The organism is Ruegeria sp. HKCCD9138 (assembly GCF_057220975.1).
Genome location: NZ_JBWVAZ010000002.1, coordinates 57,672 through 115,342, shown reverse-complemented (window position 1 = coordinate 115,342; position 57,671 = coordinate 57,672). Strand labels below are relative to the sequence as shown.

General features: G+C 57.4%; 50 protein-coding genes (1 of these 50 only partly in view). 15 read left to right on the top strand and 35 right to left on the bottom strand.

Going from position 1 to position 57,671, the window contains the following annotated elements:
• Window positions 1-494: 494 nt before the first annotated feature.
• The 6 genes from rpsO to rbfA all read right to left on the bottom strand — a co-directional run bounded on the left by rpsO (window position 495) and on the right by rbfA (window position 4,651).
• On the bottom strand, window positions 495-764 hold the full coding sequence (gene rpsO / locus AC2TEL_RS03820; RefSeq protein WP_480838163.1) for a 30S ribosomal protein S15: 270 nt from the start codon (window positions 762-764) through the stop codon (window positions 495-497).
• Window positions 765-907: 143 nt separating this feature from the next.
• Window positions 908-1,930 carry a calcium-binding protein gene (locus tag AC2TEL_RS03815; protein WP_480902004.1) on the bottom strand — a complete coding sequence of 341 codons (1,023 nt, stop codon included), beginning with the start codon at window positions 1,928-1,930 and terminating at the stop codon, window positions 908-910.
• Between the two features lie 94 nt (window positions 1,931-2,024).
• On the bottom strand, window positions 2,025-2,534 hold the full coding sequence (locus AC2TEL_RS03810; protein WP_480838161.1) for a DUF1643 domain-containing protein: 510 nt from the start codon (window positions 2,532-2,534) through the stop codon (window positions 2,025-2,027).
• A gap of 21 nt (window positions 2,535-2,555) precedes the next feature.
• Window positions 2,556-3,461, bottom strand: a complete 906-nt coding sequence (gene truB, locus AC2TEL_RS03805) for a tRNA pseudouridine(55) synthase TruB (protein ID WP_480902001.1) — start codon at window positions 3,459-3,461, stop codon at window positions 2,556-2,558.
• A gap of 54 nt (window positions 3,462-3,515) precedes the next feature.
• On the bottom strand, window positions 3,516-4,259 hold the full coding sequence (locus tag AC2TEL_RS03800) for a phosphodiester glycosidase family protein (RefSeq protein WP_480901999.1): 744 nt from the start codon (window positions 4,257-4,259) through the stop codon (window positions 3,516-3,518).
• The gene (gene rbfA, locus AC2TEL_RS03795; RefSeq protein ID WP_010438628.1) at window positions 4,256-4,651 is read right to left on the bottom strand and encodes a 30S ribosome-binding factor RbfA; all 396 of its coding nucleotides are present in this window, start codon (window positions 4,649-4,651) and stop codon (window positions 4,256-4,258) included. The genes AC2TEL_RS03800 and rbfA overlap by 4 nt, the downstream gene beginning before the upstream one ends.
• 91 nt (window positions 4,652-4,742) lie before the next feature.
• On the opposite strand from rbfA, the gene dapB reads away from it, so the two are divergent.
• Window positions 4,743-5,552 carry a 4-hydroxy-tetrahydrodipicolinate reductase gene (gene dapB / locus AC2TEL_RS03790; protein WP_480838154.1) on the top strand — a complete coding sequence of 270 codons (810 nt, stop codon included), beginning with the start codon at window positions 4,743-4,745 and terminating at the stop codon, window positions 5,550-5,552.
• Window positions 5,553-5,640: 88 nt separating this feature from the next.
• On the opposite strand, the gene AC2TEL_RS03785 is transcribed toward dapB, so the two are convergent.
• Complete coding sequence (locus AC2TEL_RS03785; protein WP_480838152.1) at window positions 5,641-5,823, bottom strand: DUF1674 domain-containing protein; 183 nt, start codon at window positions 5,821-5,823, stop codon at window positions 5,641-5,643.
• An 88-nt stretch (window positions 5,824-5,911) separates the two neighbouring features.
• Between AC2TEL_RS03785 and AC2TEL_RS03780 the strand changes: the two genes are divergently transcribed.
• The 7 genes from AC2TEL_RS03780 (at window position 5,912) to AC2TEL_RS03750 (ending at window position 14,381) form a co-directional block, all read left to right on the top strand.
• Window positions 5,912-7,171 (top strand): RsmB/NOP family class I SAM-dependent RNA methyltransferase, encoded by a 1,260-nt coding sequence (locus AC2TEL_RS03780; RefSeq protein ID WP_480838150.1) that lies wholly within the window; start codon window positions 5,912-5,914, stop codon window positions 7,169-7,171.
• Window positions 7,172-7,259: 88 nt separating this feature from the next.
• Window positions 7,260-8,999, top strand: coding sequence for a heparinase II/III family protein (locus AC2TEL_RS03775; RefSeq protein WP_480901997.1), 1,740 nt, complete (start codon window positions 7,260-7,262; stop codon window positions 8,997-8,999).
• A 22-nt stretch (window positions 9,000-9,021) separates the two neighbouring features.
• Complete coding sequence (gene purH, locus AC2TEL_RS03770) at window positions 9,022-10,611, top strand: bifunctional phosphoribosylaminoimidazolecarboxamide formyltransferase/IMP cyclohydrolase (RefSeq protein WP_480901995.1); 1,590 nt, start codon at window positions 9,022-9,024, stop codon at window positions 10,609-10,611.
• Entirely contained in the window at window positions 10,611-11,087 is a 477-nt protein-coding gene (gene lspA / locus AC2TEL_RS03765) for a signal peptidase II (RefSeq protein ID WP_480901993.1), read from the top strand. Before purH ends, lspA begins: the two co-directional genes overlap by 1 nt.
• A gap of 50 nt (window positions 11,088-11,137) precedes the next feature.
• Window positions 11,138-11,653 (top strand): DUF3035 domain-containing protein, encoded by a 516-nt coding sequence (locus tag AC2TEL_RS03760; protein ID WP_480838142.1) that lies wholly within the window; start codon window positions 11,138-11,140, stop codon window positions 11,651-11,653.
• Between the two features lie 86 nt (window positions 11,654-11,739).
• On the top strand, window positions 11,740-13,080 hold the full coding sequence (locus AC2TEL_RS03755) for a M16 family metallopeptidase (protein WP_480901991.1): 1,341 nt from the start codon (window positions 11,740-11,742) through the stop codon (window positions 13,078-13,080).
• Window positions 13,077-14,381, top strand: coding sequence for a M16 family metallopeptidase (locus AC2TEL_RS03750; protein WP_480901988.1), 1,305 nt, complete (start codon window positions 13,077-13,079; stop codon window positions 14,379-14,381). Before AC2TEL_RS03755 ends, AC2TEL_RS03750 begins: the two co-directional genes overlap by 4 nt.
• 267 nt (window positions 14,382-14,648) lie before the next feature.
• On the opposite strand, the gene AC2TEL_RS03745 is transcribed toward AC2TEL_RS03750, so the two are convergent.
• From AC2TEL_RS03745 to AC2TEL_RS03725, 5 genes are read right to left on the bottom strand one after another with little or no spacing between them, the layout of a single operon-like run.
• Window positions 14,649-16,271 (bottom strand): GMC oxidoreductase, encoded by a 1,623-nt coding sequence (locus AC2TEL_RS03745; protein WP_480901986.1) that lies wholly within the window; start codon window positions 16,269-16,271, stop codon window positions 14,649-14,651.
• Window position 16,272: 1 nt separating this feature from the next.
• On the bottom strand, window positions 16,273-17,670 hold the full coding sequence (locus AC2TEL_RS03740) for an SDR family oxidoreductase (RefSeq protein ID WP_480901984.1): 1,398 nt from the start codon (window positions 17,668-17,670) through the stop codon (window positions 16,273-16,275).
• A complete protein-coding gene (locus AC2TEL_RS03735; RefSeq protein WP_480838132.1) occupies window positions 17,667-18,977 on the bottom strand; it encodes a glycosyltransferase family 87 protein in 1,311 nt (436 codons plus the stop codon). Before AC2TEL_RS03735 ends, AC2TEL_RS03740 begins: the two co-directional genes overlap by 4 nt.
• Window positions 18,977-19,360 (bottom strand): GtrA family protein, encoded by a 384-nt coding sequence (locus tag AC2TEL_RS03730; protein ID WP_480838130.1) that lies wholly within the window; start codon window positions 19,358-19,360, stop codon window positions 18,977-18,979. Before AC2TEL_RS03730 ends, AC2TEL_RS03735 begins: the two co-directional genes overlap by 1 nt.
• 15 nt (window positions 19,361-19,375) lie before the next feature.
• Complete coding sequence (locus AC2TEL_RS03725) at window positions 19,376-20,395, bottom strand: glycosyltransferase family 2 protein (protein ID WP_480861940.1); 1,020 nt, start codon at window positions 20,393-20,395, stop codon at window positions 19,376-19,378.
• A 450-nt stretch (window positions 20,396-20,845) separates the two neighbouring features.
• On the opposite strand from AC2TEL_RS03725, the gene AC2TEL_RS03720 reads away from it, so the two are divergent.
• A complete protein-coding gene (locus AC2TEL_RS03720) occupies window positions 20,846-21,499 on the top strand; it encodes a class I SAM-dependent methyltransferase (protein ID WP_480861939.1) in 654 nt (217 codons plus the stop codon).
• Window positions 21,500-21,753: 254 nt separating this feature from the next.
• Here AC2TEL_RS03720 and AC2TEL_RS03715 read toward each other — a convergent pair whose 3' ends face one another.
• The 9 genes from AC2TEL_RS03715 to AC2TEL_RS03675 form a co-directional block, all read right to left on the bottom strand.
• On the bottom strand, window positions 21,754-22,752 hold the full coding sequence (locus tag AC2TEL_RS03715; protein WP_480861938.1) for a glycosyltransferase family 2 protein: 999 nt from the start codon (window positions 22,750-22,752) through the stop codon (window positions 21,754-21,756).
• A 321-nt stretch (window positions 22,753-23,073) separates the two neighbouring features.
• On the bottom strand, window positions 23,074-23,277 hold the full coding sequence (locus AC2TEL_RS03710) for a hypothetical protein (RefSeq protein WP_480838122.1): 204 nt from the start codon (window positions 23,275-23,277) through the stop codon (window positions 23,074-23,076).
• A 473-nt stretch (window positions 23,278-23,750) separates the two neighbouring features.
• A complete protein-coding gene (locus tag AC2TEL_RS03705) occupies window positions 23,751-25,121 on the bottom strand; it encodes a nucleotide sugar dehydrogenase (protein ID WP_480901982.1) in 1,371 nt (456 codons plus the stop codon).
• A gap of 246 nt (window positions 25,122-25,367) precedes the next feature.
• Complete coding sequence (locus AC2TEL_RS03700; RefSeq protein WP_480901978.1) at window positions 25,368-26,111, bottom strand: polysaccharide deacetylase family protein; 744 nt, start codon at window positions 26,109-26,111, stop codon at window positions 25,368-25,370.
• Between the two features lie 3 nt (window positions 26,112-26,114).
• Window positions 26,115-27,563, bottom strand: a complete 1,449-nt coding sequence (locus tag AC2TEL_RS03695) for a protoporphyrinogen/coproporphyrinogen oxidase (RefSeq protein WP_480901976.1) — start codon at window positions 27,561-27,563, stop codon at window positions 26,115-26,117.
• Window positions 27,560-28,531 (bottom strand): lysylphosphatidylglycerol synthase transmembrane domain-containing protein, encoded by a 972-nt coding sequence (locus AC2TEL_RS03690; RefSeq protein ID WP_480901974.1) that lies wholly within the window; start codon window positions 28,529-28,531, stop codon window positions 27,560-27,562. Before AC2TEL_RS03690 ends, AC2TEL_RS03695 begins: the two co-directional genes overlap by 4 nt.
• A 1-nt stretch (window position 28,532) precedes the next feature.
• Window positions 28,533-29,444: a glycosyltransferase family 2 protein gene (locus tag AC2TEL_RS03685; RefSeq protein ID WP_480838111.1), complete on the bottom strand. Its 912-nt coding sequence runs from the start codon at window positions 29,442-29,444 to the stop codon at window positions 28,533-28,535.
• 466 nt (window positions 29,445-29,910) lie between these two features.
• Window positions 29,911-31,086, bottom strand: a complete 1,176-nt coding sequence (locus tag AC2TEL_RS03680; RefSeq protein WP_480901972.1) for a glycosyltransferase family 4 protein — start codon at window positions 31,084-31,086, stop codon at window positions 29,911-29,913.
• Between the two features lie 60 nt (window positions 31,087-31,146).
• Complete coding sequence (locus tag AC2TEL_RS03675) at window positions 31,147-32,235, bottom strand: NAD-dependent epimerase/dehydratase family protein (RefSeq protein WP_480901971.1); 1,089 nt, start codon at window positions 32,233-32,235, stop codon at window positions 31,147-31,149.
• Window positions 32,236-32,391: 156 nt separating this feature from the next.
• On the opposite strand from AC2TEL_RS03675, the gene AC2TEL_RS03670 reads away from it, so the two are divergent.
• Window positions 32,392-33,444, top strand: coding sequence for a Gfo/Idh/MocA family protein (locus tag AC2TEL_RS03670; protein ID WP_480901970.1), 1,053 nt, complete (start codon window positions 32,392-32,394; stop codon window positions 33,442-33,444).
• Entirely contained in the window at window positions 33,444-34,364 is a 921-nt protein-coding gene (locus AC2TEL_RS03665) for a glycosyltransferase family 2 protein (protein WP_480838103.1), read from the top strand. The genes AC2TEL_RS03670 and AC2TEL_RS03665 overlap by 1 nt, the downstream gene beginning before the upstream one ends.
• 9 nt (window positions 34,365-34,373) lie before the next feature.
• Here the strand turns inward: AC2TEL_RS03665 and AC2TEL_RS03660 are convergent, their stop codons facing one another.
• Complete coding sequence (locus tag AC2TEL_RS03660) at window positions 34,374-35,516, bottom strand: glycosyltransferase family 4 protein (protein ID WP_480901968.1); 1,143 nt, start codon at window positions 35,514-35,516, stop codon at window positions 34,374-34,376.
• 240 nt (window positions 35,517-35,756) lie between these two features.
• Here AC2TEL_RS03660 and AC2TEL_RS03655 point away from each other — a divergent pair, with 240 nt between their 5' ends.
• The gene (locus AC2TEL_RS03655; RefSeq protein WP_480901965.1) at window positions 35,757-36,998 is read left to right on the top strand and encodes a glycosyltransferase family 4 protein; all 1,242 of its coding nucleotides are present in this window, start codon (window positions 35,757-35,759) and stop codon (window positions 36,996-36,998) included.
• Here the strand turns inward: AC2TEL_RS03655 and AC2TEL_RS03650 are convergent.
• From AC2TEL_RS03650 to AC2TEL_RS03625, 6 genes are all read right to left on the bottom strand, one after another.
• Window positions 36,995-38,524 carry a GMC oxidoreductase gene (locus tag AC2TEL_RS03650; protein WP_480901963.1) on the bottom strand — a complete coding sequence of 510 codons (1,530 nt, stop codon included), beginning with the start codon at window positions 38,522-38,524 and terminating at the stop codon, window positions 36,995-36,997. The genes AC2TEL_RS03655 and AC2TEL_RS03650 overlap by 4 nt on opposite strands.
• Window positions 38,517-39,971, bottom strand: coding sequence for a glycosyltransferase family 39 protein (locus tag AC2TEL_RS03645; protein WP_480901959.1), 1,455 nt, complete (start codon window positions 39,969-39,971; stop codon window positions 38,517-38,519). Before AC2TEL_RS03645 ends, AC2TEL_RS03650 begins: the two co-directional genes overlap by 8 nt.
• 21 nt (window positions 39,972-39,992) lie before the next feature.
• The gene (locus tag AC2TEL_RS03640) at window positions 39,993-40,964 is read right to left on the bottom strand and encodes an NAD-dependent epimerase/dehydratase family protein (RefSeq protein ID WP_480901957.1); all 972 of its coding nucleotides are present in this window, start codon (window positions 40,962-40,964) and stop codon (window positions 39,993-39,995) included.
• Window positions 40,965-41,136: 172 nt separating this feature from the next.
• Window positions 41,137-42,594 (bottom strand): lipopolysaccharide biosynthesis protein, encoded by a 1,458-nt coding sequence (locus tag AC2TEL_RS03635; protein ID WP_480901955.1) that lies wholly within the window; start codon window positions 42,592-42,594, stop codon window positions 41,137-41,139.
• Between the two features lie 89 nt (window positions 42,595-42,683).
• A complete protein-coding gene (locus tag AC2TEL_RS03630; protein WP_480901953.1) occupies window positions 42,684-43,853 on the bottom strand; it encodes a PepSY-associated TM helix domain-containing protein in 1,170 nt (389 codons plus the stop codon).
• Window positions 43,854-43,969: 116 nt separating this feature from the next.
• Window positions 43,970-46,006: a B12-binding domain-containing radical SAM protein gene (locus AC2TEL_RS03625; RefSeq protein WP_480838088.1), complete on the bottom strand. Its 2,037-nt coding sequence runs from the start codon at window positions 46,004-46,006 to the stop codon at window positions 43,970-43,972.
• 389 nt (window positions 46,007-46,395) lie between these two features.
• Here AC2TEL_RS03625 and AC2TEL_RS03620 point away from each other — a divergent pair, with 389 nt between their 5' ends.
• Together AC2TEL_RS03620 and AC2TEL_RS03615 are read left to right on the top strand one after the other, a co-directional pair.
• A complete protein-coding gene (locus tag AC2TEL_RS03620; protein WP_480901950.1) occupies window positions 46,396-47,367 on the top strand; it encodes a glycosyltransferase in 972 nt (323 codons plus the stop codon).
• Window positions 47,364-49,409 carry a hypothetical protein gene (locus AC2TEL_RS03615; protein ID WP_480901948.1) on the top strand — a complete coding sequence of 682 codons (2,046 nt, stop codon included), beginning with the start codon at window positions 47,364-47,366 and terminating at the stop codon, window positions 49,407-49,409. The genes AC2TEL_RS03620 and AC2TEL_RS03615 overlap by 4 nt, the downstream gene beginning before the upstream one ends.
• A gap of 3 nt (window positions 49,410-49,412) precedes the next feature.
• On the opposite strand, the gene AC2TEL_RS03610 is transcribed toward AC2TEL_RS03615, so the two are convergent.
• Genes AC2TEL_RS03610 through rfbF form a run of 5 tightly spaced genes read right to left on the bottom strand, consistent with a single transcriptional unit; the run spans window position 49,413 to window position 53,794 of the window.
• Entirely contained in the window at window positions 49,413-49,817 is a 405-nt protein-coding gene (locus AC2TEL_RS03610) for a GtrA family protein (RefSeq protein WP_480901946.1), read from the bottom strand.
• Complete coding sequence (locus AC2TEL_RS03605; protein ID WP_480901943.1) at window positions 49,814-50,704, bottom strand: NAD-dependent epimerase/dehydratase family protein; 891 nt, start codon at window positions 50,702-50,704, stop codon at window positions 49,814-49,816. The genes AC2TEL_RS03610 and AC2TEL_RS03605 overlap by 4 nt, the downstream gene beginning before the upstream one ends.
• Entirely contained in the window at window positions 50,704-51,945 is a 1,242-nt protein-coding gene (locus tag AC2TEL_RS03600) for a methyltransferase domain-containing protein (RefSeq protein ID WP_480901941.1), read from the bottom strand. The genes AC2TEL_RS03605 and AC2TEL_RS03600 overlap by 1 nt, the downstream gene beginning before the upstream one ends.
• Entirely contained in the window at window positions 51,945-53,039 is a 1,095-nt protein-coding gene (rfbG, locus tag AC2TEL_RS03595) for a CDP-glucose 4,6-dehydratase (RefSeq protein WP_480901939.1), read from the bottom strand. Before rfbG ends, AC2TEL_RS03600 begins: the two co-directional genes overlap by 1 nt.
• Window positions 53,021-53,794 carry a glucose-1-phosphate cytidylyltransferase gene (rfbF, locus tag AC2TEL_RS03590; RefSeq protein ID WP_480838074.1) on the bottom strand — a complete coding sequence of 258 codons (774 nt, stop codon included), beginning with the start codon at window positions 53,792-53,794 and terminating at the stop codon, window positions 53,021-53,023. Before rfbF ends, rfbG begins: the two co-directional genes overlap by 19 nt.
• 677 nt (window positions 53,795-54,471) lie before the next feature.
• Here rfbF and AC2TEL_RS03585 point away from each other — a divergent pair.
• Window positions 54,472-55,953 carry an NAD(P)/FAD-dependent oxidoreductase gene (locus AC2TEL_RS03585; RefSeq protein WP_480901937.1) on the top strand — a complete coding sequence of 494 codons (1,482 nt, stop codon included), beginning with the start codon at window positions 54,472-54,474 and terminating at the stop codon, window positions 55,951-55,953.
• Between the two features lie 23 nt (window positions 55,954-55,976).
• On the opposite strand, the gene AC2TEL_RS03580 is transcribed toward AC2TEL_RS03585, so the two are convergent.
• Complete coding sequence (locus AC2TEL_RS03580) at window positions 55,977-56,918, bottom strand: sulfotransferase family protein (protein ID WP_480901935.1); 942 nt, start codon at window positions 56,916-56,918, stop codon at window positions 55,977-55,979.
• On the bottom strand, window positions 56,902-57,671 hold the 3' portion of the coding sequence (locus tag AC2TEL_RS03575; RefSeq protein ID WP_480861936.1) for a glycosyltransferase family 2 protein. It continues 220 nt past the right edge of the window; only the last 770 of its 990 coding nucleotides appear in the window; its start codon lies off the right edge, out of view — the gene reads right to left on this strand; its stop codon occupies window positions 56,902-56,904. The genes AC2TEL_RS03580 and AC2TEL_RS03575 overlap by 17 nt, the downstream gene beginning before the upstream one ends.

The window sequence follows — 57,671 nt, the reverse complement described above, 5'->3', positions numbered from 1 at the left end:
AGACTGAATGCAAGAGGTTGGTTGTCCGAGGTCAGCCTTTGAATCAGCCAGGCATCGTGGTTGTAGATCAAGACGACCATGCCAATAGCTAAAGCGAGAAAAACCAGGACACCAGCGAGTATCGAGAAGCTTAAGGCTACGTAGGCAGCCGCTGTCAGAAACAGGATCTGAAGCGCTATTACACCAGTTTCGATGAGTCGGGCATTTCGCATCAACGCACCTGCCTTTGAACACCAGAAAGCCTAACATCATTGGCGATTCGTTGAAATTGAGACGAATGCGTGAGCATCCGGGCAGCGGATTGAAATATGCCAGAGTGAAGAACGGCCTCTATTGCCGGCCGGGCAGGTTGCCCGATTCTTGCCCTGGTCGGCAATCGTTGGGCGCCAAGGCTGTTGGTTATTGGTGTTTGAACGAAGAACGCCCACCAGTTTGGTGGGCGTACAAATCACTGGAACAAGGTTCAAATTCCGTTGGATAACGCCAGAAAGCGCTTAGCGACGGATACCCAGCTTTTTGATCAGGTCCTGGTAGCGCGCTTCTTCCTTACCCTTCAGGTAGTCCAGCAGCTTGCGGCGCTGGGCAACCATTTTCAGCAGACCGCGACGACCGTGGTTGTCTTTCTTGTGGGTCTTGAAGTGATCGGTCAGGGTGTTGATGCGCGAGGTCAGGATGGCAACCTGGACTTCAGGCGAACCGGTGTCGCCGTCCTTGGTTGCGAATTCTTTCATGACGCGTGCTTTTTCAGCGGCAGTAATCGACATCGGGGTCTCCTTCGAAGGTTAGAGTTGATGGCGCAGGCCGGGATGTCGTCCAGCACAGGCCCATGGAGAAAACCGCACCGATTCCGACGCGGATGGGCGCGTATAGGCGTATTCGCGGGAAATGGCAAAGGGATTCTGTCAGTTCAGCCGGTGGCAGCGTATTGAGCCATGTGGGCTTCGGTCACAAGCCGGATGTCCTGAACAGTGAACCCTTCGGTACGGTAAAGTTGCGCGACGTCCTGACCGTTGAACTTCACCAGTGTCAGATCCTCGTTTCCGGGGTCGGGTTCGATGGTTATCTCGGGGTCATCCTGCCCTTCCCAAGGAACCAGCAACTTGTCCTGCCCGATCTGAAAATCCATGATTGTGGCGCTTTGCTGCCCTGCTGGGGTGCTCAGAACGAACTCATCAGCGCCATTGCCCCCGGTCAGGACATCCGGGCCTTCGGCAATCAGGGTGTCGTTCCCGGTACCGCCATTCAGAAAGTCGGCAGAGGACTCGCCCGTGTCGTCGCCGCCGAACAGTATATCGTCCCCATCCCCGCCAAACAGCGAGTCTGCGCCCGCACCTCCGGCCAGTCGATCCGCGCCCGCACCGCCTTGCAAGGCGTCATCGCCATATCCGCCCAGCAAAACGTCGTCATCCTGCCCGCCATAAAGTTCATCGTCGCCCGCACCGCCAACCAATTCATCATCACCGAAATGCCCGTAAAGGGAATCGCCGCCGGCTCCGCCGTCCAGCACGTCATCGCCGCTTTCGCCATGCAATTTGTCCGCCCCTGCGCCGCCGGACATGTCGTCTGACCCGTTGCCGCCGTGAAGCACGTCATTGCCCTGACCGCCATCAATGCGGTCATCGCCGTCATACCCGTTGATCTGATCGTTTCCGCCCTGACCAATAATGTCGTCAGAGCCTTCACCTCCAACGATGACCAGATTTCCTTCGAAATCCGAGATGACTTCACCCGAGCCTGGTGTTTGTATGTCGACCTCGGTCGGTTGATCGACGTTGTCGCCATCATCCAGCAGATTGCCCTGCGTGGTGTCTTCGGGCGCTGTTTCATCCATCGGGTCATCCTCTTCCCGGTCGTCCGAGAGGAAAATGTCGCCCATCGCGTAGGCCGCACCGCCAACGGCTGCCAAACCAAATAATCCGATCAGAAACATGGGAGCCCTCCGAAAGCACACTGCCCCGGATCGAAATATTCCATGCATTCAGAAGGTTGGTCAAAGCCAAGGTGGCGTTGTGGTTAACCCTTTGTCACCGGGGCCAGGGCTGGGGCTGTTGCGTATAGGCGATGTACAGGGGATGTTTCGGATGACCGTCCTTGGTAAGCCCAAGATGGAAAAGGGCCTGGCCGGTTCCACGCAGCAGAGTTTCAACCGCAGGCCCGCGCGCCAGATGCGCGCCGTGGGTACCCCAGGCGGCGATGATTTGGTCTGCCCATTGAACACCGTCCAAAATAGCGTTGTCGTTCTCTGGTCCTACCGGATCGGCGGCAGCGCGCATCTTGCGCGGGTCGGTGTCGCGCCAGGCAAAGATATTGGTCACCTGAAACGCCCCGAACCCCAGCGCCCGCGCACGGCGTTCACAACGTTCCACGGTCGGATCATTCTGCACCTCGGTTGCGGTCGAGGGGTTCAGCATCACAAACAGTGCCTTTCGCCCTTCCGGGTCCCAGATGCGGGTCAGGCTGTAACGGTACTTCTCGCAATCGGAATAGATGGCGGTCGAGGGCGCATCGCCCTTGGTGTGGGAACGGGTGATCATGCCCTTCGCCTAGCACGTGGATCAGGTGACGAACACCCGGCTGGGATGCAATTCGCCGGATTTGTAGATGCCCACGGCCACCGCCTTGCCGTCCAGTGAGGCCCAGGCCTCATCGCCATATTCCACGTCCGCGGCCAGCACCATGCCCGGATTGCCGTTGCGCAGACGAGTGGCGCCCTCGGGAGTGCATTTCAGCTCGGGTAGGTCCGACAGGCCGGTTTCCAACGGGTGCAGGTACTCGTCCAACGCGGTGGTCTTGGCCATCTCGTCGACCTGCTCGATGCTCAGCCCGTCCTCGGCTTCGAACGGGCCGGACCAGATGCGACGCAGCTCTTTCACGTGGCCGTGACAGCCCAACGCTTCACCCAGATCGCGCGCGATTGAGCGGACGTATCCGCCCTTGCCGCAGGTCATTTCCAGTACGACATGGTCCTCGTCGGGGCGGTCGACCAGAACCAGTTCCTCGACCCACAGGGGGCGGGCGGACAGTTCCACATCCTCGCCATCGCGGGCCAGCTTATAGGCGCGTTGCCCGTCGATCTTAACGGCCGAGAACTTGGGCGGGACCTGCATGATCTCTCCCAGAAACTGGGACAGAGCCTGTTTGATGTCATCATCTGAGGGGCGGGCAGGGCTTTCCGCGATCACTTCACCCTCGGCGTCGTCGGTATTGGTGGCCTGCCCCAGACGGACGGTGAAGGTGTAGGCCTTCAGCGCGTCGGTGATGTAAGGAACAGTCTTGGTCGCCTCTCCCAAGGCCACGGCCAGAACGCCGGTTGCCTCGGGGTCCAGCGTGCCCGCGTGACCCGCCTTTTTCGCGTCCATCGCCCAGCGCACCTTGTTGACCACCGCGGTCGAGGTCATGCCCGCGGGCTTGTCCACCACCAGCCAGCCGGAAATGTCGCGACCCTTGCGTTTGCGTCCCATCTTGCACCTTGAATCTTGCCGAAGCGCGCGAGTTAGCGGATCACCACCGCCCTGTCAATTTGCGGGTACATCCTCGACGACGCCCACGATCGGCCCCAGAGAAAACCCGACATCCGAACGATTGTTCGCGCGGTCATACATGCGCGAGATGTTACCGTCGAGAAACAGAGCATTCGGGGTGCCGATGGCATCGCGAAATAGGCTACCGAATTCGTGAAAGGTGACGTAATCATCCGAGATCGCAAACACCGCCCGTGTGCCGTCGGCGCTGGTGCCCACACCGTTGCGCACATAAAGCGAGGTCGAATCGGGCAAGAAGCGGGGATGCAACTCACCGTCGATGACCAGCATCGGGCCGGATTGAGACGCGAAACGGCATTCCGGATCCCTATCGACGTAGTCCAGTGTCTCGAACACATCGGCGCGGCCCTCGCGGATGCAGAACACCCCGTTTGGCAGCAGGCCAAAGTTTCCGGGTCCGGCGTTCGGAATCACACGCATGACCTCTTCGCCCTCTTCAACATAGTGGCCAACGGGCGACCGGTCGTCGTGATACATGCCGGCATTCATCGCAAAAGCCAGTCGCTTGCCGTTTGGTTCAAGCGCTTCGTTCACCGAAGAGAAATGGCCCAGCAACTCGCCGTTTTCGCCATTGAGAAACAGGCGCAGGTCTTCGTTGGCGGCATCCACCTCGCAGATGGTGTACCGCTTGTCCTCGTGGGTCAGCTTTTCACAGGTGACCGCAGAGGCTTGCGCCGCCCAGAGAGCTGCGCCCAAAATGACGAGTGCCCGGATCACTCGTCCAGATCGCGGCGTACCGCGTCCTGTTCGAACATGCGGCGGGTGTCGTCCAGACGGTCGAACGTGTCATCCAGCCGGAAACGAAGATCGGGCGAGAACTTCAGGCCGACCTTTTTGCCAACCATGCGCCGTAGTTCGCCCTTGTTACGGGCCAGCAGTTCGATCACGTCTTCCTGCCCCTTGCCTCCCAGGGGCAGCACATAGGCGGTGGCGATTTTCAGATCGGGCGAGGTGCGCACCTCTCCCACAGTAATCGACATTCGGTTCAGGTCGGGGTCGTGGACATCTCCGCGCGCCAGAACTTCGGACAGGGTGCGACGGATCAGTTCGCCGACGCGCAGCTGTCGTTGGGACGGGCCGGGGCCATCGTGGAATTTGTTCTTTGCCATGTCCCCGATCTAAGCCCAAAGCAGGGCTTTGCCAAGCGGGCGCGAACGGGGTAGGAGGCTTTGAGCCAAATTGAAGAAAAGGACCAGCGCTATGACCCATATTCCGGGGATCGTCATCACAGGGGTTTCGGGCCGTATGGGGCAAATGCTGATCAAGACCGTCACGGACAGTGATCAGGCGCGTCTGGTGGGTGTGGTCGAGCGTAAGGGCCATGACTGGATTGGGCAGGATGTGGGCGAGGCCATGGGTGGTCAGGCGCTGGGCGTGACTGTGACCGATGATCCGCTGGAAGCCTTCGCGCAAGCGCAGGCAGTGATCGACTTTACTGCGCCCGAGGCGACATTGGAATTCGCTGCTTTGGCCGCGCAGGCGCGCTGTGTCCATGTGATCGGCACCACCGGTATGACCGACGAACAGATTGCGGCGCTGGAGCCGGCCTCGCGCCACGCCGTGATCATTCGTGCCGGTAACATGAGCCTTGGTGTTAACTTGCTTGTGCAGCTGACCAAGAAAGTCGCAGCTGCGCTGGATGAGGATTTCGACATTGAAATCATAGAAGGCCACCATCACCACAAGGTCGATGCGCCATCGGGCACTGCGCTGATGCTGGGTGAAGCAGCCGCCGAAGGACGGGGCGTCAAGCTGTCGGACGTCTCCGACAGGGGCCGGGATGGGATCACGGGCGCGCGTAAACGGGGTGACATCGGATTCCACGCCATTCGCGGCGGGGACATCGTGGGCGAGCACGACGTGTTGTTCGCCGCACCCGGAGAGCGCATTGTTCTGCGCCATCTGGCCTCAGATCGTGCGATTTTCGCGCGTGGCGCGCTAAAGGCGGCCTTGTGGGGGCAGGGCAAGGCACCCGGCCAGTATGATATGGTGGATGTGCTCGGGTTGTAACGAAGTTTTGCGTTCGGCTGATGATTGACACCGGGGGGCTTGCGCTTCGCGAAGTCCATTCATCCAGATGAAAGGGTCCCCGTTCGGATCAAAAGTCGATCGCGATACCCTTTTTCTCCCAATCGCCATAGCGGGCCGGGTCGGGGCCGTCGCGCCCGCCCAGTTCCTTGGGCATCTCCTTGGCCTCGGCTTCGGCTTTGCGGCGACGCTCTTCAGCCTCGGCCAAAGCGCGCTGGGCAGCGGGGGGCAGGTCTTTGCGCGTGTCGCTCATGACTTCGGGTTCCTTTCCGGGTACGTGCTTGATATACGCCCCCGTCCGCCGATGACAATGCGGGCAGAGGTCACACAAAGGCAATACCATGTCGGACAACCCAACAGCGGCGCGGCGCAGCGCGATCTATCTGCTGGATCAGATTCTGGGCGAGGGGCGGTTGTTGTCCGAATGCCTTGCTGCGGGGGCGCTGGACCGGCTGGGCCCCGAGGATCGCGCACGGGCGCAGCGACTTGCGCTTGAGACGTTGCGCGGATTGGAGCGGGCGGATCGGCTGGTCGGTAATCATCTGAATCGCACGCCTGCCCTGACGGTGCACAACGCATTGCGCCTGGGTGCAGTCGAGCTGTGTCATGGTGCAGCAGCGCATGGCGTGGTCAATTCGATGGTCGAAATTGTCGGACGGTCGCGCAAGCATGGGCGGCTGAAGGGTCTGGTCAATGCGGTGCTGCGCAAGGTGGCTGCCGAAGGCCCCGAGGCATGGCCCAAAATGCGCGTTCCGCGCCTGCCGGAATGGCTGCGTGAACCACTTTCCGTGGCCTGGGGCGATGAGGCTGTCAAAGGGATGGAGCAAGCGCATTTCGCCGGGGCACAATTGGATTTGACCGTCAAGGCGGATGCGGCGGCTCCCAAAGGAATCCAGTTGCCGACCGGATCATTTCGAATCCAGGATGCAGGTCAGGTCTCGGCCCTGCCGGGTTACAAGGACGGTGCGTGGTGGGTGCAGGACGCTGCGGCGGCTTTGCCTGTTCGCATTCTGGCACCGAAATCCGGCGAAAACGTACTGGACCTGTGCGCGGCTCCGGGCGGCAAGACGCTGCAACTGGCCGCTGCCGGAGCCAATGTCACAGCCTTGGACATTTCCGAAGGGCGAACTGAACGCGTGCGTGAAAACCTTGCCCGCACCGGGCTGTCGGCGCAGGTGATCGTGGGCGACGCGCTGGAACATCAGGGACAGTATGATGCGATCCTGCTGGATGCGCCCTGTTCGGCCACCGGAACTATTCGCCGCCATCCTGATTTGCCATTTGCCAAGGACGGGTCCGAATTCGGAGAATTGATCGAATTGCAAACCCGCATGCTGGGCCACGCATGGACCTTGCTGAAACCCGGAGGGCGGTTGGTTTATTGTACCTGCTCGTTGTTGCCGGACGAGGGCGAGGTGCAGATCGAAGAAGCTCTGGACGTGTTGCCGGATATGCAGGTGGATCGGGGTGCGCTGTCCGTCCCGGGCGTCGAAACAGATTGGATCACCGACGAAGGTGGCCTGCGTCTGCGTCCGGATTATTGGCCGGAACGTGGTGGGATGGACGGGTTCTATATCGCCTGCCTGAACAAATCCGCCTGATGGCACTCTTTTCGATGACTTGACGTTCAGACCTGTCTATCGTTGGTTCAGACGCCGGCAGAGCGTCGGGGGCAGAGTAACGAGCGGCATGTCACAGTCAGACACCATGGCAAACCGATGGAGGCGGTTTCAGAACCGTCTTTATGCGCGGCTTGCTCAGCGGCGCAAGGCGGTAGAGGGGTTTGTCGGCCAGCCGGAACCGCGCACCGTTGGTTCGTTCGCGCGCGGGCGCCAACTGGTGGCCGGGAACCTGCTGTTTGCCGGTTACCTGGTCGAGGCCGAAGACACCGCCCTTTGGGATGTGACTGCCCCCAGCACGGATTTCGACGATGAACGCCACGGTTTCGCGTGGCTGGACGATCTGGCCGCGGTGGGCGATATGCGCGCGCGGGAAAAGGCGCAGCGCTGGGTCTGGGGCTGGATCGAGGCGCACGGGCGCGGGCAGGGTCCCGGCTGGGCACCCGATCTGACAGGCCGCCGGGTCATGCGCTGGATCAACCACGCGCTTTTCCTTCTGCGCGGTGTGGACGAAGCACAAAGCAGAGCTTTCTTTCGTTCACTGGCGCAACAGGCATGGTTTCTGTCGAAACGCTGGTCTGCTGCAACGCCGGGTTTGCCTCGGTTCGAGGCTTTGGCCGGTCTGGTTCAGGCGGGGCTGGCGTTGGAGGGTTTGGAACGGATGGCCGACCCGGCCTTGCGTGCACTTGCACGCGAATGCGACCGGCAGGTCGACGCGCAGGGCGGCATTCCCACGCGCAATCCCGAAGAGTTGCTCGAAGTCTTCACGCTTTTGTCCTGGACGTCCGCTGCGCTCAGCGAAATTGGACGCGGCACACCCGCTTCTCAGACCGAAGCGATCAAGCGTATTGCTCCGACGCTGCGAAAACTGCGCCACGCGGATGGCGCGCTGGCCCGGTTTCACGGTGGCGGGCGTGGCCTTGAAGGACGTCTGGATCAGGCCTTGGCGCAAAGCGGCGTCAAACCGCAACCGACGACTGGCCTGTCCATGGGATTTGCGCGCCTCTCTGCCGCGCGCACAACTGTGATCGTGGATGCCAGCGCACCGCCGACTGGTGCGGCATCGTACAATGCCCACGCCTCGACCCTGGCGTTCGAACTGACATCGGGACGCCGGCCTTTGATCGTAAATTGCGGATCAGGCGTCAGTTTCGGGCAGGACTGGCGACGCGCGGGCAGGGCAACACCGTCACATTCGACCTTGTGCCTGGACGGCTATTCCAGCGCACGCCTGACCGCGCCGGTAAAGGGCACTGCGCATGAGGCCCTTGTAGATGCCCCGCAGGATGTACCGCTAGACACCGAACAGGCGTTCGGGGGTGAACGTCTGATGGTCGGTCACGACGGCTATGTCAGAGTATTCGGCCTGACCCATGCCCGCACATTCGAGCTGAGATTTGATGGTCGCGAGCTGACAGGCGAAGACATCTTGCTGACCACGACCGACAGGTCCAAACGGCAGTTCGACCGCGCACTGGATGCCTCAAGCCTGAACGGCATTCCGTTTGACGTCAGGTTTCACCTGCATCCCGACGTGGATGCGGCGCTGGATCTGGGCGGTACGGCGGTGTCCATGGCGCTCAAAAGCGGAGAAATCTGGGTTTTCCGCCATGACAACACGGCAAAATTGTCTATCGAGCCAAGTGTTTACCTTGAAAAAGGGCGTCTGAAGCCACGCGCGACAAAACAGATCGTTCTATCCGGGCGCGCAATGGAGTATGCGACGCGCATCCGGTGGACGCTGAGCAAGGCACAGGATACAGCCTATGCCGTGCGCGATCTGCACCGGGACGAGCCCGAATTCGACTGACGCCAAAAGGACCTTTGGACCCATGACCGATCTTCACCCCGTGCGCCGCGCGTTGCTTTCCGTTTCCGACAAGACCGGGCTGATCGAGCTGGGCAAGGCGCTGGCCGAGCGCGAAGTCGAGCTGTTGTCGACCGGCGGCACGGCCAAGGCACTGCGCGATGCGGGGCTTGCGGTAAAGGATGTGAGCGAAGTCACGGGTTTCCCCGAGATGATGGATGGCCGCGTGAAAACCCTGCATCCGATGGTGCATGGCGGCCTGCTGGCATTGCGCGACAACGACACCCATGTCGCCGCGATGACCGAGCATGGGATCGGCGCGATCGACTTGCTGGTGGTGAACCTCTACCCATTCGAGGCCACCGTTGCCAAAGGTGCCGATTACGATGAATGTGTTGAGAATATCGACATTGGCGGTCCCGCGATGATCCGTGCGGCGGCCAAGAACCATGCGTTCGTCAACGTGGTGGTGGATGTCGAGGATTACGAGAAACTGCTGGGCGACTTGGATCAGCATAACGGCGCGACCTGCCCGAAATTCCGCCGCAAGCTGGCGCAAAAGGCCTATGCCCGCACTGCCGCCTATGACACCGCCGTGTCCAACTGGCTGGCCGACGCGCTGGAGCTTGAGGCCCCGAAACGCCGCGCCTTTGCCGGTGAGTTGAAACAGACCCTGCGCTATGGCGAGAACAGCCACCAGTCGGCGGCCTTCTACACCGATGGCACCAACCGTTCCGGCGTTGCAACCGCCGTGCAGCATCAGGGCAAGGAACTGAGCTACAACAACATCAACGACACCGATGCGGCCTTTGAACTGGTCGCCGAGTTCGATCCGCGCGACAGTGCCGCATGTGCGATTATCAAGCACGCGAACCCCTGTGGCGTAGCCAAGGGCGCGACCCTGCTGGAGGCCTACAAAGCGGCCTTCGACTGTGACCGCACCTCGGCCTTTGGCGGCATTGTAGCGCTGAACCAGCCGCTGGACGCCGAAACCGCGCAGGAAATCACCGGCATCTTTACCGAGGTCGTGATCGCCCCCGGCGCCTCGGATGAGGCCAAGGCGATCTTTGCCGCCAAGAAGAACCTGCGCCTGCTGACCACCGAAGCCCTGCCCGATGTGACCACCGGCGGCAAGACGGTGCGCCAGGTGGCCGGTGGCCTGTTGGTTCAGGACAAGGACAATGGCTTCGTCGGTATGGATGATCTGAAAGTGGTTACCAAAAAAGCGCCGACCGACGCGCAGATGCGTGACCTGTTGTTTGCCTGGAAAGTCGCGAAACACGTCAAGTCCAACGCCATCGTTTACGTCAAGGACGGCGCGACCGTTGGCGTCGGTGCAGGGCAGATGAGCCGCGTGGACTCGGCCCTGATTGCAGCCAAGAAAGCGGAACGCATGGCAGACACGCTGGGCCTGCCGCAGCCACTGACCATCGGCTCGGCCGTGGCCTCCGACGCGTTCTTCCCTTTCCCTGACGGTCTGATGGAAGCCGCTGAGGCCGGTGCCACCTGCGTCATCCAACCCGGCGGCTCGATGCGCGATGACGAGGTGATCGCGGCCGCGGATGAGGCAGGCCTCGCCATGGTCTTCACCGGCATGCGCCATTTCCGCCACTGATGCGGTACCGTCTTTTGCTCTGGGCCGGTTTGGCCGCGTTTCTGATCGACCAGATCAGCAAGTATCTGGTCGTCCGTGTCATGCGCGTGGCCGAACAACCCGGAGGAATCGACGTTCTGCCGCCTTTGGTCGTTTTCAAGTACGGCGAGAATCGCGGTATCAATTTCGGCCTGTTTCAGGGCGACACCGAGACCGCCCGTTGGGCATTGATCGGCATTTCCATTGCAATCTCGGTTGGTGTCCTTGTCTGGCTTATGCGATCGACCCCGTCGAAATTCATGCTGATTTGCGGCGGGTTGCTGATTGGCGGTGCGCTGGGCAATGTGGTTGACCGGGTGCTTTACGGCTATGTTCTGGATTTCCTGAACATGTCCTGCTGCGGGATCAACAACCCGTTTGTATTCAATCTGGCCGACGTGTTCATTTTTGCGGGAGCGTTGGGTCTGGTGCTGTTTGACGGCAAAAAGGCCTCGTGACCTGCCGGATGATATGCGATAAAAGCGCCTGAAACTTGCTGGAGACACGAATGCGGACGCCGCGCGCCTTACTTGCCCTGACACTTGCCGTTGCGGTTGCGGGCTGCTCTGACATTGGTTTGCGCAATCTTCAGCCTCCGGGGCCGGGACCGGATGAGTTTTCGGTTTTGCCGGTGAAGCCACTGACTCAGCCAAAGGACTACGCCTTCCTGCCCGCGCCAACACCGGGCGGGGCGAACCTGACCGATCCGACGCCCAAGGCCGATGCTGTTGTGGCTCTGGGCGGCAATGCCGCAGCGCTGAACCCGAATACGACGATTCCATCTTCGGATGCAGCGTTGGTCACGGCCTCCAGCCGCTATGGCGTACCAGCCAATACCCGCCAGGTGACGGCTCAGGAAGACGCGGATTTCCGCAAGCGCAAGGCACGCTTCACCCGTCTGCGCCTGTTCCCGGTCGACCGGTATTCGCAGGCCTACAGGGCAGAGGCACTGGATGCGAACGCACAGAACGAAGCGGCACGCCGGCAAGGGCTCGAGACGCCGTCTGCACCCCCGGCGGAATGAAATCTTCTTAACTTTCCGTCATCGGCCTTGAACCAGCGCGGCGCCACCGTAGTTTGAACACCATAAAACCAAACGGAGGACGCCCCATGTATAGGGTCCTTGCATTGTCGGCCGCCCTTCTTGCTGCAACACCCGTGTTGGCCAAAGAAGGGCACGAGGCGGTTACCACGTTCACGCTGGACAACGGTATGGATGTCGTTGTGGTCGAAGATCATCGCGCGCCCGTGGTACAGCATATGGTCTGGTATCGGGCAGGTTCAGCGGATGAACCCATTGGTTCATCCGGCGTGGCGCATTTTCTTGAGCATTTGCTGTTCAAGGGCACAGATACACTGGCACCCGGCGAGTTTTCTGCCACCGTGGCGGCCAATGGCGGCAACGACAATGCGTTCACCTCCTATGACTACACCGCCTATTTTCAGCGCGTCGCCGCTGACCGATTGGAGCTGATGATGCGGATGGAGGCGGACCGGATGCGCAACATCCGCCTGACCGAAGAGGACATTGCCACCGAACGCGATGTGATCCTCGAAGAGCGCAACCAGCGAACCGAAAACAACCCTCGCGCCCTGTTCGGTGAACAGATGAGCGCGGCGCAGTATCTCAATCACCGGTACGGTGTTCCGATCATCGGCTGGATGCATGAGATGGAGGAGCTGGATATGGAGGACGCGCTGTCCTTCTATCAGACCCACTATGCACCGAATAACGCCATTCTGGTCGTGACCGGCGATGTCGACCCCGATGAGGTCAAATCTCTGGCCGAGCAATATTACGGTGTGATTCCCGCCAACCCTGACCTGCCTGAACGCGTTCGCTCGCAGGAGCCCCCGCAAACGGCTGAGCGCCGCTTGACATACAAGGATCCTCGCGTCGCGCAGCCCTATGTTCAACGCAGTTACCTGGCACCTGAACGTGACGCAGGTGCCCAGGATAAGGCCGCCGCGCTGTATCTGCTGGCAGAGTTGCTGGGTGGCAGCACAACATCATACCTGAACGAGAAGCTGCAGCTTGAGCAGCAGAAGGCCGTCTATGCCGGTGCATTCTATCGCGGTGTCTCGCTGGACGACACGACGTTTGACCTGATCGTGGTCCCCGCCGAAGGCGTTTCCTTGCAGGACGCCGAAAAGGCAATGGATCAGGCCGTCGCCGATTTCATCGCTGAAGGTGTGAACCCGGACGATCTGGATCGGATCAAGATGCAGCTGCGCGCGGCCCAAACCTATGCTCGCGACAATGTGGACGGCATCGGCAACCGCTATGGCCGGGCGCTGACCAGTGGTCTGACGGTCGAAGACGTACAGGCCTGGCCCGACATCCTGCAGGCCGTGACCGGGGAAGAGATCATCGCCGCGGCGCGCGAGGTGCTGCAACCCGAAGCTTCTGTAACCGGCTGGTTGATGCGCGATGATGAGGTGACGCAATGAAACGCTTGTTAGCATCCCTGATCATTTGCCTCGTCGCGCTGCCCGCCTGGGCCGAGATTGAGATCAAAGAGGTTACCTCTCCCGGAGGAATAACAGCCTGGCTGGTTGAGGATCACTCGATTCCCTTCACCGCGCTGGAGTTGCGCTTTCGCGGAGGAACGTCCCTGGACGATCCTGACAAGCGCGGCGCGATCCATTTGATGAGCGGTCTGATCGAGGAAGGTTCCGGTGACATGGATGCGCGCACCTACGCACGCGAACTGGAATCGCTGGCGGCATCATTCAGATATCGTGCCACGGATGACTCGGTTGCCATTTCGGCGCAATTTCTGACCGAAAACCGCGATGATGTGATCGACCTGCTGCGGACCACCATCCACGAACCGCGGTTCGATCAGGATGCGATCGACAGGGTGCGCGCACAGGTGCTGTCGGGCCTGCGCTCGGATCAGACCGATCCGAATGATATTGCGGGGCGTAACTTTGCGAAAATGGCCTACGGGGACCACCCTTACGGATCAGAAGGCAAGGGGACGATCGAAAGCGTTTCGGCGCTGACCCGTGATGATATCGTGGCTGCCTACGACGCCGTGTTTGCCAAGGACCGCCTGTATGTGGGCGCAGTGGGTGACATCACCGCTGAAGAGCTTGGCGCATTGCTGGACAAGCTGCTGGCCGACTTGCCCGATAGCGGCAAGCCAATCCCCGAAAAGGCAGATGTCAACATCGCTGGCGGGGTCAGTGTCGTGGAGTTCGACACGCCGCAATCGGTGGCCCTGTTCGCACAACGGGGTATCGACCGGGACGATCCTGATTTCTTTGCCGCGTATATTTTGAACCACATCCTTGGTGGCGGAGGTTTTGAAAGCCGACTGATGCAGGAAGTGCGCGAAAAGCGCGGTCTGACCTATGGTGTGGCAACCTATCTGGTGCCCAAGGATCTGGCCTCGGTCTATTTGGGATCGGTGTCCTCGGCAAATGACCGGATTGCTGAAGCGGTGGACGTGATCCGCGACGAATGGGCCCGTGCCGCGTCCGAAGGTGTGACACAGAAAGAGCTGGATGACGCCAAGACCTATCTGACCGGCGCCTACCCACTGCGCTTTGATGGCAATGGTCAGATCGCCGGGATCATGGTCGGAATGCAGATGGAGGATCTGCCGATCGACTACATCGCCACCCGCAACGATCAGGTCAACGCGGTGACGCTGGAAGAAGTGAACCGCGTCGCATCCGAATTGCTGGACCCAGAGGGCCTGCATTTCACGGTTGTCGGCAAGCCCGTCGGGTTGGATGGCTAGCGGGTTTCAGCAATGTGACGCCGAATGAAAGATGGGCCGATATCGGCCTGTTGCTCTGGCGTGTGGCTGTCAAACCGGAACTGGGCCGACATAAGCGGGTCTTGTTTGTTGCACATCAGGTTACGGCGCGGTTCCTTTGGTGCTTGCGAAACAGCCGTGCCGTTCTAGTAATCGGGATGGTAAGCTGCGCAACTGGGTTGGTACGGAATTGCAACATATGAGGTTTTCTAAGATCGGTAGGACACGAGTTGGTCGAAAACCAGCTTCTCAGAAAACTTCGGTCGCGACACGCGTTGCATTTGCCATCAGTGTAAATGTCAGGTTTTTGGATGGGAGCGCCGGAAAAACGGAACCGTCGACGACGAACAGGTTCTCAAAGTCGTTCGATTGACAATCTTGCGTCACGGTCATCTCTCCGCCCGTTTCCGAAATCGGCAACGTACCGGAATAGTGCACACTGGCCCCGGGTTTGCGTATCTGTGTCATGCCGGGCACCAGCGGAGCGCCAAGATCGCGCATAAACCGTTTCAATCGTGACAAGGCGTCAGAGATGTCGCGATCCTGACCATCCGGCGAAACGTAATTCAACGACAATGAAGGCCATCCCTCAGCCTCTACCTGCGGATCCAGAGTGGCGAAATTCTCTGCGCGTCGGGTGTCGTTGAAGTTCAGATTCACCACACCCAGTGCCGACCGTAACGTTGTGAAAATCTGGCGACCCGCACGCATCCCCAGCGGGACTTGTGCAATGACCGGATGAGCGCTGCCGGTTGTCATTGTCGTGACCTGCGCATGCACGAATTTCTCTGCGTTATCGGCCTCCATGCCAATTGCAAGTTGGTGGTATTGATAGGAGGACGGATCATAAGATCGCCCCAGCATGGACAGGTTGAGAAACGGGGCCAGAATTTGCTGATTGTCCATAAGTCCCGGCAATTGGATGATTTCCCCGGATGCCTTGTAGACCGTGCGAAGATACAGGTTTGCGCTGCTGATGGTTCCGGCTGCAAGAACGAAAGCGTCTCCGGTGAACTCTTCCGTTGTGCCACCTGCAGCGTAGGTGACCAGACTGCTTAGCGACCTTTGTCCCGTCACCTTGAAATGGCTGGCAAAGCGGTTCGGGGCATAATTGAACTGCGGATGTTTTTTCAGGGACGCCAATGTCAGGGAGGGGGTGTAGAATGCCCCGTTGGGGCATCCCCACAGGCACCGGCCACATTCGGTACAGGCCTTCCGGTCGTCAAGATCGGTGGACAAAGCGGCCTGCCGTGACCGGCCAAGGCGTATGCCCGGGTGCCTGCTGTCGAGTTTGTTGCGCCGTGACTGGTACTTTTGGAGCAACAGCGCGCTGCTTCGATCCAGAGAGATGGGTTCGAGCAATCCGTCATGTGCAGGATACCAACGCGCAAGTTCATCGGCCTCTCCGCCGATGCCGATGCGTTCGGCCACTTTGGCGTAATGCGGTGCCATTCGGTCGTAGCCGAAGCCAAACGCGCTCAGGTCGTCATCATTAAAGGTGTAGGCGCCACCGGTCCAGCATTCCGCCAGACCGCCTGCTGCAAACGAGACTAGCGAAGACAGGCCATGCATCTGCATCCTGAACCGGTCAGGATGGTCAAAGACGTAGTCCTTGGACGCGGGAAGCCCATAATACTCCTCGTCCTGATCAGGGTCTGTGGCAGGCAGGCTGACCGCTTCGTATTGTTCGCCCAGAAAATACTGCACCGCATCGGGATGTGTGGCTTTGAGTTCGGAAAACCCGGCTTGTGGCAGCGGTGCTTCCCGCCCGGTTCTTCCGACATCGACCATTGTGACTTTGTGACCACGCTCAAGCGCTGTCTGGGCGAAATGCACCCCGCTGGGGCCAGAGCCAACGACGACGATGTGCATGCTATTTCAGACCATTTGTCGACGCAGGGCCCGAGCGGTTCAGCCAAAATCGCATGGGAAGCAAAAAGATTGTTCCAGCCACTGAAGCCGCAACCGAAACCGTTCCGACGATTGCAAGGCGCATCAATGCGCCGATGGCACCGACATCCGGCGACCCGTCAAAGGATTGATGTGTTTGGGCCTCGTTCTCCAGAATTGCCGCGCACAGGACCTGCCGTCGCCGCAAAACACCATGCCGGTGAAGCAGCCCGCAGAACCCGTCGGTCAGCCAAAGTCGGGCCCCGCCGCGCCGTGCCAGAGCAAGGGTCAGTTGATCGAACTGGTTGCCTTCCTGATTCAGGCCAAGCGCTTCCAGAGCACGCGCATAGTGTTCGAGGGCCGCTTCGCTGGGCTCTTGTCCGGTCATGTGTTTGCCTAAAGTCTTTGCCTCTGATTTGGCTTCTGACGGTGAGGTCATCCGGGTCTTGGCAACGGCACTTTCGCCACTGCCGCCGCCGTTTGATGGTCGGGTGCCGATCTGATCATTCAGCGCCGCCATTTCCGGCCCTAATGCCTGAACCAACCAGTTGTCCGTTATTGTGGAACTGTTGCCGAACACGGCAAACTGCCCTGCGGTTGCAGGCATGACGCCGCGGGCCAGGGGCTCGAGCAGGGCCAAGGGCCATTGCACCAAGCGCAGGGGCAGTTTCATGAAACGCGGCGTGCGGTCAAAATGAAGTTGTGCAATCCTGCGCAATAAATCCTGCATCGAAACACTCTCAGGGCCGCCAAGGTCCAGAGTTTCCCGCTCGAACGCGTTACGTTTCAGAACCTCGACAATGCCGCGCGCCACGTCGTCGACGGAAACCGGTTGTACACTGACGGGGCCGCCCTTTTGCGGCAGTGGAACAATCGGCAATCCGGCCAATGTGCCAAGCGCGTCCGCAATGGGCGAACCCGGACCAAGGATCAGAGTGGGGCGAAGGATCGTGTAACTCAGATCCGAGGCCGCCAAGTCCTGTTCGGCCCGCGCCTTGGCTTCGGCATAGGGATAAAAGGACTTATCCGGGTATCCCGCTGCAATAGAACTGACGAAAAGGAATTGTCCGACGCCCTTTTCTTTGCAGGCAGCAATCAGATGTTGTGTCGCTTGGCGGTTTATCAGTTCATGTTCGTGCTTTGAGGCCTTTCCGGTGAGCGCGCCAAGGTGGAGAACCGTCTCAACCCCGTCAAGCGCCGCACGATAGCTGGCCGGGTCTGTCAGGTCGCCGACGCAGGTTTCCACGTCACCCGGAAGGTCCTTTGCCCGGTCGGGATCGCGCACCAGAACGCGAAGGTGCCATCCGTGCGCAGCAAGCGCGGGCAATAAGCGCTGTCCTACAAATCCTGTGGCTCCGGTCAGAAAGATCGTGCGCGTCATATCGAACCCAGTCGGCTAACGGTTTTGCGGTTCAGTTGCAGCGTGACTGTGATCACTGCGAACAGAAACACCAAAGCGCCTATTGTCGCGAGGCGCGAGCTTGGAAATATCTCGACCTCGGGGACATGAAACGCCCAAATACCGGCAAGGTTTTCGGATCGCCAAATCAACAGTGCGCCGCAAAGGGCAAGTCCCGAACTGACCCACCCGCCCTGAAACAGTAATGCCAGGGGTATGGCGAGCAATACGAAATCATAAATATGCAGCGGCGCCAGCGCGACAATCACCGCGCTTGTCAGGGCGAAGATCTGCCAGGTCAGAACCGCCTTGTCCGTAGACCGCACGATGCGCGCCGGACCGACGCACAACAGCAAGATGACGGCCAGCGTGACAACGGTCGCAACGGGATTTCCGATGTCGAGATTCGTGAGTTCCCAAACGACCAGTCGTATGCCGGTCATGGATTGCGGCAGATTGGCCGCGGTGAACCCGTCATAAGCCGCGAGGTTGCGCAAGAAATGAAAAATCGCACCGGGGGCTGTAAGCAGTGATGGAAGCACAAGAAGAACAGACAACCCAAAAGCGACCGCAACCACCTTGCGCGAGCCGGGATCGAGCAACAGAAGCAATATGGCGATCGGCCCTCCGATCTGAGGTTTGAGGATCACCAGTGTCAGCCCTATGGCCTCCAGAAACAGCTTCTTGTTGATACGGCTCCAAAGCATGAGCGCAATTCCGAAACCTGCAATCAGGGTTGTCTGACCTACGGAAAACAGGATCGCCGTTGCTTCCAGCACGGCCATGAGGAAGAACAGCACGCTGAATATGGGCAGATAGACCAAGCCACCCAGGCGCTCTGAAACACTCTGACTGAAGGCGGAAAACGTGGACACAAACGCGCTGGTGATCAGCCCGCAGATTGCGATAACCAGAGCGAGTCCGCATAAGTTCCAAGCAATATTTGCGGCATGCAGGCCGAGCGCGCCGAATGGTGTTGCAAATGCCCACCATGTCGGTGGGTAGACCCACATGATGGGAACGTGCCCTTTGTCTATTTTGGCGGCACCTGTGGCTTCATAAGACTCGCCATAGGGATTTATGCCATCCAGCCACATATCGCCTGCCAACCAGATGTAGCGGAAATCGAAACCGGGCGAACCGGCAATTTGCTGGATCTTGAACAGCAGATAGGCAATCGCGAGGCCGCACAAAACGAAGGATAAACCCAGAGTAACCGGGCGCGAAAGTGCTGGGCCAGCCATGCTGGATGCCGCTTGCGGCCTGGCGCTTTCTCGATATTCATCCATCAGAAATCACCATCGCTAAACGCCCAGATTTTACTCATGAAATACGTAAATGCCGGTACGATCGCGATCATTACCGCCAGCGATGCCCAGTAGGGCTGGCCCATAACGTCCGAAACTGTGAAGACGATGATCTGGTTCAGAAACAGGTTGGTGACCGATATGGCAAAGAATTTTGGCATCGAGGACCGAACTCGCCCGGGCGATCGAAACGAGTAGTTTCGATGGCCGAAGTAGGACACAAAAAACGCCACAGAATAGGCCACAAGGTTGGCATCAAACGGATCGAGTCCCGCCAGATGATGCGCCATCAACCCGACGGCGACATGAACACCAGTGACGATCCCGCCTGTCACCACGAATGTTACGACGCTTCTGACTGACATTCCGAATTGCCCGTTCTACTGTGCCGCGTGCCTGGAGGACCCGATCTCGTCCGGCAGTGTCAGGCCATTCGGATCGGTATCCCGGTCGGTTTCAGAGGAATTTCCCTGTCTGACAATCTCTTCCACGATGAACAGGGGGCGCTGTTTGGACTGGATATACAGGCGTCCAAGATATTCGCCGATCACACCCAGAACCAGAAGTTGCCCACTGCCAAGGATCAGGACGACCGACATCAGCGTCGTCCAACCCTGAATGGCGATACCGGTCAGGTAACTGTAAGCCGTATAGGCAAAGAAAATGAGACCCAGCAGCGCACAAACGAAGCCAAGGTAAATCGAAAGCCGCAAGGGAACGATGGAAAATCCGGCAATGGCGTCCATCGCAAAGCTGAGCATCTTGCGAATGGGATACTTGGTTTCACCGGCGAACCGGGCGGCGCGGGTATATTCCAGCGGAACCTGTTTGAACCCGACCCAACTGACCATGCCCCGAATGAACCTGTGCTGTTCCGGCATTTCGTTCAGCACGCTCAGAGCGCGCCGGCTGATAAGGCGGAAATCCCCGGTGTCCTGGGGAATGTCGATATCCACCAGCATGTTGAGGAACCGATAGAACATATGGGCGGTGAAGCGCTTGGAATGGGTTTCGCCCTGCCGTTCGGTCCGCTTGCCATAGACAACATCGGCCCCGCCATCCATCAGTCGCATCATGTCGGGAAGAAGTTCGGGCGGATCTTGAAGGTCTGCATCAAGGATGAGAATGCGGTCGCCGCTGCATACCCTCAAACCGGCCGTCAATGCCAGTTGGTGACCAAAGTTCCGGGACAGGAAAACGCCTATTATGGCCGGGTTCTCGTCGCTGAACCTACGGATCAAGGACCGCGTGTTGTCGCGTGATCCGTCATCTATGAGGACAAGCTCGAAACTGTCACCGGCGGTTTCGGAGCACACCGCAACGACTCTGCGCACCAATTCAGGCAGCGATTCTTCTTCGTCGAAACAGGGAACGACGACGGATAAAAACGGAGCACTCATTGCACAAATAAACCCTAAAATCAGAATCCCACCCTAGAGTATATCCTCAGCAGGCAAAGAATTGTCAGAGGAATGTCGCATGAAACGAGAATATCTCAAAGTTATTAGATACATTGGGGTGTCTCGGGCAATATTGTTGCCGTCCCGTTGATATTGCTGGTTCAGAGTTTTGGGGTGCTCGACAATTCAGGTAATAGATTGGACGATTGAAGCTGATGCAAAGTGGCCCCGAAAATTGGAAATACTCGCATGTTGTCCATACCGGAAACCGGATGAAACCCGGAACTTGCCATCAGTTCATTGTTGCGGGGTCTTTGGGTGCATTCGCGCCTTTTTTACCCTGTTTCACGACTGCTGGCCAACATGTCCCGATGGTCGATTGCAGTGTTGTTTTCTGTTGGGGCGGCCGATATGATCCAGTCGTTGTTTTAAGGTAACAAGTTGAAAAATATGGAAAACATAGAAGTTCGTGAGGACTATCACGCATTGGTCCGACAGGACGTGCTCAGCTTGGTTCCCCAAGGACAAAACGTGGTTTTGGACATTGGTGGCGGGATCGGGGCTTCGGCCGGATATCTCAAGGATGCCGGAAAAGCCGAGCGGTATGTTGTGGTTGATCTTGTTGCCGACACAACGCATCCAAGCGTTGATGCGGCGTATTCCGGAAATCTGGAAGACCCTTCACTGTTAGAGCAGATCGGCACCGAGCAAGGTGAATTCGATGTCATCATGTGCTTGGACGTCCTGGAACATCTGACCGATCCCTGGTCTGTGATCGAAACCTGCCACAAAATGCTGAAACCCGGAGGGGTGATCGTCGCAAGCATCCCTAACGCCAGAAACCACAGGCTTGTCCTCCCGCTGGTTTTCAAGGGCCGCTTTAACTACACCGAGAAAGGCATCCTCGATCGCACGCATCTCAGGTGGTTCGTGCGCGATACTGCTGTTGCGTTGATGACCGGATCCGGGCTGGAACTCGAACATATTCAGGGCCGTTTCTATGGCAGGCGCAAGCAGTTGGTGAATTGGTTGACGTTGGGGTTGCTGAGGGATTTCATATACTTGCAATATTTTATCCGGGTTCGGCGAAACCCTTCGAAATGACATGACAAGCGGGAAAGGCCGCGCCTTGTGGGAAAGAGTTTCGACACAGAGCGCGCCGCCTTAGAATCCGGTTTGACACCCGACAGAAGATCATTCAGCGGTGTTTTGCAGGTAATAAAGCTCAAGACTTTGACAAAATAGGGTATTCAAATCGAGGATAACCTATCATTGAACAAATATCTGCTCATCCGGATAGTCTGAGGAAGTAGAGGCTGTTATCTGACACGTGCAAGGTTTTTGCGACCCCTGAACGGTCATGCGGAAACGTTATCTTCTGGTTCGAACCCCAGACTGCTTTCGACAATATAGAGCGGCCGATTTCGGGCCTCTTCATAGAGCCGTCCCAGATACTCGCCAATAACACCCAGCACGACCAGTTGCAGACCGCCGATCAGCAGCACTGCGACCATCAGCGAGGCGTAGCCGGGCACATCCACGCCGTGGATCAGTGTGCGCAGTACCAGAAAAAGGCCATAGAAAATTGCACCCAAGGCCGTCAGCATCCCGATATATCCGGCTATTCTCAGGGGAACCGTGCTGAAACCCGTGATGCCGTCCAGCGCGAAATTCCAAAGCCGCCAATAGTTGAATTTGGTCTCTCCTGCCGCCCGTTTGGGGCGGTCATAAGGGACCTCTGCGTGGCGAAACCCGACCCAGGCAAACAGCCCTTTCATGAATCGGTTCTGTTCGCGCAACTGAACAATGGCACGAACCACGCGCTGATCCATGAGGCGGTAGTCACCGGTATTGGCGGGGATAGGTACACCGGAAAGGCGGTTGATAACTTGATAGAACTTCGTCGCCGACCAGCGCTTCATTGTGGTATCCGAACTGCGCTGACGCCGAACGGCGTAGACCACATCAAAACCCTCGCGCCATTTCTTTAAGAAATCCTCGATCAATTCGGGTGGATCCTGCAGATCGGCGTCAATCGGCACGACGGCCTTGCCTTTTGCAACGTCAAGCCCGGCGGTCAGCGCAATCTCTTTGCCGAAATTTCGGGAAAAGTTCAGCACTTTGACGCGATTGTCACGCTCATGCGCATCTGCCAAAAGGGCGGCGGTTCTATCCGTGCTCCCATCGTTCACGCAGATGATTTCATAGCTTTCGCCCAGTTTTTCCAGATAGTTCCCAAGGCGTTCAAAAAGGATTGGCAGAACATCTTCTTCGTTGAACATAGGAACTACGACACTGAGCGTAGGAACGCTGTCGTCCTGTGAGATGTGCCGATGTGTAGATGTCAATTTGTTCATGTCCGGCGCCATGGCGAATGTATTTTGGTTGCTTGCGCCTAAGTGATCACGCAACGGCGCCGGGTTCAAAGAGTTTTACAGTCAATCGTGAATTTTCAGGCAATGCGTCTGTCAAAAGCCACCGAAAGATCGGAGTCGTACATTCTTTGGGTAAGGTACCGCCTCTGATCTGACCGCTTTGTTACGGGCGGTCAGGCTGCGCCTGCAACAAGGTGTTCTGGTTCAGGAGCGAGTTTCGGCAACTTGAAGCTGTTTTGTTCATGCCCAATACGGGAACCGCCCAACTGCTACAGTCAGAGAAAGCCGAGTAACGAAAAGTCGTTAATAAACCAGAGGGCTGCGCTGTTTTTGCAAGCGGGTTTTCAGCGATCGGACACTGACTATTACAACAATTGCAGTCAGAATGAACATCCAGCCGAACAACATGTAGAAACCCAAAGCCATCGACAGGGAGTATCCGGAAAACAACGCCATTCCACCAGCGCTCAAGCCGACAAGAATAGCTATCCCCAAAACGCCCATCATGAATTCAAGTCCTCCGGTCCTTGCCCATGCGTCAGCGAAATCACTGAGTGGTGGCGGTTGTTCCAAAGGGGGTTTTTTCCCCTTTGGGTATTCCGCGACGCAATCGTGGCAAAATTTGGACCACCTTGGGTAAAAATTTGGTTATTGAATACAATTTCGGATGCTAAATCGCTGACTAAGCGATATATCGCTCAGATTTTGGGTTGGATGGCAAATCCGGGCCGATCTGGCCGTCAACCAATGCTTCCAGCGAATGTTCGACCCGGCCCATTCTCCGGATCGCGGGGTTCTTTCCAAAGCAGAGCAAGAATATTAGTTAAATAACAGGCGGTTATCCGAAGCGGTGGCGAAATCGCCTCTGATAAAGCGAGAATGATGTGCAGACGGGAGACTCGCGTTCCGAGGGCGTGCCTCCAACCCGCACCAGAGTTTTGATAGTAATGGGCGAAGTTCGGTATCTGCCGGGACGCCGGTTACAACTTGACCAACCGTCCGCCCGTTACTTTGATCCCTTGTTTTTCAAAGGCATTGCGGGTGTCAAAAACCAATGCCGCATCGCGCGCAACCAGTTCGTAATTCATGGCGCTGTGATCGGTGATAACGGCCACGGCCGCATAGCGCTTCAGGTTTTCATCCGTCAACGGTTCGGATGTTCGCCCTGCCAATTGCGGGTATTCACCGCCTTCCGGCAGGCGAGGGAAAAACGGATCATGATAATCCACCTTGGCCCCCAGTTTCTCCAACTCTTCCAGCAAAACCAGGGCCGGGCTGCGGCGGGTGTCCTCGACATCCCGTTTGTAGGCGATACCCATCAGCAGTATCTTTTGGCCGGTCAATGGCTGCCCGGTATCCGCCAAGGCCGAGCCGTTTCTGGCCGTGAGTTCAGCAGTGATGCGAGCGGCCAGCAATCCCGGCACGGCGTCATTGCTGCTGCGCGCCAGGTTGATGATCGGAGTGTCTGATCCCGCATCCGCAGCCCTCCAGGCCAAATAGGCGGGAGACACCGGAATGCAGGCGCCGCCAATGCCGGGACCGGGATAGAAGGGCATGAAGCCAAAGGGTTTGGTCGCCGCGGCCTCGATCACTTCCCAGACGTCCACATCCATCGCTTCCAGCGCGGTTTTCAATTCGTTGACGAGTGCAATATTGACGGTGCGGAAACTGTTTTCGACCAGCTTCACAGCTTCGGCGGTGGCGGCGGAACTCACCGGCACGGCGCTGGTTACGATGGCGCGATAGAAATCTTCGACCAGTTGTCGGGATTGCGGGTCGTCGGCACCGACGACCTTGGGAATGCTGTGTGTGTCGAACTTGTCATTGCCGGGGTCTTCTCGTTCAGGCGAAAAGGCCAGGAAAAAGTCGATGCCGGCGCGCAGGCCGCCCGCTTCGAGAATAGGCTGAACCAGAGTTGTTGTGGCACCGGGCCAGACGCTGCTTTCCAGGACCACCAACTGACCGGGGCGCAGATGCTGCGCGATGGTTCGGGCTGCGGCCGCGACAAAGCGCATGTCAGGGTCTTGTTCGTCTGTCAAAGGCGTGGGTACGCAAATCAGCACGATATCCGCTTCGGACAGTGCGGCGGCGTCCTGGGTTGCGCGGAACCGTCCGCTGTCCACCGCCTGCGCGATCCGGTCCTGCGCCAGATACGAGATGACCTGTTCGCCGCGGTTGATCCGCGCCACCCGATCGGGGTTGAGATCCACACCGGTCGTGTCGAACCCCTCATCATAGGCGGTCAATGCCAGAGGCAGGCCAACATAACCCAACCCAACCACGGCGACCCGTGCGTCGCGGGCCGCGATAAGCTGTGTGAGAGACTGATGATGCGAGGTTTCGTAGTTCATGATTCAACCTGATTATACAAAGTCACACTGGAATACTGGCGGTTTTCCCGCGAAAACTGAATTATCTCGGCCAGCAGGATGAAGGGGATAAAGGGCAAAGCCAATAGATTTGTTGGAATTCAATTCAGCCATCGGAGACTGTTTGGGAATTCCGGACAATACGCCCATTTTCGCAGCTCTGTTTACTCATTGACGCTGGTTTCGAAGCGCAAAAATGGCTCTTGATTTTGATGCGGATGAGGGTGTTCATCTCCATACTCGTCTGGCAGTGCTGCGTATGCGCCGCAGGGCTTGGCGAATGGCCAGGTAGGTATTGCCTTGCCCCGCCAGATGCGATTTCCAGCGGGAAACATCGCTAAAATAGAACATCTCCAGCCGGGGCAGGTCATAAAGATCGGAGTCCGGTTTGGCCACCCCCAGTCTTGTGCCCACCGACGTAGAATAATGCTGTGCGACGCATTTTAGGACGGTTGGGGATGTCGCACCGTACGGTGGCGCAAAATGGTGAACGGGTTGCTCGATCCGGGTTGCGATATCCACTCCTGACTGAATGACCTCGTGTTCCAGCTTGGTGGGGGACAAGGTGGACAGGTCTGGATGGGTGATACTGTGCGCCCCAAAATACACGCCTTCGTAGGCCAGATGCCGGACCCGGTCCCAGCTCATCAATGGGCGGGGCGGGGAATTGCTGCCGACCCATTCCTCGCGGTTCCCCATAAGCCCCGAAGGCAGATAAACGATGGGGCGAAAGCCGTAGTCGCGCAGGATGGGCCAGGCGACCGTGTCGAAATCGGTAAACCCGTCGTCAAAGGTGATCACGACCGAGCGTTTTTGCGGTGGCCTTGCCATTGCGTCCGGAGAGACAACCGGTAAGCCCGACTCAGCCAGTGCCTGCATCTGTGCGCCAAAGGTTTTTGGAGAAATCGACGTCGGACCCGGTGCATCGGAAATCGAGTGATACATCAGAATATCGAGCTGAGGTTCCGCCACGGATCAATCCTCGACGATATGGGTGGCGAAGATTTCGCGGTATGTGTTCCACCTTTCACGATCAACCTGGCCATCCGGTCCGATTACCTCGGCAGCCGCATAGGCCATTGCAAAGGCATGATGGGTGTTGTCGTGGGCAAACAGGCCCTGCCGCCCGAACACCAGCAATCCGTCCAGCCCCAGCAACCACTGATCCACAGTATCAAACCGGCTCTGATAGTCGACATCATAAACCGGATAGGCGTGGCTGAGCCTTCGGGTCTCGCAACGTCGCACCGGCACTGTCACCGGCAGGCCTAGTTGTCCCAGCCATCCGGTGAATTCGCGGCCAAGCTCCTCGTCGGACATGTCCCACCATTTCTCACCGGGGTCGCAAGGCAATTCGGCGCAGAGCACGGTCACACCTTTCGGATTGGACGAGGCGGAATAATTCTTGGGTTCCGACATCCGGCTGATAGGGATCGACGTTTCGGGAAAATAATGCGCGTCGAATTCTGTGAACTGGTCGGTCTCAAGTATCAGATACAGCAAGATCATCCCGCGGAACCGGATGGTTCTGGCGGCTTCGACCACCGCGGCGGGTGGCTCATCAATCAGACGTGTGAGGCCGGTCAGAGGAATGGTTGACAGGATCAGGTCACCGTCCAGCCGGGTTTCGCCTTTGCCGTCCCGAATGGTCAACCCGGTCACCCGGTCGCCGTCACGTTCGATCCGGGTAATCTCGGTTTCGAACAGAAATTCGGCACCGTTTTCACGGGCGCTTTGCAGCATGGCGTCCGAAATCTGCCCAAACCCCCGGCGCGGGTAATAGAACCGACCGGCGGTTTCGCTGCGCAGTCCGGGCATCAGCCGAAGCATTTTCATCAGGATTTTGCCCACCGAACCGCTGCCGACCCGGCGTTCAGCCAGCGTGACGGCCAGTTTATCGGGATCAAGCCCCCAAAGCTTGCGTACATAAGGAAAGTAGAAGTTCTCGGAAATTGTCGGACCCAGACCGTCATACAGCACAGTCGAAAATGTTGCTGGACCGGTGTTTTTCTTGCGGAATGGCTTCAGAACCATGTCTCCGACCAGCGACAGCGCAAAGGGCTTGGGAAGGCGCATCAGTGCATCGGTCAGCTTTAGCGGGAAATGAATCCACTTACCCCCCAGTCTTATGCGCCCGTGCCGGGGACGCAAAAGCAGGTCATCGCCCAGCAATTTCTTAACATCATCAAGCACTTCAGGCTCTGCTGCGGGGTGAAAACGGTGTGACCCGTAATCGCAAATTACGCCCTCGATCGGGAAGGAGGCCGAGTTCCCCCCGGCCTGACCTGCGCGTTCAATCACTGTAACGCGCGCCTGACCTTTGCTGGTCAGCGTATGCGCCGCAGCCAACCCTGCCGGACCGGCGCCGAGTATGATGATATGCGGCTTGTCCGCACTGGCACCCTGTCGGGAAACATCCGTCACTTGTAATCTTCCTTTCCAGTAGGGCGGGGGCTCAGTTTCAACCCGGACAGGCTGAACACCAGCGCGCCAATTCCGCCCGCCACAAACAACACGGCCTGCCACATCAGACCAGCCGCCACGATCACGGACGGATCCGCTCCGAAAGGTGCCAGTAATACCGCAAGCGTGGCCTCCCGCAGACCCAACCCATTCAGCGATACGGGCAGAACGGCAACGATTTTTGCCAATGGCCAGGCAAACAACCAGTCACCGATGTCAACTCCGGTACCCGCTGAAACCGCGAGCCACCAGGCCAGTACGGCAAGTAGGCACTGGATCACGGTCGAGGCCACGAAGGCCATCGCAAGAAGTACCGGTTTCCGTCCAAACTCGGCAAAGGCAACGCCCAGCCGCTCTGCAAAACCCCGACCCGGCAAGGACGGAACCACGCGCCACGGGATCGGAAGAAGGCGCGGCAGGGCAATGACGCCGACCACTGCGACTGCAAGAAACAGACCGACCTGCAGGACCATCCCCCCATCCGCACCCGCGTGTCTCGATAAGACAAGACCGATGCCCGAAACGGTCAAAAGTGCCAACATGTCGATCAGCCTGTCGACCGCAGCGACCGCGACGACATGAGCGCCATCTTTCACGGTGGCCTGGGCCAGACCGGCCCGAACGGCGTCGCCTCCGATGGCGCCGGGCAGACACAGGTTTGCCGCGAGACCCGCAAAATGGGCACGAATTGCCATGAGCGGCGGAAACTCCCGGCCCAACAGAAGCCACCATTTCAGAGCAGCACCAACATGGGCCAGCAAAAACAACAGCAGAACCAGCAAAAAGACTTTTAAGGAAATCGATTCAAACGCCTGGCGGATCTGATCAAACGGCAGCAGCCAGAACAAAATGGTCAGCAGAAGCAATGAGCCCACGGCCCGTATGACCCAGCCGCGCCGGATCGTAAAGGAAGAGGGCGAGGCGCTCATGTCAGGGCCTGAGATGCAGCCGCGAAATCATATCGGCGATCAGGCCAAGCGACCAGATCATGATTGCCGCGAGGAATGAGAACACCGCTGTTTCGCTGAGGTTCCAGTAGAAGATATCGATCAGGAATTTCACCGTGCCCAACGTGAAAAACGCCAGACCCAGCGGGATGAAAACCCGAAGTGGATTGAACAAGGTGCTGATGCGCAGGATCAGGATGATGAAGTTCAGAAAATCAATCGGCCTGATCTTGGATTTCCCGACCCGCTTGCCGTATTCGATCGGAGTGTAGATCATGCGCTTGCCGTTCGAAGTCATGCACAGCGTAATCGTGGTGGTGAACGAGAAGTTCTGCGGCAATAGTGGCAGAAACGGGATCAGCTCGGATTTGCGAAAGACCCGCATGCCCGAGTTGAGATCGTTAATCTTGCGCTCGGCCAGAAACGACGCAAAGGCAAACAGGAACTTTTTGGCAGGTTTGCGCAACAGCGGCACGTTTTTCATCGCCGCGCCGCGGTCGCCGACGACCATGTCCTGTTCGCGGCACAGTCCAAGCATCTCGGGAAGGTAGCGCGCCGGATAGGTGCCATCGGCATCCATAATCGCGACATAGTCATATTGTGCCATCCTGATCCCGCGCTTGAGGCTGGCGCCATAGCCCGAATTGACGTCATTATAGGTGACAATCGCACCGCTTTCGCGCGCACGGGCACGGGTGTCGTCCTGACTGGCGTCATCAACCACGATGATCTCGTAGGGGATGCCAAGCGGTTCGAGATGCTCGCGTACATCGTCGACCGTGCTGCGAACAGCGTTTTCCTCGTTGTAAGCCGGGATAACCACGCTGAGTTCCATGCCCGCCGTATTTGGCGCGGCCAGCTCTTCCGTGGCGGTCATTTCAGTTACATTGTTCATTGAATTGAACTGTCCTTTATCTGAAATCCAGTCACCGGGCCGGATCTGACTTTTCAGTTTGAATCTGGATCAAGCCGATTTGGTTTCTGCCTTCGCATCCTATCCATATTGGTCCTAACCGAGCATAGTTGGCAAATTTGGCAAAAATCGAACGATCAAAAGCAAAGTTATGTTCGTTCATCAATTGGCACCAGATTTGAGCCGCCGTGCTTGATGGACCCGAAACATGCCGCCGGTCAGTCGTGGAAGCCGCCCTCGGCCATACGGGTGTGGTGAGATATATGTGAAAAAGAAAGCCGTAGCATTTGAACAGGTACCCAACCAATCAGAAAAATCACTTGCGCCCATTGTGTTGTTCTGCGTTTCGAAGTCCAGAACAAGGTTATGCGGCGAATTAATTTTGTTTCGCGCGTGTCCAAAACGGCAACAATGGCGCGTTCAAGCTGGCTATAGTTGCCTAAAGGGCTCACGCCTTTCCAAGCGCTTTTTTGAAACTCACCTCTGCCAGCTCTGCGCCTTTTTCCCAACTGAACTTTGATGCCTGTGCCAGTGCCCTGGTGGAATAGGCATCGCGCAGACCCGGTTCGGTCAAAAGTCGGATCGCCTGTTGCGCCAATTCGGTCTCGGAAAGTGGATCAAAGTACAGACCTCCATCGCCCACGACCTCGGGCAAACTGCCACGGTCAGAGCTGAGAACAGGCGTACCGCAGGACATCGCTTCGAGCGCGGGCAGGCCGAACCCCTCCCACAGAGAAGGAAAGATCAAGGCGTCCGACGTGTTGAGCAGTAATGTCAGCTGTTCGTCGTCAATCTCACCAGTAAAAACGATGCTATTGGAGCGCGCCGCGTCTGAAGCGGCGCTGGCTTTGAGGTCTTCCACATTGTCCCAGAACCGCGCGCCCGTTGTGCGTCCGACTATTGCCAGCCGAGTTTCTGGTACTCGGGCCAGGATACTTGGCATCGCCTCGATCAGGCGCAGCACGTTCTTGTGCCGGTTGAAGCCCCCGACATATACCAGCAGCGGCGCATTGTTCGGTATCCCGTATGACTGCCGGGTTTGTTCCAATAGTCGCGCATCGTGGATTTGCCGAAACACCGGCTCTGCGCCTTCGGTGATAATATCAGTGCGGTTTGTCGGGACGTTCAGGATGCGCTCCAGATCGTCCGCCGAAGCCTGCGAGATCGTCATCACCCGCGTGGCCTGTTTCTTGGCCAGCCAGCATTTCGCCTGCCACAATCTAAAATTCAACGTCTTGGGGAATATCAGATCGGGGAAGCGTTCAGGAATGGTGTCATGAAAACACACGACCGAGGGGCGTCGGGTCAGTTGTGGAAAATAGGAATAGACGGCCGGATAGAAGAACAGATCGCAGTCCATCCGCTGAGCCGTTCTGGCCATTGTGATCAGGTCCGCCCCACCACGCACCGCCGCGCCCGAGGATGCCTCGGACATGGATCTGTCCGACCCGGCGATTCTGACATCGACGCCTTCTGGCACAGGTCTTGTCGGTTCCTGATCGAACAGCAGGGTATAGCGAAAGCCCGTCTGACGGGCGGCAAGTGCAGTGATCAGATTGCGCGTGAAACGTCCGAACCCACGCTCATTTTCCCAGGAACTGGCGTCAACACCGATATGCAGCATACTAAAACCTAAATGGCGGCCCCGAGATCCAGGTTACGCGTTTCAAACGACAGGTCCGTATCAGCCATACCGGTCCCTTAAATAGTCTGCTGTGGCGGCCAGTCCGTTTTCAAGCGGATATTTGGGCTCATACGCCAATCGGGCTTTTGCATGATCGATCCGGCATCCGCCCCGTGCGGTAAAGAGCTCAAGCAAATGCCGGTCCGGATATGCGAACCCGTCGCCTTTTGCTGTGCGTTTTTTGATGGTTCTGACCAGCGCTTCGAACCGCTGGCGCCCCAGCACAGTTCGGCCAATCGCCCCGATGCGCGCCGCAGCCGAGACGGTGTCGGATCCATTACCGACCTCCGGTTCGGGACCAAGGCGTCGGTCAAGCGCTTCATATGGCTCCGTTCGAATGTCGCCCCCACCGATGATCTTGGAATACCCCTGTAGCAACGAGGACCACAGGATAGGTTCGGGCCCTGAGATGACGAACTTTTCCTGGCCCAGATCATTGAGCAGCGCAGCTTTGAGAATGGCCTGAACGACGTCATCGACAAACACGGCGTTACACAGGCCTTCCGGTTCGGGCATCACTTGCGTTCCCGCTGCAAGATTTGCAGCCAGTTGATCCGTCCACAAGGCGCTGCCGGGCCCATAAATCAAAGTGGGTTGAAGAATTGCCGCAGGGATCGAACCTGCCATCAGTTTCTTTTCCATCTCGATTTTTGCCTGGCGGTACGGGCTGCCGCCGGGACGGTTCATCGGGCTGGTTTCGTCCAGGTTTTCGTTGGGCCAGTCGTCATAGACGACAATGGAACTTGTATGGATGATCCTGCCAACGCCCGCATCCTGCGCCGCGCCAAATAGCGAGTCGAAATCCGAAAGGTTCTTTTCCGCAGTGTCGCGCACGTCATAAGCCAGATGCACCAAAACGTCGTGTCCGCGCAGTGAGGCTGCGACTGCCGCGCGTTCACCAAGTGCGCCGATCACCACATTTGCACCCATCGCCTCCAGTTCCTTGGCGCCGTGGCGGCTGCGCAACAGGGTTGAGACTGTTGCTCCGTTGGCCAGCAGGGCGGGAACCAGACGCGCCCCGAGAAACCCGGTCGCACCGGTCACAAAGACTGTTTGCCCCTGCAGTTTTTCAGATCCCGCGAATTCCACTGTTGCCAATCCCCTACCAATTCAAACTCAATCATGAAATCGTTGCGCTTCAGAAGCCTAGCGCAGGGTGATCGCACATGCTACTCCGCATGAAAGTGATTTGCTGTTATAGATGTCCGGGGTCTGGCACCCCATGGTTTTTGAGTGAGGAATTTGATGAGGATCGGTGTGATCGGGGCGGCCGGTAAGATCGGCCAGATGCGGGTTCAGAACATTCACGAGTCTCCTGATGCCGAGCTGGCGGCGGTCCTGGATCTTGAGTTTCATCGCGCCGTGGCTGTGGCGGATGGCGCGCCGGCCTTTACTGATCTCGACCGGTTCTTTGCGATACCGATGGATGCGGTGGTCATCTCGACCCCGGCGCATGTGCGCGAACCGCTGTGCCTGCGGGCCTTCGAAGAAGGGTTGCATGTGCTGACCGAAAAGCCGCTGGCTCCGACGGTGGAGGGCGCAAGGCGGATCGTCGATGCCGCCAAAAAGGCGGGCAAGGCCCTGGGGGCAGGGTTCAACATGCGCTACTACCCCTCCTTCGCTCATGTGAAGGAGGTCGCATCCTCTGGTGAGATCGGCGAGATCGACCATGTCCGTGTCTACGGCGGTCATGACGGGCTGGGCCACTTCACTCATGATTGGGAGTATCAGGCTGAATTCTCTGGCGGCGGCGCCTTGTGGGATGTGGGCATTCACATGACCGACATGGCGCGCTTCATTCTGGGCGAAATTACCAGTGTTTACGGCGTGGCCACCAACACGGTCTGGAAGGTGCTGGGGTCCGAGGACAACGCGGTGGCAATCTTCAAGAACCCCGAGGGCATTCCGGCGATCTATCAGGCCTGCTGGAACGACTGGAAAGGGTATCAGAGCGTGATCGAGGTTTATGGCGCGCGCGGTATGGTGCGCGGGGCCTATGCGCCGATGCAGAACCTCGTCATCACCATGGACAAGCCGGGCGGCGCACCCAAGCGGGTGCGCAAGTTCTATCCGGAAATAATGGTGCGCGAGAAACTGAAATCCTGGAAATCGACCGCCATCCTGTCCTTTGGCGAGGAACTGGCCGATTTCATCCGGCTGACCCGGGGTGAAACCGGATTGAACTGTGCCGACGGCCATGCCGGCTTGCGCGCGGTTGAGATTGCCGCTGCGGTTCCGGAAAGCACGCGCAGCGGTCAGCCGGTTGAACTGGACAATCTTGGGGACATGAAAATCTGATGAGCAGCGATCCGACCCTTTCCATCGTTCTGACCATCGTGCAAGGCGGCAGCTATGTGCGTGATTTTCTGGAGGCAGTGCACAGTTTCGACAATCCACCTCCGCTGGATGTGATCATCCCCTACGACGCCAGCGTCGCCGATGTCGCGCAATATGCCGAAGATTACCCCGAGGTACGGTTTCTGGACCTTGGCGTGATCGAACCCATCCGCCCGATTACCTCGGAAGCCGGCAAGCACGAACTATATGACCGTCGTCGTTCGGCGGGTCTGGCGGCGGCCAAGGGTGACATCATCGGTATTCTTGAAGATCGCGGCCTGCCGCAATCCGACTGGGCGCGCACCATCGTGCGTCTTTATGCGGAAACCGGAAAGAACGTGATTGGCGGCGCGATTGAATGCATGGAGCCGGTCAGCCCGTTGAACTGGGCTTTTTACGTCACCGATTTCGGTCGCTACGGGCGACCGTTTGAGACAGGACCGGCCGATTGGGTATCGGATGTGAACCTGACCTACAGCCGGAAGGCATTGGATGAGACCCAGCACCTGTGGAAGGACCGGTATCACGAGCCGATCGTGCACTGGTATCTGATCGAACAGGGCGAGCAACTTTGGCTATCGAACGAGGTGGTCGTGCATCACCATCGCCCCAAGGCAACCTTTCGCGAGTTGTTGCCCGAGCGGTTCGACTGGGGCCGCCTGTTCGGCGAGATTAGGGTGCGCAATCAAAGCAACGCAAAACGGCTGATGCTGATTCTGGCAGGTCCGCTGATCCCGCCGCTGCTGTGGGTGCGCCATTACAAGCTGCAGGCCAGCAAGGGGCGCGGCATGCGCTATCTCAAGGCATTGCCCTATGTCATGCTGTTGTCGACGGCGTGGACGCTGGGAGAAGTCTGGGGCTACATCACCAAACGCCCCTGACATGCGACATCACCTTTGGCGCCCAGCCAGATCGTAATAAGTCCTTTCGAACTGGTGATGCACCCAATCCGGGTCGAACCGGTCCTCTCGGCTGCGATTCAGGGCATTCTCTGCCAAGATTTGGCGGCGGGCCTCGTCTGACAGAACATCCGCAACCGCAGCGCAGATCGCGTCGATGTTGCCGATGGGCACGACCGCGCCAACGCTCTCGTCGATCAGTTCGACTACCCCGGAACAGGCGGTTGCCACAGCCGGGGTTCCGGCTTGAAACGCCTCGGCGATGGTAAAGGGCAGCGCCTCCCACCGCGAAGTCAGCAAAAACAGGTCCGCTGCCCGTAAATGGCGGATCGGCTTATCGGTCCGACCAATGAACTGCAGATGTTTGCCTAGCCCCTTTTCCAAAGCAAGCGCGTGCAATTGCGCCTCGTCCGGCCCGTCGCCAGCGACCACGAAACGAAATCCGGGATGCGTGTCCTTCATTCGTGCGACGCAGTCGATCAGAATGTCGATCCCCTTCTGAGGCAGCAGCCGGGCCAGCGTGACAATCAATCGGTCGCCATCTCCCAGCAACTCCGCCCGGAGGCTTGCGATGTCCTCTGCGCTGTCCTCGAGGGGTGAGGTGACGCCGAGACCGATAACCTTCAGCTTGTCTCGCGGAACGTTGCCGATGGTTGCCAGGTCTTCTGCCGAATGGTGGCTTGGCGTAATCACCAGATCGCATTTTGCGGCGATGCGGCCAAAGGCTGCGATCCGTTCAGGTTCTGATCCATGATAGGTGACGGCAACCGGAACGTGCCGCCCGATACGGGCGAGATTGGCGACCAGAGCGGGGGCGGATTCATGGCAATGGATCAGGTCGGCCGGGTTGTCCGCCAGCCAGCGCCGCAATCGCCAGGCCGCGCCCGCCGTATGACGCAGCCGGTTCGCAATACCGCCGCCGTCACCGGCAACATAGCGTGTGGGCAGGTCCAAAAACCCTGATTGCCGGTCCGGACCCGCCCAGATATCGGCGGTACCCGCCAGAGTGATGCGGTGATCCCGCGCCCGCAACCAGTCGCTTAACCCAAGGATATGCCGGGTAATGCCACCCATACCGAACTGGGTGCCCATTTCGACGACATGAAGAGGGTCTGCAGAGGGCGTGGTTTGCATCTGAAGCGGGTTGGGGTCAAATTTCTGAGTTATTCTCTATTCATAGCATGTGCATCGCGTTTGCACATACTGAGGTCACGCCTTGGCGCAGCCGAAGTGCAATTGAAGCATGTCCGCAACACCAGGTGCCAACCGATTGCCTACAGGGCTTCCTTCTTTAGATTGTCGCAGGGATCGTGTTTCATACTGGAAAGTCATTGGTAATCTGGTCCAATTCGCATGCAGCCATTGCGCATTTTGATGTTCACCACATTCTATCCGCCGTATTCCTTCGGAGGCGACGCCGTAGGGATACAACGCATGGCCCGGGCGTTGATCGCGCGGGGTCACGACGTGACGGTTGTACATGACGAAGACAGCTACCTCATCCTGGGTGGCAAACCGCAGCCAGAAGGGGCAACCGACGGGATCAGGCGGATCGGATTGCGCAGTCGCAACGGCATGATGTCGAATTTGCTGACCCAACAACTTGGCCGTCCAGTTGTGCATGCCGCTCGCATCCGCGAAATACTGGCCGAGCAGAAGCCGGATATCATCTGGCACAACAACACATCCCTGATTGGTGGCCCCGGCCTGCTGCCGATGGGCGAGGGATTGAAAGTCTACGAAGCGCATGAGCATTGGCTGGTCTGTCCGACTCACGTTCTGTGGCGTCATGGGCGCGAGTTGTGTGACGACCGTCAGTGCCTGCGTTGCGTGCTGAATTACAAGCGCCCGCCGCAGCTTTGGCGCTATACCGGCGCGCTGGACCGGGCACTTGATCACATGGATCTGATCATTGCCAAAAGCGAATTCAGCCGAGCCAAACACCGCGAGTTCGGTCTGCGCCAGGACATGCAGGTTCTGCCATATTTTCTTCCCGATCTCGATCAGTCGGCCCTGCCTGAACCGGCAGCGCACGAGCGGCCTTATTTCCTGTTCGTTGGACGCCTGGAAAAGATCAAGGGGTTGCAGGATGTATTCCCGGCCTTTGATCAGTATCCCGACGCCGACCTGCTCATACTTGGGGATGGTGACTATGCCGACGCTTTGCAGAAACAGGCGGCCGGCAACGAACGGATCAGGTTTCTGGGTCGAAAGACGCTGGAAGAACTCAACGCATACTATCGTGGTGCAATCGGGCTAGTTGTGCCTTCTGTGTGTTACGAAACCTTTGGCATTATTCTGATCGAGAGCTTCCGTCTGGGAACGCCGGTGATTGCGCGACGGCTGGGCCCTTTCCCAGAAATTGTCGAGCGGGCAGAGGGCGGTATCTTGTTTGAAACACAAGACGAATTGCTTGCCGCAATGCGCGGGCTGCAGCACGATCCGGGTCGCCGAGAGGCGCAGGCACAGTCCGCACGGCGGGCGTACGAAGAAATCTGGCACGAGGATCGGGTGTTGGCCGCATACGGCGAAGCTTTTGCCCGCGCAGCGCATAAGAAAGGCCACCGCAGCCTGAGCCAAAGATTGGAATCGGGTTTGCTGGAAACCGGCGGCTAGCCCGCCAGTGTTCCGATCCGATGAGCGTTGGCCATTACCGAGAACGTAATTGTCGTCGCCGGAATGCTTGGCAGCACGGATGCATCGACAATATGAATTCGGGAAAGACCCTTGGGACGGCCCAGGACATCGGCTTGACCCGGTCCGGGATCGGATGCCATCGGAACCGAACCGCCCACGTGAAAACCTGACCCCGGCTCCCCGGCGCGCGCGGCGAATGACAATGTTGAAAGACCTGATTTGTTCAACGCTTTGGCCAGTCGGGATGTGGTTGCGGTCATGACGTTCCGGGTTTCCGGATTGTGGACCACCGAAGGTGTCAGGCGTCCATCGGGTGCGAGGGACAGGTCAATCCGAGCCGAGTGATCGGAATGCAAGAACACCTGAGCCACGATCAGTCGCCGCGCCAGTGCGCGCCAAAACGGCGCCGTTCCGGGCAATTTCGAACCGTAATTGGTGACCAGGTCATGCGCGAAAAACTCGTTCCAGGTATAGATCTGCGCGTGAATCAGATGTGGCGAGATACCCGGATCGGCGATCTCCAAAAAGGCCTGCGGCAGAGTGTGAAACGGGGGGTGGTCGGGCCGCCGCGGCGCCGGCCACCTGTGCAGGTTGGGCAAGAAGAAGTGCTGGCTGTCCTTCAGCGTCATGGTCGCGTGGGCATCGTCACCTGAGGCCAGCATCAGCCGCGCGGTTTCCAGCACGCCGGTTGCGACAAAAACGCGATCCGCTGTCAAGCTTTCACCATTGTCCAGCGTCAGGGTCACACTGTCAGCAGTCTCCTCAAACCGACGAACAATGCCGGAGCGGTGTTCAAATTCCGGTCGCTTGCGCAGAGTGCCGAGCGTTTCCCGGGCCGACCAGATATATCCCCACGGACACCCGTGAAGGCATTGCCCACAATGTTTGCAACCCGGTGCCACAGCCAAACGTGAGGCCCCTCCGAACACACCCAAATCCGCAAGCTTCGATTTTTGCCGGTCCAGCTTGTCCAAGAAACGCTCGGCCTGCGGAGAAGGGGTCAGAGTCGTGCGACCGTGCATGGAAAAAGCCGGCAACAGAGTTTCAAGATCGTCGCTCCGCCCGCTCACCGGCATGAACTCGGCGACTGCTTTGTAGTGTGGGGCCAGATCATCGACTTTGACTGGCCAGTCGGAAATGTCCTCGGCCCGGTTGGGCAATACGGCAGACCCCCAAAGATTTGACAAGCCGCCCTCGGCTCGCGATGCACGCAGCCCGAAATCGTCCCCGGTCGTCAACGAATTCTCCGAGGGTTCCATCGCGAAATCCGAACCAAATCGGCGTATCTGGCCGGGCGGCGCATCAAACTGCGGTTCCTGCCAGGCGGTCCGCATGTCTTGTGACCAGTTGTCAGGCGAACACTCTGCCATGCGCCTGCGCCGCGTATCCGAGTCCGGCTCCGGGACCTTCCCGCCGTCCAGCATCAACACCCGCCGTCCGCGCGCCAGAAGGGCGGTTGCGACTGACACCCCCGAAGGGCCGGATCCAATAACCAGGTCAGTCATGCCCGATGCGTTTGAGAATAAGGATGTCGCCATCTCCGAGGGTTCCCGGGAACCGGTGAACCAACTCAAAAACCGGTCCGATATCGTTTTTCAATGTTGGGATCATTCTGAGTGAGCGCGACGGAAATGGCACAACCAGAACAATTGGTCGAGGTTGGGTCAAAGCGGCATCATAGTCTTGTTGCGACGTCAGGTTGCCCCAATCTGCGCCAAAGTACCCAGAGAACAATGGGCCACTATGGCCCACCGAATAGACATCGGTATTGGCAGTTCTAATGTCCTCTGCCATCGCATAGGCACCCGCCATGTCCTGTTTGGGGGCCGCGTAATTTCGCTGTACCATGGCAATGGACACAGCAACCATGACAATGGAAGCGGCGATGAATACGTATCGCTCCAGGAACGGTTTTCGAAGCAGTCGTCCCGCGAAGCCCGCGCAGGCAGAAACGCCAGCCACCACAAGGATCAGAATAAAGCCGATGTCCGAAAAGAAAAAGCGCGGCCAGACCCGCATGCCCAGTGCCAGCAGCACTACCACCATGAGAACGATATGAGCCAGCACCAAGGGTGCAAAAAGCGGGGCGCGACTGTGCAGAGCCGCTGCGCCGATGCCGGAAGCCGCCAAAACGCAAACGGCAACAAACAAAGGTAGAAAACCTGCAGCGCCGATTGCTGTCCGGACACCTTCGAAAACGGTCCAGAGCGGATTTTGGTATTCTTGCATCAAATCGACTGCAGAGGTCTCTGAGACTGTTCCCACTGTGTTCAGAACGTACGGAAGCACCGGTGCGTAAAACGCAGCGAGCAAGAGCAGTCCAACAGATGCACCGATCAAGGGCGAGAGAACAAGGCCGCGCGGCAAGCGCCCCTGAACGGCCAGCACGGTGATCAGAACAAGCCAGACCAGCCCCTGCGCGGCAAAGAAAAACGCACCAGTCAGGTGTGTGAAGACAGCCGCCGCAAAAACAACACCGTATGCAACCCAGATACCGGGCCGAGGCGATTGCACCCCGCGCAGAAAAATTATCATGCCCAGGGTGCTCCAGAACGCAAGTTCGGTGTAGCCGCGCGCATTCTGGGAAAACCAGACCTGATGATAAGACAGCGCGACCAACAGGGCGGACACATGGGCCACTGCCACGCCCGCAACATCCCGGGCGAGCCACCAGATTGCAAGAACGGTACCGGTTCCGAACAGGACGGCCGGAAGCCGATAGGCCCAGATGTGGTCGCCGAACAGAGAGGCGAAAAACTTGGATTGCAGAGTGAACAGGAAGTGATTGTTCATGGAATAGGTCTGCATGACTTCCGCCCACGGACCGGCCACATAGTTCTGAATGGTGACGATTTCATCAAACCACAGCGGGGCACTGAGGCCGATCAGCCGCAACACAACTGCCAGCGTCAGAATGGCCGCCAGTAAGATGTAGTCTATTGACCGGAGCACGGGGTGCTGCATCGCTGAAATCTATGCCGTCATCGGAAGCCGCATCTCATTGGTGATATCATCAATGATCTGGCTTAAAGGCAACATCGGCCGGAAACCGGTGAAACGCTCCAGCTTGGATACATCAGGCAAGCGTCGCTGCATGTCCTCGAACCCGGCGGGGTATACCTGATCATACGGTACGAATTGAATCTCCGATGACGAGCCTACAGCCTTGATGATTTGCTCGGCCAGAGCGCGGATGGTGATTTCTTGGTCGGTGCCGATATTGAACACTTCTCCTTTGGCGTCAGGCGTGTTCATCAGCCGACACACGGCCTCGACGACATCGGCGACGTGCCCAAAACAACGCGATTGCTCGCCGGTGCCATGGACGATCAACGGAGCATTCTCCAATGCCGATTTGACGAAATTCGGCAGCACCATTCCGTATCGGCCGGTTTGTCGTGGGCCGGTGGTGTTGAAGAATCTCAGAATCGTGACTGGAAGGCCGGACTCGCGCGCATGTGCCAGGGCGAGGAATTCATCCAAAGTTTTGGCGCACGCATATGACCAACGCAGGTTCTTTGTCGACCCGATCGTCAGGTCATCATCTTCCTGAAACGGGAATTTCGATGATTTCCCGTACACTTCCGAAGTGGACGCCACGAACGTATGCGCCTTGTTCCGAAGCGCTGCATCCAACACGTTCTCGGTGCCGGCGACATTGGTCAGCATCGACCGGCTGGGTTCATCCATGATCAGCTTGACCCCAACCGCCGCAGCAAGGTGAAAAACGACATCCGCCGGTTGAACCAATTCGGCGACCAGTGTCCGGTCCAAGACATTGCCTTCGACGAAATTGAACGTGGTTTGGCCGGAAAGGGCCGAGAGGTTTGACAATTGTCCGGTCGAAAGATCATCCAGCACTGTGACTGTGTGGCCTTCGCGGACCAGACGTTCAGAAAGGTGTGAGCCAATAAACCCGGCGCCGCCGGTGATCAGAATATGCATTTTAACTCGCCAGACTTACTACGGAAAACCAATTTCGCCCGTTATAGCACGTCGTTGAGGGTGCTTCCACAATCCCTGAGCGAATGTTGGGAAGCGGCAGAGAATTGGCACTTCGGACCAATCCAAATGGGAAACAATTCACAAAGTTCGGTGCGATTGATTTTTTGACGATTCACAGCGATTTTTCCGGTTCTTCCTTCGGCGGGCGGACAAAAGACAACAGCAGATCCAGCCTGTCGCGAAGACAGAGAAAGGCAAAACCTGAAAACAGTATCAGGCCAACCAAGGTACCTGAAGCGAGTATGACGATCCCCGACGTGCCAACCATTTGGCGGCTCAGATAGTGCACGCCGATCGCCATAAGAGCCGCCAGAATCAAAGGGGCCATATGAAGACTCACCAGTGTGCCGGCACTGAGGCCAGAGATAGCGGCGAGATTGAGAAAACGCATTGGCCACAAAACCAGAAACGCCGCAACAAATGCGGTGGCTGCCGCCGGAAGACCGAAGGGAATAGCAAAATAGATCAGCACAACGCCGAGCCCAACTTCGCACCAGGCCAGCAACGCCAGAATACCGACACGTCCGGCAGCGAGGCAATAAGTCTGCTGCACCTTTTCAATACAGAGATACATCCCAAAGACGGACATGATGCTCAGAACAGGTGCTGCCGGGGCCCATTTCTGACCGAAAAGGACCGTAAGTACTGGTTCTGCAAGGACAGCCAGACCCGCAAACGCCGGAAAAACCACCAGCCCGGTCATGCGCATGATGTCCCGCAGCAATTGTGATGCTTGCGCCCCCTCGCGCATGACGGCGCCGATGGCGGGGAGTGTTACCATGCGCAATGGTGTGGTGACCAGAAAAGATGCAATTTCAATGACCCGCCAGGCGATCGAGAATAACCCTGCCTGGGTTGGGCCAAGTGCGGCTCCGATAATGACGGAAGGCATCTGAACTGCGACCAGCTCTGCGGCGCGCAAGCCGACCATCCGGTGACCGAAATGCAGAACTTCGCGGATATGCGCGGAGGATATGTGCAGTCCCGGCCTCCAGGAAACGGCGGCCCATGCCATGATCACGTTCACCCCTACCTGAGTGACGCGCTGGCCTGCGAGGCTCCAGACGCCATACCCCGAAAGTGCCATGCCAATCCCGACCAAGCCGCCTGCGATGACACCGCACACAGCCCGCAAGGCCAGCGTGCGAAACTGCATGTCGCGCCGCAACAACGCCACCGGAACCGCTGTCAATGCAATCAGGGGCACAGTTGGCGACAATGCGGCAATCAGTGGAGCAACTTGTGCCTCCTTGTAGAACGCCGCGATTGGACCTGACGCAACAAGAAGCAACCCAGCCAGACCGAGGCCGAATGCAGCCAACAGCCAAAACACCGAGTTGAGACGTTGCGGAGACAAGCCTTCGTTTGTCAATAAAATCTCTGAGACGGACTCACGAACCAGAAACTCCGGCAGCAACACGAACGCCGCTGCCATTGCCAGAATGCCAAATGCTTCGACGCCAAGAAGGCGCGCAAGCAAGGCGAAAACCACGAAATTGATTGCCTGTTCTACCCAGCCGCCCGCCGACATCCAGGCGACACCCTTGGCAAATTTCCGTTCAAGTGACATCGCAACCTTGTCGTTTGGCAAAAAATGATACCGGACCTGAGGTGAGTTAGGAAGGGTGGATCACAACTAAGCAGGCAAATCCGGGCTGTTCACAGCGCGTAGTGATAAATCGTGGCGGCAATCATCCCCAAGACCATTAGTCCATAAGCCCAGCGGAACACTCCAAGCGCCATCCAAACCTTCCGAATTGCGCTCATGCTTTCGTGCTCGGGTCCAGCCTGGCGCGCGGCGAATGTCAGCATTCCGCTGACTGCCACGCCAAAACCCGCCAAACCCAGACCGAACCAGAGCAGTTTGGAAAACAGGCCGCCCCAGATTCCATAGTGGAGTTGGATAAAAAGTTCGCCCATGCGCGCGATGCCCGTGTTGTTGGCGGGTGTCAGTGTTCCGATAACGTCCATGGTCACGGGGTCGACGAATACTCTGGCCGGACCGATCAGTCTGGAGCCTCCGGCCCAATGTCCGAAGAAAGTGATGCCAGCGCTTGTATTGCGGGGGGGAACCATGACCTTCGGGTCAAAATCGGGCAAAGCAGTTCGGGCAACGGACTCGGCCTGATCAATGATCGCGGCGCCAAAATCTTCCGGCAGCACCGTGGTTCGTTCCTGTCCAGGCGGAGGGGAAGGTGTATGCCCGTTGATACCCAGCCCTCCGAGAAAGAAGAAGACGGTTGTAACGGCAATCAACAGCATCAGAACCGCAGACCAAACAGCCAGTAGCCGATGCAGCCCTCCAAACCATCCGCGCCGACCCGAGCGGTCGGAAGGGGGGCGAAAGAAGCCTTTCCAGAACCGTCGGTAGCTTACCAAACCCGAAACGACCAGACCCAGCAACAGGAACGAACTGGCGGAAACAAGCAAGTAGCCCAATCGGTGGTCGGTCATCAGGGTTTCGTGCAGCGGGTCGAGAATCCCTGTTAGACTCAAACCTCGTTCGACAAACAGTACGGCGCCGCTTGTTGGGTCCGTCCATAAGGCTTCTGCACCGCTGGAAGAATGAACATAAACCTTGTCCAGCTGCCAGGCGCTGGCGTGCCTTTCGATGACGTTCACTGCACGAACATCTTCGTCGGACATGGCGGACTCGTAGATTGTTCCAAAGCTGGCCGTTCCGTCGTTGCTTTCGAATGCGGTCCAGACATTTGGACGGAATGCCAGCTCAAGATCGCCCGCAATTGCAAGAACCGACCCCGTCAAAAACATGAACGCCATGAACAGGGATAAATGCAGCCCCAGCCATGTGTGAATTTTGAACGTCAAATTGCGGAAGCGACGACCCATGCGTGCAAAATACCTTTGTCACCCGAAGTCAAGATTCAGCGCGAAATACCGCCTGTCAAGCAGACAAAGTGATCAGCTCTGGTGTTGTCGTTGGACTATTCGGCGGCGTGGCTCTGACTGGTGATATCGAGCTTGCGGCGGAAGTCATTCGCAAACATCGTCCGCGTAAATCGCCCCAGCCCCGAGGCGTGCTCGCCGAAGGTTTCTATCCTGGACAGCAACGTCGACTTGACGCGGGTATCGACCTGAGTCTGAAACTCCCGAGGGGCGTCGAACCTGTAGTCGCTCAGCGAACCCGAGTAGTCATCAGCACGCCACGCTTCGACGTCGAATTGCGAAACCCAAACCGGCTCGCGCTCCAGATTGTCGGCGAAGGGCACATGCAACATGACCGCATCATAATAACCGATGATCGAATCCAGCATGGCCTGAGCGTTTTGATTCTCTGCGCCCAGAAGGTCAGAAATGGCGCGTTTCAGGAAATCGAGGGCTTCGCTCAGGACGATGAAACGACCGATCATCGAATACTTGCTGAGCAGATTGCCACCCAGCTCGCCGCTGATCAGATCGTCATAATTTACCTTGGCCCATTCCACACAATCGGCGCGGGTTTCAAACAGTTCGGCCTGGTTCTCATCAAGGTATCCGGCGACCGCATCGCGCAGTTCCTGTGGAGCTTCATCCAGGATGTCCTGCATGTACTTGACGACCTGGAACGGTCGAATCCCATGCGCCCTGGCCAACTGGAACGCTTCGTCGAAATTGTCCTCGTAGTAGAAAATTGTCAGCAGCAAATGGAAAACCCGCGTATCCAGATAGTCCTGGAACGAGAATTGTTCTGATTCCACAACCATCTCTTCGGTCTCAACCACGGTGTCACCGGTATATTTGCCCAGGCAACGCGCAACGACGCGGTGGCGGGTTTTGAAACCGAATTTCTCGCGGCTGTCCGGATTGGCCAGCGGTGCGCCGTGCAGCAGCATCAACTGGTGCGCCGCGACACGACTGACGCCTGTCTCAATCAGCTTGTCGACTGCGTCCATAAACGATTCCTTGGTCTCGCCCGGCATACACAGAATAAGTTCGCCGTAAGACTGCATGCCTTTGGAGTGCAGTTCCTGCTGCACCTCGGCATAAGTATCCAGGCTGATATTGTCGCGCTTGATGTTTTTCAGAACAACCGGGTTGAGCGATTGTACCGATGAGGTCATCGGCAGTCGGCCCTTGGCCTTGCGCATCACCTTGATGATCCGGTCGCCGCGGTTCTTGCCGGTCGTGGTGCGGATATACTTCGGCCAGTCGTATTCTTCCATCAGATGGCCCAGATAATCGGCCACTTCTTCGTCCTGTACATACATGCCGAAATTGTCGTCGGCAAAACACAATGGGCTGGCATGGTTGATACGCGCCACGATGTAATCGAGATCTGCCTTGGTGCGCTCGAAGGAATGGCGGAACACCTTGGAGTTCGACTTGACCGCCGAGTTGCAGAACGCGCAGGTAAACGGGCAGCCGCGGGCCAGTTGCATCAGTGCGAATAGGCCGGTGTCAAAGAACTTGTCCATATGCCCGGCCAGATACGGCGATGGGATTTCATCCAGATCCCGTATCCGGGGTACCTCGCCGCCGCGCAGGATTTCACCCGTTTTGGGATGCACGAAAAGCGCACCATCGATGGCCTCGTCCCACATGCCCTCGCGTGCCGAGCCCACATCGATGAAGCGTTGCAATGTGTTCAGAAAGGCTCGTTCCCCTTCATATGTCGGACCCCGGACATGCATGTCGATCTGCGGCATTGTGCGGATCCAGCTATCCTGTTCGTCCTCGGTCAGCGGAAAGTTTGGGCCACCCATCAGCGTCAGCGCATTCGGGTTGGCCGACTTTGCGTAGTCGGCAAAGGACAAAGCCAGGTGATGGTTCCAGGAATAGCTGGAAAACCCGATTACGTCAGGCGAGGCGGCGTCGATTGCGGCCTTCAACTCCTGCGGGTCGCGGAAGATTTCGACATGTACAGGTGACTTGGATTTGGCATAGGCCTTGGCATATGTAGCCAGATTGCCAACGCCCAGCGGATAGGTGTCCGATGTGGCTGTCACAAGGTTATGGCCCAAATCGGCTAGGTAAATACGCATCAAAAAACCCTTATGTCGCAAAACTATTTACCGGATACGGTCTGACTTAGGTAGACGGCAGAGAGGCTATTGCACGAACCCGTACCCTGTCCAGTTTATCAAACCACATCTTATTTGCCTGCACAAAATTAAGAGCTTTCCGATTTCGTTGGCGCGTACTGCGGTGCTGTCACGTTAACAATTGTACCGAAACAGCAACACTGTTCGAATACAGTAGCCATCCGGAATGCGTGTTTTTGACCGAATACTACGCAAATGCAGCACCTGGCCGCCAAAGCGGCGACCGGGATCATGCTAGTGCTTCCGCGAATGCGGCGTTTCCGCTACATTGCTTTCGACTGCCAGAGTTTTCTTTGCGAGTACCCAACGTTTCCCTTCCAGATTGTGCCATGAAAAAAATTTCCGTCGTATCGCCATGCTACAATGAAGAAGACAATGTCGCCGTCTGCTACGAGACGGTGAAGGCTCTCTTCGAAAAAGAACTGCCCAATTACAGTTACGAACACATCTTCATCGACAACGCGTCCAGCGATGACACGGTCGGTGTTTTGCGCGGAATGGCGGAAAACGACCCGAGCGTGAAAGTCGTCGTCAATGCGCGCAATTTCGGCGTGTTCCGCTCGACCTTTAACGGGCTTCGCTATGCCGAAGGTGACGCGATCGTTGTTCTGTTACCCGTGGATCTTCAGGATCCGCCCGAAATGATCCCCGAATTCGTTAAGCTTTGGGAAAACGGATATGATGTGGTCGCAGGCGCGCGCAATACGCGTGAAGAAGGGTTTTTCTTCCGTACCGCACGGAAGCTATTCTATCGCACCATTAATCGGCTGTCTGATGTCGAAATGGAGCCGAACGTAGGAGAGTTTCAGCTGGTCGACCGGCGGGTACTGGATGCTGTGCTCGCCCACAATGACCACTATCCGTATATTCGTGGGATTATCGCGTCCTGCGGGTTTCGTCGGGTCATCGTCCCCTACACATGGCGTGCTCGCAAGCGTGGGCTGTCAAAACACAATATGGGGGCACTCGCGGATCAGGCCCTGAACGCCATCTTTGCCTTCACTCGGGCCCCAATGCGCTTTTGCACCATCAGCGGTTTGGTGATTGCGATTGCTTGCATCCTGTTCTCGATCTTTTCGGTGATCGCCTATTTCATAGCCCCCGATCAGGCGCCACGCGGAACCATGACGATTATCGTTTCGTTGTTTTTCCTGTCGGGTGTGCAGCTTTTGTTCATAGGTATGCTCGGAGAGTACATTACCTCGATTCACAATCAGGTGCGCGGTGGCCCTATCGTGATCGAGCAGGAAAAAATCAACATCGAGTCTCCTACCGCCGCCGAGGCCAAAACCACAGCATGAGCGGTACGTTTTTCTTCCGCCTCGTTGCCCTTACCCTCGTGTTCGCAGTGTTTTCCGGAACTGCTGCGGATGCGGCAAGCACAATGCAAACCAACGCGACACAAGGCGAGATGCTTGTCTGGATGGGGATCGTAACCGGCGTTGGCGTGTTGCTTCTCATTGCATTCGCCCTGCGCGGCTACGGGCTTTTCGCGGGGCTTGCCGCGATGTTTCTGCTCGGAAGCGCCGCACGGTTATGGATGACTCAGCCGCTTTGGTTTCCCAAGCTGGATCTTGCTACCGACATCGGAACATTGGCGATGCTGGGAATTCTGGCTGCGCAGACAATGCTGACCGGATACGTGCTGGTAACCCGATGGCCTGCTCAGGCGATGAATGGCTTCCGCGAGTTTGGGTATGGCCGTGTGTTGATCCTGCTTGTCCTGGTCGCAGTGCTTTCCGTCTCACCAACCCCGTATATCGCCTATGGGCAATACATTCCTCATGCCCTGCAGATCATTGCCGGTGGAATGATATCCACCGTGCAGCTTGCTACGTTGCTTGCGATGTTCTTTGTCGCGGGGCCATTGCAATGCCCGCGTCTGTCACCCGCTGGGCTTGCGGTCTTCGCCTTTGTTGCAAGCGCCCTTCTGGCCTGGTTTGCCTTTGACCGGATGCCGCATATCCAGGACGAAGTTGCGTATCTGTTTCAGGCCAAAACACTCGCAGGCGGAGCGCTGAGCGTACCGGCCCCTCCGCCCGAGGCACAGGCCGCACTGGAATACTACCTGCTTGATATACGCGGCGACCGCTGGCTATCCGTTACCGCTCCGGGTTGGCCGGTGATTTTGAGCCTTGGGATCTTGGCCGGACTGCCTTGGTTGGTAAACCCCGCCTTGACCGGGGCGTCGGTCTGGCTGGCGCATCGGATCGTCCGCCAGACAGTTGGAACGGAACGCGCTGACCTGGTCGCGCTTTTGATGGCAACCTCGCCCTGGGTTCTGGCCATCGGCGCTTCGATGATGACACACGCAGCGGCGCTGTTTCTGGCGTTGTTGGGGTGGTGGATTCTGTTGCAGCCAGTTGCTCCAAAATCCGCGCGAGGAATTCTTCTGGCGCTATCCGCCGGGCTTGCAATGGGATGGTTGTTCACTACACGTCCATTGGAAGGGATCATGATCGGCGGCCTCACCGGGCTTTGGCTGCTGTTTGATTTCCGGCACAACTTTTTTCGCATCGCTGCTTACGGATTAGGTTGTTTTCTGACCGGGTCCGCCTTTTTCCTGTTCAACTACGCAACCACGGGTGATCTGTTGTTGACGCCCCAGGCTGACTACATCAACCGGCTCTGGCCGGGAGCGGGGAATACATTCGGGTTCGGGCCAGATATCGGCCCACCCGCCGGACATTGGCTGGCGCTGGACATCTGGGCCGGGCACAGCCCGGCCGAAGGGTTGCTGAACACACTCAATGGGCTTGCGTCAATGAATTTCGAGCTTCTGGGCTGGACCTTTGGCTCCTTAACCGCCCTATGGGCGGCTTTGCTTTGGTTCCGGCGATTGACCGGATTCGACAAAGCCATGCTTGCCCTGATGCTTGCTGTCGTGGGGGTCATGTTCTTTTACTGGTTTACGGGCACGTTCTTTGTCGGGCCGCGATACTGGTATGTTGCGCTTCTGCCCTTCCTCACACTGTCGGCGGCCGGCATTCTGGAGGTCCGCGGTCGGCTGTCCGAAACCGGGCAAAAGCGGCTTTCAGTCGTGGTTCTGCTGTTATGCGGAGTGGCTTTGGCTGCATTTACGTCTTGGCGCGGGGTCGCCAAATACCACGACTACCTTGCCTACACATCCGAAATCCGAGACCTGGAACGTCGCGAGAATCTGACGAATGCATTGGTTATCATATCCACATCGGAAGATATTGGTCTGGCATTCTATCGGCTTGATCCGTTCCTGTCCCCGGATCGTCCGATCTATGTCCACGATTTGGGGCCAGATGCCAACAAAGCGACAATCGCGGCTTTTCCCGGGCGTGATGTGGTTTACGTCACCCTCGACAAGTAAGGCTCAACCCGTGCCCGCTGACCAGGGAAAGCGGCCCGTCAGCACTCGCCCGATCACGACAAAGGCCAGCACGGCGACGGGCAGTACCAACAATCCCTGTGCCACCATCGCAGGTAACCCGGTGAGCAGCAGCGCCTGAAGACCCAGAGCGTTTATGGCGTACAAGCCAAGATAGGCGAGCACATAGACCGGCAACCGCGACAGGCCGCTGGTGCCAAAAACGAGGCGCGCGTGGGTGATGTAATTCCAAAGGACGCCCCCCGAGAATGCCCATGCCAACGCAGGTTGAGGCGAAAGACCCACCACAAGAAAAATGGCGAATAACAGATAACCGATGCCGGTGTTCAAAACCCCAACGGCGACAAAGCGAAGGAACGCCCATTTCGGATCCGAGGATTTCGCGTTCATCCTTTTCCCTCCGCCGCGAGGACGGCAGCTATTCCTGAACTGACATCGTGCTGCGGCCGGAACCCGATATGCCTTTGTAACTTCTTGATGTTTGCCACCAGACGATCTGGGTCGGTTTCGGCCCGGGGTATCGCGCCCAGACGCACCAGTTCGGGGCGCTTCAATTGGCTTGCAACTTCATTGATCAACATGCGCACTGCAATGGCGTTACCGCTGGCGACGTTAACCGGACCGGTCAGATCGGACGTCACCAGCAATGTCAGTGCTTGGGCCACGTCATCCACGTGCAGAAAGTCGCGCTCTTGCTTGCCGTCCGTACAATCCACGGTTTTGCCCAGGCTCAAATTGCGGATCAGATCACCCAGCAGCCGTCCGGTAGGTTCATTGGGTCCATACAAGAAGAAAATCCGCGCCCAGGCGATTGACAGGCCAAGGCTGGATGCTGAAGCGCAAAGCGCCAACCCGGTGCCGGCCTTGGCCGCACCATAGAGCGTGCGCGGACGCAAGGCCGTGGTTTCGGCCAGTTCGGGGATCGACCAGTCGTATTCAGCACAACTTCCCGCGCAAACCGCACGTTGCCCGCCATTCCGGGCAAACTCCCGTACCAGATGAATTGTGGCTGCCATCCAGTCGAGATTTGCCGGCGACACCCATCGCTTCTTTGGATCATCAAGCCAGGCAAGATGGACGAGGTGCGTCGCACCGGCGTCTTTAATTGTGGCTGATACGTCCGCCGGGTTAAGCAGATCACAGAATACAACGCGATGGGCATCATCCACTTTGCCTTCGCGCGTGAGGGCGATCACCTCATGCCCGGCCTCACCCAGGGTTTCTAACATGGCGCGCCCAATTAAACCGGTTGCACCAGTCAGAAGAACGCGCGCCATCAATCCACCCTGACTTCTGGAACCACGGTCACAAAACTTGTGCCGTAGGCTTGAAGGTCAGACAGTTGGCCAACCACCTCATCCCGAATGTTCCAGGGAAGGATCAGCACGTAATCCGGCGGCTCCAGTTTCAGAGATTCCACGGGATGAACGGGAATGCGACTGCCCGGTAACAGGGTGTTTTGTTTGGCCGGGTTGCGATCGACGCAATAGGAAATCAAATCCGGGCCGACTGAGGCATAGTTCAGCAGTGTGTTTCCCTTGGCTGCGGCACCGTAGGCGGCAACAGTCTTCCCGTCGGTTTTCGCGGTTTTAAGGAAGTTGAGAAGACCGTCGCGCACCTGTTCAACGCGGGCCGTGAAGTTCAAATACCCATCCGGCCGGTCAAGCTGTGCGGCAGCCTCGTCGGCACGAACCTTGGCCAAACCTGACCCTTCCACGTGACCGGCCCCTTCCAGGCAGGCAAACACCCGAAGCGAACCGCCATGCGTTGGCAGCTCTTCCACGTCAAAGACCCGCAGACCGGCTTTGGCAAAGATTTTTTCCACTGCCAAAAGGGAAAGGTATGAGTAATGCTCATGATAGATCGTGTCGAACTGGACCTGTTTGATAAGGTTCAGAAGATGCGGAAACTCGACCGTGTAAACCGCGTCTCCTTGAAGCAGCGTCGCGACACCATCAACGAAATCGTTGATGTCCGGCACGTGTGCCAGAACATTGGCCGAGGCGATCAGGTCGGGCTGCTTTTCTTCCTGAACAAGCTGTTCCGCCAGAGAATTGCCAAAAAACTCCACCAGGGTTGGTACTTTCTTTTCCTCGGCGACCTTTGCCACATTTGCGGAAGGCTCGATCCCAAGAACGGGAACGCCCTGTTGCACAAAATACTGCAGCAGATAACCGTCGTTCGAGGCAATTTCGACCACCAGGCTATCCGACCCAAGATCAAAACGGCGCATCATGTCCTGCGTATAGGCTTTGCAGTGGGTCAGCCAGCTGTCCGAAAAAGACGAGAAATATGCGTAGTCCTGCGAGAAAATGTCTTCCGGGGGAACGGCATCGTCGACCTGTGCCAGCCAACAATTCGTGCAAACTCTGGTGTGCAGGGGATAGGCCGGATCGGGAGTGCTGGCATTTTCAGGCGCAACATACGAATTGGCCAAAGGAGACAGCCCCAAATCCACAAGTGTCAGTTCCAGCGCGGCATCGCAATGACGGCAGCGTGGTTGTGGCGTTTCGATCATCATCGTTCCTGACTCAGTGTTTCATACGCAGCAATCTGCGCGCGACACAGCTCGGCAACGGACCGGCCCTGTGCCCAATCCGCATACCAGTTTGCGGTCATTGTCACGGTTTCCTCGAAGCTCATGACCGGACGCCAGCCCAGTTCAGCGCGCGCCTGGGATACATCCAGCCTCAGCATGCTGGCTTCGTGCAAGGTCGCCGACTTTGGATCAATCTCAATGCGGCCCTGTCCAAGTGCGTGCACCAAAGCGTTGGCCACGTCCAAAACAGGGCGTTCGTCGTCACGGTGCGGCCCGAAGTTCCAGCCACGAGCGAAATTACCGCTGTTGTGATCCAGGGCCTGTGCCAACATCAGGTAACCCCGAAGGGGTTCCAGAACGTGCTGCCAGGGGCGAATGGCGTGGGGATTGCGCAACCGGACGCAGCCGGTTTCACCCAGGCATCCGCGCACGATATCCGGAACCAGCCTGTCCTCGGCCCAATCCCCGCCTCCGATCACATTACCCGCACGAGCCGTCGCAATCCGGGCCGGGTGCGCGTCAGTGGCATGTTCAGAATAATAGCTGCGACGCATCGCGGCGGCCGCAATCTCGGTCGCTCCTTTTGAGGCGGAATAGGGATCATGCCCGCCCATCGGATCGGTTTCCCGATAGCCCCAGATCTGTTCTACGTTCTCGTATGCCTTGTCGGAAGTGGCTACGACAACCGCCTTCAAGTTCCTGGCCGTGCGGAGTGCATCCAGCAGCTGGACCGTGCCCAGCACATTGCTGGCGAACGTTTCAACCGGTTGCCTGTATGATCGCCGCACCAGCGATTGTGCCGCTAAATGGAACACAAACTCCGGATCGGTCTCGGCAATTGCCTTATCCAGCTTGTCGCGATCATTGAGGTCACCCGTAACCGACGATACATCTTTCAGTTCCAGCATGGACCACAGGTTTGGTTCGCCTTCAGGCGACAAGGCATATCCGGTTACCTTCGCGCCAGCCGCCGATAACCACGTCGACAGCCACGCGCCCTTAAAGCCGGTATGTCCGGTGACAAGTACCCGACGTCCAGAGAAATAGGCCGCAGTCATTCCCAGATCTTCCACGGAGCCTCTCCGCTGGACCAGTATTGCTCAAGCTCATGGCGCTCGCGGATCGTGTCCATGGGTTGCCAGAAGCCTTTATGTTCGTAAGCCATCAGCTCGCCGTCACGGGCAAGGCCCGTTAGGGGTTCCTTTTCCCAGGCCATTGTGTCGCTTCCCAAGTACTTTTTCACTTGCGGTGAAAGCACAAAGAAACCCCCATTAATCAAACCGCCGTCGCCCATGGGCTTCTCGGCAAAACTACTGACCTGATTGCCGGATGTTTCCAGCTGCCCAAAGCGCCGTGCCGGTGGAACGGCCGTTACTGTCGCAAGCTTTCCATGGCTTTTGTGAAAGGCGATGCATGCACCGATATCAACATCACCGACGCCGTCACCATATGTCAGGCAGAACGCTTCTTCATCCTGCAACATCGGCAAAACGCGACCAAGCCTCCCGCCGGTTTGGCTGTGTTCACCCGTGTCGACCAATGTCACGCGCCAAGGTTCGGATTTGCTGTTGGCAATTTCCAGACTGCCATTCGCCAAATCGACCGTCACGTCTGAGCTGTGAAGAAAGAAATTGGCGAAGTACTCCTTGATCACATAGCCTTTGTATCCAAGGCAAACGATGAAATCGGTGACACCATGGGCAGCATAAATCTTCATGATGTGCCAAATGATCGGCTTTCCGCCGATCTCTACCATGGGCTTGGGTATCCTGACGGTTTCCTCGCTCAGCCGGGTTCCTAAGCCACCGGCCAGAATAACGCATTTCATCAAATTGCTCCCTCGCTAACAACGAGACTAATCACAAACACAGCGGCCCTTCAAACAGGCCGATACGACCACGTCCATTCAAATCGCAGGGATCAGTAGGATGGCAGCGTGTAATCCATGTCAAGATTCACAACACGTGGCTTGGCTTCGCATGCCATCCCGGTTTCGGGCTATTCAGGATACAGACATAATAGCCCAAAAAGAGTTCAATTGTTTCACCATATTGAGAGCTGTCACCAAAGCGTCATTGTCGACTTTTTACCAATCCTGCGAAGGCGCTGATTGTGATTGGGAAATGCGCACCCCGACAGCTGGCTCGGGTTGTTCTTGCAATGGCAGACTATTTGAAATGGCTAAATCGAAGTTTTCTTGCTTGGTTTACTATACCTATTAAATCAATCGCTTATATCCCCTTGAGTTCATGATCAACGAGCCCTCGTTGCTTTTGAGTTCGAATAGGATTCACAGGTCAACTTGCCGTTCAAGGCGCGCCAGACCCCGATCAAGGGTCGCCGAAAACAGCTGCTTCATAGGATGTGCCAACAGGTCGTCGGGATCATTTGAAGGAATACCAGCCTCGACGCTGCCGCAGTTTTGTCGGTACGGTAGTTTTGGTTGAGAATCTATAGCGACCTCTTGTAGCCTGAGAGCAGCGTATTGGTATGGGTGTTAGTGATTTGAAAAAAGATTTTGTTCCAGTCGTCGTCATCGGAGGCGGCCCAGCTGGCCTGACTGCCGCTTATGAACTTCAGAAGCTGAGCGACACGCATATTCCGAAGGTCTATGAGGCCTCGGACATGGTTGGCGGGATTTCGCGAACCGAAACCCACAATGGATACCGTTTCGATATTGGCGGGCATCGGTTCTTCACCAAGGTGCGCGAAGTCGAAGACATGTGGCATGAAGTGATGGGTGACGATTTCATCACCGTGCAGCGCCTCAGCCGTATTTTCTATCGCGGGAAGTATTACGATTACCCGCTGCGGATCTTCAACGCGCTTGGGAATATTGGCCCATACGAAACCTACAAAATCGTGGGCAGTTTCATCAAATGGAAGCTCCGGCCCAAGCCGCAGGAAGACACGTTTGAAGAGTGGGTGATCAACCGCTTTGGCGGGCGTCTATATATGCATTTCTTCCGCAGCTACACCCAAAAGGTCTGGGGTATTCCGCCATCAGAAATTCGGGCCGACTGGGCTGCGCAGCGGATCAAGAACCTGTCGCTGCCAAAGGCGGTCTGGAACGCAATCTCGGGCGCCAACGACACGGCCAGCCTGATTGAGGAGTTCCAGTATCCCCGTTTGGGTCCCGGTATGATGTGGGAAAAGACTCGCGACCTGATCCAGGAAAAAGGCGGGACCGTTGAAACCCATTCAGAAGTCGTGAAGGTCAACCGCGACGGAAACCGCGTGACGTCGATTGATGTTCGCCACTGGGATGAAAACGGAGAAAGGACCACCGAACGGGTCGAAGGTGAAGAGTTTATCAACTCGATGGCCGTGCGCGACCTGATTCACGCGTTTGATCCGCCGCCGCCGCCCGAGGTTATCGAGGCTGCGGACCGGCTGAGGTACCGTGATTTTCTGATCGTGACGCTGGTGCTCGACCATCCAGACCCGTTCCCGGACAACTGGATTTATATTCACAGTCCGAAAGTGAAAGTTGGCCGTATTCAGAATTTCCGGGCCTGGTCCAAAGAGATGTTGCCGGATCAGGAGACTGCATCGATCGGGATGGAGTATTTCTGTCAAAAAGGTGATGGGCTTTGGTCGTCCTCGGATGAAGAACTCAGGCAGCTTGCCAGTGAGGAACTGGAGAAACTGAACCTGGCCAAATCGACGGATGTCGTCGACTTTGCCGTGATCCGTCAGCCGAAAGCCTATCCGGTTTATGACAGCGAATACAAAGACGCGCTGGATACCGTCAGCGACTGGCTGAAGACGCTCGAAAACTTCCAGACCGTGGGACGCAACGGCCTGCATCGGTACAACAACCAGGACCACTCGATGTTGTCGGCGATGTACGCGGCGCGCAATATCATGGGCGAAGAAAACGATGTGTGGGATGTGAACGTCGAACGGTCGTATCACGAAGAGTTCGAGGTCAAACCGGAAAAGAAAAGGATCCTTGGCCGCAGGACAAACAGAATAGCGCAGTGATGCCGCAAGTGCAGGTCTGAGTGTCAGGTTTTCCAGGCGCTCAGATCTTGATCCAACAAGCGTTCAAGATCCTCGATTTCTGGCATCAGCCGTTCTTGCAGTATGTCTCGGGCACGCGCAGGCATTTGTACGCCACGTTTGAGATTGAATTCTGACAGACGGTCCCGAATTCTCCGCCGGGTCTCCAGCGGCATGACGCGGGCAATCAACTCGGTTACGGGATTTGGTTTCATAAGAAAATCCTGAAATACACGGCTACGCGGAACGCCGCCCGCATTCGCACGTGTCGACATATCCGGAACAAAGCTGGCATCTGCCCCGATGAAGCGGGTAATGTCTTCGATGATTTTCTGCGGATCGGCCTGAAACTCGTCATAAGTGCGGATCAGAAACTGATCGCGATCAAACTGGCGGAAATAACGGGACAACTGCTGCGCATATAATGGGTATTTCGAATAACCGAACAGGGGTTGCCAGCCGGCTGCAAGCCTTTCGTCCTCTGCCATTAGTGCTGTGGTAAAATCCTCCAACGGCTCGATCCGCTGCTTTACTGCGTAAAGATAGTGCGACAGGGCTTGGTCAATCGGATTGCGAAGGATGGCCACCATGCGCACATTTGGCACATGGGCGTGAATTCTTTCCGGCGCATCGGGAGAATAAAGATAAAGTGGCGACGCCTCTCCACGTATTTGTCCCGCGGGAACATCGGCAAACAACGCGCGATATTCATCGATGTTCGTGATCGAGTTGTTGACGTAATCTGCACCGGGTCCGGAATACGTCATCGCCTCGCCTTCGAACGCAAAGAAGTTCGGCTCTTTTGCCGTTGGCATGAATATGGACGGGTTCTGGCGCAAGTAATTGTAAAGCGCAGTCGTTCCGGCGCGCGCTGCCCCTAGAATCAAGAAATCCGGCAGCCCTCCGGCAGCCGTCACCCTGGGTTCGGAGTCAACTGCGTGTGACATGGAGTTTCTGCTTTTGCCCCAGGACGTGATACTCGAACAGGCACCACACATATATTGCGGCTGAGTAAACGTAGTAGACCTGATGGTAGAGCAGGCACTTGAACGCAAACCACGGCCCGCCATGCCCGGACATTGTTCGCGCCAAATCCAAATTGGCAACAAAGGCCGCCATTAGCAGAATTAGTGGCAGGGGCCATGATCCCGGCCAGAATGGCAGTGCAAGAATGGACAGCAGTAGCAACCCGGCAATTCCGGCCCTGACACGTTCGGCCATCGAAGTGTTCAGATCATCCGTCAATCCCTCACGCGAAATCATCAGACGTGCCCAGGGCAGTGCGCGGCAATGGATGTCCGTGGTCAGGCTGTTGCGGATTGTCCAGACTTTCAGATGTTTTCCCTGCAACTGAGGCTCGACCAGGATCCGACGGCCGGTTTCGGCAATACGGTATCCCAGCTCGATATCCTCGATCGAGGGGACCTCATACGTTTTGACATCGAACCCGCCGACCTCGTTGAACACATCCCGCCGGATCGCACCACAACCAGCCCAGAAGGTGCGCGCTTCACGCCGGGCCCGCTGATGATGGTAGCGATGAAGCAGGTTCTTGTATCGCGAAAACCAGGCCTGCCCGTCCGGGGCATCGTCGTAGGAGCCAAAAACGGCCCCGACATTGTCCTCGGACATGGCCCGGCGAATATGTTCCGGCCCATCAGGCCACGCGATGACATCTGAATCGACGAACCATAAGACGT

Coding starts and splice junctions, on each gene's coding strand:
- AC2TEL_RS03685 (WP_480838111.1), bottom strand. CDS start 29,444: ATGAACAATGTAACTGAAATGACCGCCACGGAAGAGCTGGCCGCGCCA.
- AC2TEL_RS03705 (WP_480901982.1), bottom strand. CDS start 25,121: ATGAACTACGAAACCTCGCATCATCAGTCTCTCACACAGCTTATCGCG.
- AC2TEL_RS03625 (WP_480838088.1), bottom strand. CDS start 46,006: ATGCGTATTTACCTAGCCGATTTGGGCCATAACCTTGTGACAGCCACA.
- AC2TEL_RS03815 (WP_480902004.1), bottom strand. CDS start 1,930: ATGTTTCTGATCGGATTATTTGGTTTGGCAGCCGTTGGCGGTGCGGCC.
- AC2TEL_RS03735 (WP_480838132.1), bottom strand. CDS start 18,977: ATGGATGAATATCGAGAAAGCGCCAGGCCGCAAGCGGCATCCAGCATG.
- AC2TEL_RS03730 (WP_480838130.1), bottom strand. CDS start 19,360: ATGTCAGTCAGAAGCGTCGTAACATTCGTGGTGACAGGCGGGATCGTC.
- AC2TEL_RS03665 (WP_480838103.1), top strand. CDS start 33,444: ATGAGCAGCGATCCGACCCTTTCCATCGTTCTGACCATCGTGCAAGGC.
- AC2TEL_RS03745 (WP_480901986.1), bottom strand. CDS start 16,271: ATGCACATCGTCGTCGTTGGCTCTGGCCCCAGCGGGGTGCATTTCGCC.
- AC2TEL_RS03680 (WP_480901972.1), bottom strand. CDS start 31,086: ATGCTGCATATCGGTGTTGACGCCAGTTCCTGGGAAAATGAGCGTGGG.
- AC2TEL_RS03605 (WP_480901943.1), bottom strand. CDS start 50,704: ATGGCGCGCGTTCTTCTGACTGGTGCAACCGGTTTAATTGGGCGCGCC.
- rbfA (WP_010438628.1), bottom strand. CDS start 4,651: ATGGCAAAGAACAAATTCCACGATGGCCCCGGCCCGTCCCAACGACAG.
- lspA (WP_480901993.1), top strand. CDS start 10,611: ATGCGGTACCGTCTTTTGCTCTGGGCCGGTTTGGCCGCGTTTCTGATC.
- AC2TEL_RS03710 (WP_480838122.1), bottom strand. CDS start 23,277: ATGATGGGCGTTTTGGGGATAGCTATTCTTGTCGGCTTGAGCGCTGGT.
- AC2TEL_RS03775 (WP_480901997.1), top strand. CDS start 7,260: ATGTCACAGTCAGACACCATGGCAAACCGATGGAGGCGGTTTCAGAAC.
- AC2TEL_RS03660 (WP_480901968.1), bottom strand. CDS start 35,516: ATGCAAACCACGCCCTCTGCAGACCCTCTTCATGTCGTCGAAATGGGC.
- AC2TEL_RS03740 (WP_480901984.1), bottom strand. CDS start 17,670: ATGACGCGCACGATCTTTCTGACCGGAGCCACAGGATTTGTAGGACAG.
- AC2TEL_RS03785 (WP_480838152.1), bottom strand. CDS start 5,823: ATGAGCGACACGCGCAAAGACCTGCCCCCCGCTGCCCAGCGCGCTTTG.
- AC2TEL_RS03635 (WP_480901955.1), bottom strand. CDS start 42,594: ATGTCACTTGAACGGAAATTTGCCAAGGGTGTCGCCTGGATGTCGGCG.
- rfbF (WP_480838074.1), bottom strand. CDS start 53,794: ATGAAATGCGTTATTCTGGCCGGTGGCTTAGGAACCCGGCTGAGCGAG.
- AC2TEL_RS03600 (WP_480901941.1), bottom strand. CDS start 51,945: ATGATCGAAACGCCACAACCACGCTGCCGTCATTGCGATGCCGCGCTG.
- AC2TEL_RS03750 (WP_480901988.1), top strand. CDS start 13,077: ATGAAACGCTTGTTAGCATCCCTGATCATTTGCCTCGTCGCGCTGCCC.
- purH (WP_480901995.1), top strand. CDS start 9,022: ATGACCGATCTTCACCCCGTGCGCCGCGCGTTGCTTTCCGTTTCCGAC.
- AC2TEL_RS03620 (WP_480901950.1), top strand. CDS start 46,396: ATGAAAAAAATTTCCGTCGTATCGCCATGCTACAATGAAGAAGACAAT.
- AC2TEL_RS03670 (WP_480901970.1), top strand. CDS start 32,392: ATGAGGATCGGTGTGATCGGGGCGGCCGGTAAGATCGGCCAGATGCGG.
- AC2TEL_RS03720 (WP_480861939.1), top strand. CDS start 20,846: ATGGAAAACATAGAAGTTCGTGAGGACTATCACGCATTGGTCCGACAG.
- AC2TEL_RS03760 (WP_480838142.1), top strand. CDS start 11,138: ATGCGGACGCCGCGCGCCTTACTTGCCCTGACACTTGCCGTTGCGGTT.
- AC2TEL_RS03615 (WP_480901948.1), top strand. CDS start 47,364: ATGAGCGGTACGTTTTTCTTCCGCCTCGTTGCCCTTACCCTCGTGTTC.
- AC2TEL_RS03655 (WP_480901965.1), top strand. CDS start 35,757: ATGTTCACCACATTCTATCCGCCGTATTCCTTCGGAGGCGACGCCGTA.
- AC2TEL_RS03780 (WP_480838150.1), top strand. CDS start 5,912: ATGTCGGACAACCCAACAGCGGCGCGGCGCAGCGCGATCTATCTGCTG.
- AC2TEL_RS03580 (WP_480901935.1), bottom strand. CDS start 56,918: ATGTCACACGCAGTTGACTCCGAACCCAGGGTGACGGCTGCCGGAGGG.
- AC2TEL_RS03755 (WP_480901991.1), top strand. CDS start 11,740: ATGTATAGGGTCCTTGCATTGTCGGCCGCCCTTCTTGCTGCAACACCC.
- AC2TEL_RS03610 (WP_480901946.1), bottom strand. CDS start 49,817: ATGAACGCGAAATCCTCGGATCCGAAATGGGCGTTCCTTCGCTTTGTC.
- AC2TEL_RS03690 (WP_480901974.1), bottom strand. CDS start 28,531: ATGAGCGCCTCGCCCTCTTCCTTTACGATCCGGCGCGGCTGGGTCATA.
- AC2TEL_RS03810 (WP_480838161.1), bottom strand. CDS start 2,534: ATGATCACCCGTTCCCACACCAAGGGCGATGCGCCCTCGACCGCCATC.
- dapB (WP_480838154.1), top strand. CDS start 4,743: ATGACCCATATTCCGGGGATCGTCATCACAGGGGTTTCGGGCCGTATG.
- rpsO (WP_480838163.1), bottom strand. CDS start 764: ATGTCGATTACTGCCGCTGAAAAAGCACGCGTCATGAAAGAATTCGCA.
- AC2TEL_RS03715 (WP_480861938.1), bottom strand. CDS start 22,752: ATGAACAAATTGACATCTACACATCGGCACATCTCACAGGACGACAGC.
- AC2TEL_RS03725 (WP_480861940.1), bottom strand. CDS start 20,395: ATGAGTGCTCCGTTTTTATCCGTCGTCGTTCCCTGTTTCGACGAAGAA.
- AC2TEL_RS03640 (WP_480901957.1), bottom strand. CDS start 40,964: ATGCATATTCTGATCACCGGCGGCGCCGGGTTTATTGGCTCACACCTT.
- AC2TEL_RS03650 (WP_480901963.1), bottom strand. CDS start 38,524: ATGACTGACCTGGTTATTGGATCCGGCCCTTCGGGGGTGTCAGTCGCA.
- truB (WP_480902001.1), bottom strand. CDS start 3,461: ATGGGACGCAAACGCAAGGGTCGCGACATTTCCGGCTGGCTGGTGGTG.